The sequence below is a fragment of the Paraburkholderia tropica genome, assembly GCF_900109265.1.
GTDB lineage: Bacteria > Pseudomonadota > Gammaproteobacteria > Burkholderiales > Burkholderiaceae > Paraburkholderia > Paraburkholderia tropica.
On sequence record NZ_FNZM01000033.1, the window covers coordinates 1 to 53,277 of the forward strand.

The window sequence follows — 53,277 nt, forward strand, 5'->3', positions numbered from 1 at the left end:
CGGCTCGCCGCGTAGCGTCACGAACATCTCGTCTAAATGCCAGGTGTTGGCTGGCTTGCGCCGCGCCGCCTTGGCGCACTTAGCGAATCCAGCGCCGAACTTGTCGCACCAGCAACGGATGGTTTCGTATGTGACCACGACGCCACGCTCGAGCAACAACTCTTCGATGTCGCGCAGGCTCAGGCTGAACCGGAAGTACCAGCGAACGGCGCAGCTGATGACGATAGCGGGGAAGCGATGGCCGTGATAAAGCGATTTCGTCTTCTTCATCGCTTCATTCTACTGCCACACCTCCAGCAACCTGACAGTGCCCATTGCGCTTCAACCTCGCGAAGTCGATTTGGACGCGTGGCTGGACCAAATCGTTGTCGTGCATGAATCCCGTGCGGAGAGCCATCAGATCGAACTGCGCGTCGAGGTCGATACCGCCGCGACACAACCCGTTTTCGATCCGGCGCAGATGGCGCGCGCGCTCGACAATCTCATCGTCAACGCGCTGTCGCACGCGCCTTCGGGCGGCTACGTCAAGGTCGCCGCAAGGCACACGCAGCCGGACGGCGGCGAGCGCCTTCGCTTCGAAGTCAGAGACAACGGCCAGGGCGTGAAGGCGAGTGAAAGAAAAGGCATCTTCGAGCCGTTTGTCACCGGCCGCCCGGATGGCTCGGGCCTTGGCCTTGCTGTCGTGCGCGAGATCGCCGACGCGCACGGCGGCCAGGCGTTCCTTGCCGACGATCCGCATACCACATGCTTTGTGATTGACCTGCCATGGCGACCATACTGATCATCGACGACGACGACGCCTTCCGGGAAGGCCTCGCGGAAACCGTGCAGGATCTTGGCCATGACGCGCTGGAGGCGCGTTCCGGCGAAGAGGCATTAGCTTTGCTGCGCGAGCGCGCCACGCCGGATTGCATCTTTCTCGACTTCCGGTTGCCCGGCGCGGACGGTCTCGCCGTCCTGCAGACGCTGCGCGAAGCAGCGCAGTTACGCACCGTTCCCGTCGTGATGCTGACCGCACACGCGACGAGCGACAACACCATCGGCGCCATGCGCCTGGGCGCTTTCGAACATCTGACCAAACCCGTCGGACGCGACGAGATCATCGCCTTGCTCGAACGCATCCTGACCGTCCAGGCCCGTGCGGCCGCCGCGAACACGTTCAGGGACGAGGTGAAAACGCATGAGCCGCGCCTGCTCGGCGTAAGCGAAACCATGCGCGACGTGCAAAAGCGCCTGGGCCGCGCAGCGGGGACCACCGCCACCGTGCTCATCACGGGTGAAACCGGAACCGGCAAGGAAGTCGCGGCTCAAGTGTTGCATCGCGCTTCGGCGCGCGCGAGCGGCCCCTTTGTTGCGGTGAACTGCGCGGCCGTGCCTGCTGATCTGCTGGAAAGCGAGCTATTTGGGCACGCCAGAGGCGCGTTTACGGGTGCCCAGGCTGAGCGGCGCGGACGCATCGAAGAAGCGCACGGCGGCACGCTCTTTCTCGATGAGGTCGGCGACATGCCGCTCACCATGCAGGCCAAACTCCTGCGCGTGCTGCAGGAGCGGCAGATTACTCCGCTTGGGACCAACCGGGTCGTCGATGTGGACGTGCGCTTCGTCGCGGCAACCCATCGTGATCTCGCATCGATGGTGAATGCGGGAGACTTTCGCCAGGATCTGCTGTTTCGCCTCAACGTGATTCCGCTGCACATGCCGCCCCTGCGCGAACGTGTGGCCGATATCCTGCCGCTTGCCGAATACTTTCTCGCGACAACATCTACCGATGCCGCGCGCAAACATCTCTCGGCGGACGCGCAGCGCCTGCTCGCCACGTTCAGCTGGCCAGGCAACGTCCGCGAACTTGCCAACGCGATCGAGCGCGCAGCCGCGCTCGCGCCGGGCCTGGTGCTGACGCGCGAAGACTTCGACTTCCTGAGCGCGGCGATTGGCTGCAAGGATCATCCGATACCTGCCAGCCTCCTTGAGCTTCCCCTCGCGCAAGCCGTGGCCCGGCTGGAACGTGCGCTCATCGCCCATGCGCTTGCTGCGGCGGGAGGCAATCGCGCGGAAGCCGCCCGCAGGCTCGGCATCAGCCGCCAGTCGCTCTACACGCGGATGGCGGCGCTTGGCATGGGAGACTCGTCTGCCTGAGCGCATCGCTGTCACGAAACTGGACACATCCTGTCCGGTTTCTGGACATGCCGCCGCCCGTCCAGAGCCATAAAGGCCCGGAATACTGACCTCGGGGATATGGCATGACCATTGCAGAACACTCCACGTCACGCGAAGGAGTGAATCATGCAATCGACCCGCTATCCGGCGCACGCAGTCGTGCTGCGCCACACAGTCGCAACGTGTCTCGCGAGCCTGCTTCTGGCGAGCGCGGGATGCGCGGCGCAGCCTCAACCTGAAGCAACACCGGTTCCCCCGCCGCCGCCCAGCGCAGCTATTGCACGTCCGCCGGGCGCAGCGCCGCTTGCGCCACTGCCCGGCACCGATCCCGGTCGCCCGGCTGAGCCCGGCATTGCCACCGGCAGCACCGCGCAGGGCACTGTCGCGCGCTTCCTGATCAATCCGGATGGCGACGTCGACGGCTTTCTGACCCGCGAAGGTCTGCTGATCCGGTTTCCACCGCACATGGGCGCCCAGCTTGCCGCGACGGTTCGCAAGGGCGACGCGGTACAGGTGAGTGGCTGGCGAAACTCAGAGGCGAGCCTTGACGCCCAACGCATCACCGATACGAGAAGCGGCGAGCAACTCGTCGATCAACCGCCTGCACCTGATGCGGCTGCGCGCCCAATGCCGCGCGAACTGCGTGGCGCGGGCCTTTCCCCGATGGATGCACAGGGGCAGGTTGCGTATGTGACCAGCGCGCCGCGCGGCGAGCCCGACGGCGTCATCCTCTCGGACGGCACGGTGATCAAGCTCACGCCTCCCATCGCCCAGCAGTACCCCGCACTGGTCAGAACGGGCGCAACAGTCGCAGCCAGAGGTTACGGAACGCGCAACCAGTACGGCGCGGCCTTGCAGGCAACAGCATTCGGCTCGCCTGGCAACCTCTCCCCGCTCTACGACCGTCTTCCACCCGCGCCCTGAGCGCGCCTTCTGACAAATCCCAGCCATTCACCAAGGAGAAACGCAATGCATTGGATCGACCCTGAGAGCCTTCCTGAAATCCGCGGGGAAGTCGTGCGTTTCCTGTTGAACCCGCACGGCGAAATCGACGGCTTTGTGCTCGATTCGCAGCAGATTCACTTTCCTCCCCATCTCGCGAACAAGCTGGCTCGGCACGTGGCAACGGGCGAGGTCGTCCGGGTCCGCGGAGTGAAACCTCGAGGCGCCAACATGCTTGTCGCAGTGTCTATCTTGACCCAAAGCGGCGTGCTGATTCTCGACGAAGGTCCGCACCATGACGGGCAGAGGCCTCCGAAGCCGCACATTGAACGCAAACCCATGGAGGCATCCGGTGGAGTTGTGCTTTCCCTGTTCGGCCCGAAAGGCGAACTGCGCGGCGCCTTGCTCGACGATGGCACGTCGTTGCGCATGCCGCCGCACGCGGCCGCCGAACTGGCCAGCTATCTGGCGCCCGGCGCGCATGTCCAGGCGTGGGGAAGCGGCGTCAGGAACAGACATGGGCGCACGATCGAAGTCGACGAGATCGCTGAACTCGTCGACGCGCCGTCGCCTGCCTGACGCGGTGAGGGCCCCGTGAACCCGCACTATGCGCTTGAAGCGCTGAACTTCTTCATGGCCGATGTGCAGGCTGGCATCGGCCCGTTTCTCGGCGTGTTTTTGCAGGCGCAGGGCTGGCACCCGCAGGCAATTGGTACGGTCATGACGGTGGGCGGCATTGCCAGCATGCTCGCGACATCGCCCGCTGGCGCGCTGATCGACGCGACGCATCACAAACGCGGCGTCATCGTCGTCGCCGGAGTGATGACAACGCTTGCAGCGCTCGCGCTGTGGATATCGCACAGCTACTGGATGGTCGCTGCTTCGCAGATCTTTACCGCCGTGACTGGCGCGGCGCTGGGGCCCGCGGTCGCGGGCGTGACGCTTGGCATCGTCCGTGAAGCAGGCTTCGACCGGCAGTTCGGCCGCAACCAGGTGGCCAACCATGCGGGCAACGTCGTCGGCGCGGCGCTTTCGGGCTGGCTCGGATGGAAATACGGATTCGGTGCGGTGTTCGTGCTCACCGGCGTATTTGGCGTGATGACCATCATCTCGACGCTGCTCATCCGGCGCGATGTGATCGATCATGACAGCGCGCGCGGATCAGGACCGTCGTCGCCGACGGCGCATGAACCTGCAAGCGGGTTTCGCGTGCTGTTGACCTGCCGCCCGTTGCTCTTGCTTGCCTTGTCGCTGGCGATATTCCATCTGGGCAATGCCGCAATGCTCCCGCTTTATGGGCTCGCCGTGGTCTCCGCCCATCAGGGAGACCCGAATGCCGTCACCGCCGCGACGATCGTCATCGCACAACTCGTCATGCTGGTCGCCGCATGCTTCGCGAATCGTCTTATTCAACGCATTGGCTACTGGGGCGTCATCCTGATCACCTTTCTCGCATTGCCCGTGCGCGGAGTCGTTGCGGCAATGTTTATCGCTGCATGGGGCGTGTGGCCGGTTCAGGCGCTTGACGGAATTGGCGCCGGCCTGCAAAGCGTCGCGGTGCCGGCATTGGTCGTGCGACTGCTGCAGGGAACGGGGCGCGTCAATGTCGGCCAGGGTGTCGTCATGACCCTGCAAGGCATGGGTGCTGCCCTCAGCCCCGCACTCGGCGGCATGCTGGCCCAGCATTTTGGCTATGCAACCGCCTTTCTTACCTTGGGCGCCGTATCGACGGGTTCGCTCGCGCTCTGGCTGCTCTGTGGTTCAACGCTGAAAAAAGCCTGCGGCCGTCACTGTGACAACACCAAAAATACGCCTCTGACAACATGAATCCTGTTCTGCTCTCCTGGAGCATTGCCTTCGCCGCGACCGCCGGCGTCATCCTGCGTCCATTCCGCTGGCCTGAAGCGATCTGGGCAGTCGCCGGCGCGCTCGCACTGGTCACGCTCGGACTGCTTCCTGCGAGCCTCGCGTGGCAGGCCGTCAACAAGGGGAGCGACGTCTACCTGTTCCTCATCGGCATGATGCTGCTTTCGGAACTTGGCCGCCGCGAAGGACTGTTCGACTGGATCGCGGTGCTCGCTGTCAACCATGCGAACGGGTCGCCGCGGCGGCTCTTTTTGCTCGTGTACCTGGTGGGCGTCGTGGTGACGACTTTTCTGTCGAACGATGCGGCGGCTGTCGTCCTCACTCCGGCGGTGTTCGCCGCCGCGAAAAAAGCCCAGACAAAACCATTACCGCTGCTGTACGCGTGCGCATTTATCGCCAACGCGGCGAGTTTTGTGCTGCCAATCTCGAATCCCGCCAACCTGGTGCTCTACGCGAATCACACGCCAGCCCTGAGTCTGTGGATCAGCCGGTTTGCGCTGCCTTCTGTGCTGTCGATCGCCGCAACGTTTGTCGCGCTGCGCTGGACACAGCGCGACGACCTCAAGGGAAAGTGTGCGCGCGATCTGCCCATCGAGACACTCAGCACGAATGGCAAGGTGACGCTGGCCGGCATCGATGTGACGGCAGTTACCCTGCTCGTCGTGTCGGCACTCAACCTGCAACTGGGTTTGCCCACGGCGATTCTTGGCATAGCCACCGCCGCCGTTATCCTGATCCGGGAAGGTCAGTCTCCGGCTGGGCTTATCGGCGAAATCTCCTGGAGCGTGCTCCCGCTTGTCGCAGGCCTGTTCGTGATGGTCGAGATGCTCGATCATACGGGTGTCATTGGCAGACTCTCGCATCTGGTTGCGCTGGCAACACGGCAAAACGAGCCGATGACTGCGGCCGTCGCAGGCGTGTCCGTCGCTTTAGGGAGCAACGCGATCAACAACCTGCCTGCCGGACTCATTGCAAGCGCGAGCGCCTTTCAGGCGCGCAGTCCGGAGCGCGTCATTGACGCCCTGCTGATTGGCGTCGATCTGGGTCCCAATCTCTCGATCACCGGCTCGCTCGCCACCATCCTCTGGCTCACCGCAATTCGTCGTGAAGGCGAAGAAGTCAGCTTTCTGCAGTTTCTCAGGATCGGCCTCATGGTCATGTTGCCCGCGCTCGTGCTGGCGCTCGGCGTGCGGCTCCTCTGCGGAGCTTGACCTGGGCGTGTCCCCCTCCTCCCGAAAGGAACGTCGCCATCAGGCTGAGTGGATTCTACGCTCCGGTACCAGCCATCCAGCCATCCAGCCAACTGACATTTCACAAGCACGGCCTGCGCGTGCGAGTTCGCACTCCCTCAATCGCCAGCCGAAGGATTGCCTCGACGCAAGCCAGGGTGCCGGGGAGACGGTTGAGAATTAGAGTCGAACGCGCTACCGCCAGTCCGTCCATCTCGACTGCGATGTTCTGCAGGAGTTCCCTCGCGGTGAGTCGGCCCGCAACAGCAATCGCGATCGCGAGGAAGATATAAGACGCGCTCAATTCGCCGTTGTGCCACTTGAATTCCGGAGCGGCCCACACAAGAATGACTGTCGCCAACGCGATGACGCCCAGAACGAACTTCTGCGAGCGCGTGATGGCAGCTTCGACCGGGAGCGACGTAAGGACTTCATATTTGTCATGACGCAGGCGGAACACAAAGTAGCCGACAGCTGCGACGATGGCGATGACAAATACAGCCAGACGTACAGAGGCACCACTGAAGAGAGGAACGCCGGCGATACCTTGTGCGACGGGAAGCACAATCGGATTATGGATTCACCAACCTTGGTGTGACGTTGTGTTCGGTATTACAGTGGCACGGCCACATTTTTAGACATTTCGAGGTAACCTGAATCCCATTAACGGCGAAATATAGATTGCCGCTGCGTTTTCAATAAAACATAGGTATTGACAGTCATGCAAAAAAATCCTCGGCGCGGCACTTACCGGCGCGGCTTTCATTTTGGGCGGCTGCGCATATATTCCTCGGCCGGGCCACGTCGGGAACCCAGCCGTACCGCCACCTGCGAAGCCGGTAGATCTGAGCAAATATATGGGCCGTTGGTATGAACAGTTCCGCTATGAAGCGTCATTCGAAAAGGATATGGACGAGGTCACTGCCGAGTACTCACTCAACGAGGATGGTACGGTGAAGGTGGTCAATCGCGGCCGAGTAGAGGATGACCCCAGCGCGTTCAGACAATCGGTCGGCAAGGCGAAAGTCGTTGATCGGGCAACAAATGCGGAACTGAAAGTATCTTTCTTCGGACTATTCTATGGAGACTACCGGATTCTCGATCACGGCGACGACTATGAATGGTCGATCGTCGGAGAGCCGTCGGGGCGGTACCTATGGGTGCTCACGCGCGCAGCGCACTCCTCGCCTGACATGCTTGATCGCCTGCAGGCGCGCGTAAGAGCACTCGGATACGACTGGGCGCTTGTTCGGGTTACGAGACATTGATGCAAGGCAGCTGCTGATGTGAGGCGGTAGCTGCAGCATCGCGTCGAATTTCGGTAGAGCCTGGGTTAAACGAATCCGTAAGATGCCGTCGCCGGCGGTAATTACCGCCCCTGAAATCCACTTTTTTCAAGCGTCTCAGTCACGATCCGCATCAGTTCTTGTGCTGGATATGGTTTGTCCAGCACAGCAACGAACAATTCCGGGTGTTGCCGCGCGGACGCTCCTTGTGCAGCGCTGGAAAGGATGACAGGAACGTGCATGACAGCGTGGTCTGCCTTGATCGCGCGCGCAAGCTCCAGACCCGTCATCAATGGCATCATGTAGTCCGTGATGACGAGGTCCGGAACAATACGTACGATAAGCTCAAGCGCTTCGGCTCCATTGCGGGCGCTATGGACGACGTATCCCGCGTCCTCCAGAAAAAAGGACAGGAAATCCGTGATCAAGGTCTCGTCGTCAACTACTACTATGGTCGCCATTGCGGCTCACTCCCGTTACCTGCCGTCAGCAGACGGCACGCAGCCCTTCCAGCGACATTTTAATTTTCGGGGGTGCCTGATGTAGCGATGCCACGATCCCCGAGCGTTCCGTGAATGGCATCCGGGATGATGAGCTTCGTGATTGTCGGCGCGAATGCACTGTCCCTGATCTTGATAACTTTCATGCCAGGATAGAGCGCGTCACCCGCTTCCTCAAGCTGCATGCCAATGACATTGTCGAACAGGCTCAGCATTTCTGGCGGCGCCGAATTCAGTGCCGTCGCGGTCAGCTCCCTCGTTTCCCATGTACACACCGTCGTAACGTCCAGAACACGTAACTGGTTCGTCAATGCAGCAAGAAATTCGGTGAAGCGAGGACGCTCAACACTCGCCCTTTCGAAACCCGCAAGCCCATCTATGACGAGCCTGCGCATTCCGCGTGCCCGAACTGCATCAAGCAACTGGTATGCCAGTTTGTCGATGACGTTCTCGGTCAACGGGTTCCACAAAACAGCCACCGCACCTGAGGCGATAAGCGTCTCCAGTTCTATCCCCAGAGCCTTTGCCTTACTGGCAAGACGCGCAGGGCTCTCGTAGAAGCCAAAGTGCAGCGCTGGTGTTTCAGGCGTCGCCAACCGTAGAAAATTGAGACCAAAACTGGTCTTGCCACTTCCACCCGGACCCACCACGGCCGTAGCGGAGTTTGCGGGCAGGCCGCCGTGTACTCGCAGGTCAAGCTCGCCGACACCACTGGAGACCCGGTCCTGCGGAGCACGGTCCTGACCAACAGGTCGACCATACAGGGATTCGAGCCGCGGATAGACCGTGACCCCCTGATTGGAAATCTCATAGTGATGGAGACCTCCAAGCGAGGCACTTCCGCGCGATTTGGTTATCCGCAGCCGTCGTACGGTACGCGAGCCGAACAATTCCTCCTCTAGTTGAACCACACCATCGACCATCGTGTGCTCGGGGCTTGATTCGTCGATGCGCGCGCTGGTCAGAAATAGGACCGTGCAGCCACTGAAAGACGCATGCCCCTGCAGTTCCGCGACAAAGGCCTTCACATCGAGTGAGCTATGCGTGCTTTCGCGCGCGTTGAGCAGGCCATCCAGTATGAGCATCGAGGCACCTTGGCGCGCCATCTCCTTGCGGAGCAGCTCAACCAGCGCGCTCAGACCGTCGACGCGAAGCGTTCGGAACAGACTCAGATACGTTATTTCCTTACCAACGAGCTCAGCATCGTAGAAGTCAAGTATCGCGAGTGATTGAAAGAGGCGATCGTGGGATTCTGCGAGGAGCGTGATGTAGAGAATTTTGCTTCCCGCACGAGCCTGCGCGAAGGCAATCTGGTTTGCCAGGATCGTCTTGCCGGCACCCGGTCGCCCCTGAAGGATATACGCGGAACCAGCAATCAACCCGCCGCCCAGAATTGGGTCAAGTCCGGGCACATCGCTCTTCAGGCGAGTCAGGTTATGGTGCATCGCGTTTAGGTTCCGACGTTGGTGGTTGCCGAAGGGACGGCAGAAAGGGGCAGCAAGTGCCACAGTTTCAGGGAGAACAGAGAACGGGAATCATCCACGTGCAACTGTATCCAGGCACGATTATGCGCCAAACACGCTATCCATCGCCACCGATGGGTCCAGGCGCACTTCGGCGATGTACGCCACAGCCAGCGACTCATCATGAAGGCCCACCGCTGCCGTCGCCAATCGACGCGCCGTACATGAACTGGTTCGAAGCCACCAGATGGCACACGGCTTTGCGGCGGAACAATAGAAGCGGACGGCAATGCCTTGAGGTCGCAATCCATCAGGACGTGCGCACCTGCGCTGCGACGAGGCCGCGTCATCTCTGGATCACAATTCGCAACCAGGCTTTCCAGATCGCCCACCCTCTTCGCGATGCGCAGCCCGACGTCCGAAAGTGACATCTTCGGCGGACCCAATAACGGATTTCTATTCCCGGTTTTGCAGGCAACGTGGCTGTTGAAATGCCTCCCAGCAACCGGGCAGACCAATTGCCGCCAGAATGCTTCTAGCTTCGGCGAAGCCGCTTCCAGGATGGCGCTCAAAGACCCGGTTGAATTCTTCGACGAGTGGTCGGGTACGCTCCGGGACAGGTGCGTCGTGCCCCAGCAACAAGGCGGTTTGTCCAAATTTAACCGGTCCGGCCTTTATCAGCGCGCGCAGCGCGGCATTCGCGCTACCGCGCCCGAACAACTCCATTCCGTATGTACGGATCATGGCGCGTACGATCGATTCCGCAGCGGGCGTAAACGGCGGCATTGTTTTGATCAGGCGCAGATGCGGTGAGCGCACATCAGACGCGGTGAATCGTTCGATACCGTCGATGTCGGCTTCGAGACGTTTCACGGGCAGATCAACGCTAAAGAGCATAAGCCGTATGCGTTCATAAAGCGCATCGTTGTCGGGAAAGGTGACTGCAGTGTCTGTCATTCTATTTTCCTCGAAGCGGAGTTCAGATGGTTCCGCAGGAACAGCGATCCAGAAGTGGCGACCGTCGAATCCGCAGGTATTCGTCTCGCGTCCATCCAGAAATCGCTGACGGAATCCAGATCTGTCGAACATGTCGGCCCGGAACGACTGAGCATAACCGGATCTGTGCTTCGGGAGATGCCCGCGCCTGTTTCCCCTCATCCGCCAACAGGCGTGGCAAACTAGCGCGGTGCCCAAGTTTCGCTATCAGATTCTGTTGTACATGATGTTCCCTATCGCATCGCGTGCCTGCGCCCCGCGTTACCGCTGTGGCTCGTGTCGATCCGGAGGCCGTCCGGCAAGCTCTGGCAGCCTCGCCCCCGCACTTCACGGCGAGGACGCCTGCGAGGCGTGCGGTCGCGTAGCCATTCAGCCAGCGCGTCCCGGATCCTCAATTTCCTTCGCACGACCACCCGGCGCGAGAGACATTGCCGGATCCGGGCCAACGGCGTTTCCGGTAGTATTCCTGCCGCGGGGCGCGTCGCACGGTTGAAGTGCGTCAAGGAACGTTTTGCCTTTTCCGGTCAGGTAGGCGCGCCGTGCACCTTCGCCGCAATGCTCCAGCATCACCAGTTGGCGCTCGAGAAGCGCGTCGAGTTCGGCGCGGTTCATGTCGAGTTGGTCCGGCGCCTGGCGAACCAGCATCAGGGTCGCGAATTCGTGTGGACTGAGCATTTACTTCTCCGAGGAAACAGGAGCCCGCGTGCAGTTGCCCCTGCAAAAAATGAAAAGTAGTGCAAGCTATACGCGGGCTGGACAACCGTGTGATGCGGTCCGTTCAACCGCGGAACTGTGCGGGCGAACCCCTGTCGCTTAAGCTGTCCGCATTGATGGTGCGTATCGCGATCTCGACTGTCGCCCGGTGCGCCTTGTCCACGCTTGCCCAGTGCTGGGCATAGGACAGGAGGTTCGAGTCTGTCACCGACTGCTCCGCGCGCCGGATGCGGACGATGGCTACGGCCAAGTTCCGGCCAGCGGGAGGCAGCGCAGTGCCAAACCGGGAAGACGCATGTCTCGATCATGCAGCCCTTCCAGCTATGGCAGCGTTCGTTGTGCATAGATACCTCTGCGTGGCGGGTCACGCGGCGCGGGCCGAGCAGACCACGCCGCATGACCGGACCTGCCTCTGCGCGTTCCTCTAGCCGACCCTCACTTCAATGCGGCGCGGTTTTGCCGCGTCACGACGGGGAATGGTGAGCTTGAGCACACCATCGTTCAGTTGTGCGTCGATGCGCGACACGTCGAAATCGGGGCTGAGTGTGAACGCGCGCCAGAAGTGCGGATGGCGCACTTCCCCATGTTGCAGGCGCAGTCCTGGTGGGGTCGAAATTACCGCTTCCGCCTCGATACTCAGGCTGCCGTCCTGCACGCGCACGTCGAGCTTTTCGCGCGGCACCCCTGGCAGATCCGCGTAGAGCGTGATGCCGTGGGTATCCTCGAAGATATCGACTGCAGGCGCAACCCGGGTAAGCTGCTTCGCATGTCGTGCACCTTCGCGCGAAGCAAGGTCGGTGTGAGGCTCCCGGGTAGTGAGTTCAGTGCTGTCGTTCATGATGTCCTCCGTGCTTTCTCGTGCTTCTTTCTATCGCGTCACTGAACGGCGATGGCTCGCGGCTTCGACGCTTCGGACCGTCCGACGCTCACCGTCAGACAACCGTTCACATAGCGCGCACTGACCTTGTCGGGATCCGCGTGCGGCGGCAGTTCGATCACGCGCCGGAACGCTCCCATGAAGCGTTCGCGAGCGTACACGCGCGTTTCGTCGCCACTTCCCGTCGCGGGAGGCCTGCGTTCGCCGCTGATCGTGAGCAGCCCCTTGTCTATCGAGACGTCGATCGACGCCGGATCGAGTCCTGGCGCGAACGTGACGATCTCTACGCTGTCGTCGGTACTGCCAACGTTGACGGGAGGAAAGGTTTCGCTGCGCGTAGCGCGCAGGCTTGCGGGAAAGCCCGCGACGGCGCTAGCTATCTGCCGTTGCAGGCGGTCGAATTCGCCCAGCAGATCGGTAGTGAAGAAAAGATCGCTCATGACTGGCTCCTTGAAACCGGGGCCTCTCACGAAGAACGAACTGATCCACGCGCTCCAGTCCGTCTGCCGTGGGGACACCGGCTGACAAACAAATCGAAACACGCAGCGCTTGATCGCGACTGCCTGAGCGATGCCTAAAATAGCGCATATGATGGAAATTTCAAGAGGCCCTGCAACAACACAACCGGGAGGCATCATGGACCTTTTCGACACGCTTCAGGCGCAGATCGACACCGTGCGTCTGCCGCTGTTCGCTGTCACCGTCACGGCGGCAGCACAGGTGAATACGCCGCTCATCGCAATGCTCCACTGGCACGCATTCAAGCGTGCGACACCGTTGGTACTGCCCGGCATAGAGATCCCGCCCCGCCCGGTTCCAGCGTCAGCCGTTCAGCTCCATGCGCCATGGCACAATTTTGAGAGTGTGGATTCTTTGCTGCTGGATGCAGCGTGGCAATCTGGTGCATGGGATGTCGAGCGCACGGAACGGCGCGGGTGCAACGTGATCGGTGCCGGCGCTGCGGAGGCGCTCGCCTGTCGTCTGGCATTTGGCGACTACGGGGTGGACAGCGCGCATGACCCACAGCTCCTCGATGACGAAACCGATCGCGGCGAGCTGATTCAACTCGCCGCGCGCAAAGGCTACGTGCGCTGGCTGTTCCGGCCGGTAAAGGGCGGCCTGTGGCGCACGCTCGAAGCCCCGGACGACACGCTTGACGCCGATGGCGGACGCCAGCCACCCTGCCCCGTGCTGCCTGAGCCGCGTCGCCCTGATGGGCGTGGCCGCACGGTTTATCGCCTCGGCGCTGTCCATCGCATCTTGCTGACTCACTGAAACAATTTGTTACAAATAGCCGTTTTGACACCCCTTGAAGGACGTGACCGCCGCCTCTATTTCGCTATCCGCCAGACACACTGGCTCGGCTGCTCCGAGGCGTCCCCACACGCTTCGGTAACAGCAGCCGGATTCCCTTATTGGTAATCTTTAATCGCTCAGGAGATGAGAATGCAGATTCGTCCCCTCTACGACCGGGTTATCGTCAAGCGAATCGAGACGCAGCGGACGACGGCCTCGGGCATCGTGATTCCCGATTCGGCGGCAGAAAAGCCCGAACAGGGTGAAATTGTCGCGGTCGGCAGCGGCCGGCTGCTGCAGGATGGCACGCTGCGCCCGCTCCAGCTCGAAGTCGGCGACCGGGTGCTCTTCGGAAAGTACGCAGGCCAGACCGTCAAGGTCGATGGCGAGGAACTGCTCGTCATGCGCGAGGAAGACGTCATGGGCGTCCTCGAGGCCGACGCGGGCACCACCCGCAAGGCCGCCTGAAATCCCGACGCGGTCGCGAACACCGGGACGGTCGTTCGCGACGCGTTGAGTCAACGACTTTACCCGGAGCAATAACATGACTGCAAAAGACGTCAAATTCCACGACAGCGCACGCACACGCATCGTCAAGGGCGTGAACGTCCTCGCCGACGCGGTCAAGGTCACACTCGGACCGAAAGGCCGCAATGTCCTGCTCGAACGCAGCTTCGGCGCGCCGACCATCACGAAGGATGGCGTGTCGGTGGCGAAGGAAATCGAGCTGAAAGACCGCTTCGAGAACATGGGCGCGCAGATCGTCAAGCAGGTCGCCTCGAAGACCGCCGATATCGCCGGGGACGGCACAACGACGGCCACCGTGCTGGCGCAGGCCATCGTGCAGGAAGGCATGAAGCACGTCGCCGCGGGCATGAACCCGATGGATCTTAAGCGCGGCATCGACAAGGCGGTAGCCGCCGTGCTCGACGAGTTGCGCAAGCTGTCGAAGCCAATTTCCACTAACAGGGAGATCGCGCAGGTCGGTTCGATTTCAGCGAATTCCGACGAGGCAATCGGCGCGATCATCGCCGACGCCATGGAAAGGGTAGGCAAGGAAGGCGTCATCACGGTCGAGGACGGCAAGTCGCTCGAAAACGAACTCGACGTGGTCGAGGGCATGCAGTTTGATCGCGGCTACGTGAGCCCCTACTTCATCAACGATCCGGACAAGCAGGCGGCCTATCTCGATGATGCGTTGATCCTGCTGCACGACAAGAAAATCTCGAATTTCCGTGACCTGCTGCCGGTGCTCGAGGCGACGTCCAAGGCCGGCAAGCCGCTGCTGATCGTCGCGGAAGATATCGACGGTGAGGCGCTGGCCACACTCGTGGTCAACGCAATGCGCGGCATCCTCAAAGTCGCCGCCGTCAAGGCGCCAGGCTTTGGTGACCGACGCAAGGCTATGCTCGAAGACATTGCCATCCTCACGGGCGCGACCGTCATATCCGAGGAAACTGGCAAGCAACTGCAGAAGACAACGCTGGAGGATCTCGGGCGTGCGAAGCGCATCGAGGTACGGAAGGACGACACGATCATCATCGACGGCGCGGGCGACGAGCAGCGCATCGATGCACGCGTGAAGTCGATCCGTGCGCAGATCGAGGAAACGACGAGTGACTACGATCGCGAGAAGCTCCAGGAGCGTGTCGCGAAGCTCGCCGGTGGTGTTGCCGTCATCAAGGTCGGCGCGGCCACCGAGGTCGAGATGAAGGAGAAGAAAGATCGGGTAGACGACGCGCTGCACGCCACACGCGCGGCAGTCGAGGAAGGGATCGTGCCCGGTGGTGGCGTTGCGCTTCTGCGCGCGCGCTCGGCCGTGACCGGCCTGAAAGGCGCCAACAGTGACCAGGACGCGGGCGTCCAGATTGTGCTGCGTGCGCTCGAAGCGCCGTTGCGCGTGATCGTCGCCAACGCTGGGGACGAGCCTTCCGTGGTCATCGCGAAGGTTCTCGAAGGCAAGGGAAACTTCGGCTACAACGCAGGAACCGGCGAGTACGGCGACCTCGTCGAAACGGGGGTGGTCGACCCCACCAAGGTAACGCGCACTGCGCTACAAAATGCTGCATCAATTGCCGGGCTGATCCTCACGACGGATGCGACGGTCGCCGAGGCGGCGAAGGACGAGAAGCCGGCGCAGGCCCCCGCACCGGAGTTTGACTACTGAGGAGCGTTTCCGCATGCGCCGGCCAACGGTCGCGGCCGGTGCAATCCGTTCGGCGCCGCACATTGTCTCCGTCCTGCGGCGCCGCTTTTTGCCTGGGTCCGAAATGAAACTCGAACTTTACATTGACTCCAAGCGGCTCGACATCGAAATCGACGACGTCGTGGCGGGACTGCTGGCCGCCCGCCTGAGCCTTCCCGCCGGCTCAGACAATCACGATGCCCTCGCGCATTATCTCAGCGAGAAAGGCGCCCCATGGACGCTCGACGAGGAGCATATGCGCCGGCGCATCCTGCGCAGGCTCATCCTGGATATCGCCGACCCGGCACTGGTAATTCGCCATCTCATGGCTGATGGCTAACACGGTCTGCCGTGATCGGCAAAGTCCCGCACGCCCAGTCAAATAATTTTTCTGAAGTACCTTGCGTCGCGATGTCCGACAGCCCTCATTTTCGTGCCCGCATGCCCGCCAGATTGCCTGTCGGCATGCTTGGCCTGGACTATCTCAAATTTCTGCAACTCTCGGTTGATGACGAACTATGTCGCAAGGGATCGTTCGTCGATGCCGCGCTGCAGGACGCGATGGCCGCCATACGCAAAGGCTCAATGCGTACGGAGCAGCCCGCGATGAAGGTCTTCTTTGATGGCTGCCAGTTCTGGCTCGCCAGTCACTTTCACCGCCATGAGGCGGCCCGCCGCCTGGACGCATTCCATCAGGAATTCTGGTGTGATATTCAACCGGGCCAGAAGGCCCACGCTGTGCGACATGCGTCGGAACGCCCGACCTGATGCGCGTCGGCATTGATACCCGCGCGCGCCACACGCGCTGACTGCCGTCCATGTCCTGCCCGAACTGGCGTGTGCCATTTATGCCTGGGGATGGCCGATTCTACCGTCCTGCCCCAATCAATCAGGCCGTTCGGCAGCATGAGCCTGGCACAAGGCTGTGGGTCGGACGGCGGACAGGGACGACTGCTACGTCGCGCGCAGCGTGGCTTGATGCGAGGCGCTTTTCCACCGGGCTGACCACACCGGCTACGAAACGGCCGAGCTAACCGATCTCGATCTCCACCTGACGGCCCGAGGACCTCACCGGTTCGCTTTTTGGCACCGTCAACGTGAGTATGCCGTTGTCATACCTGGCGAGCGCGCGTTCTGGATCTGCATATTCCGGCATGGGAACCGTGCGCTCAAACCGTCCGTGGGAACGTTCCAGCCGGTAGCACCCGTTTTCTTCGTCGCGTATATCCTGCTTTTTTTCTCCTCGAATTATTATCACACCATCCACAACGCTCACTTTTACGTCGCTCCGATCAATACCGGGTAGTTCTACCGTGACGCGCAGGACTGGTCCCTCATCAACCACGTCGATACGTGGCTGGAAACGCGCCGAGCTAAAATCTCCGAACCATCGGTCAAGCACTCCGCGAGCCAATGTCGGATCAAGAAGAAAGTCTTCGACTGCGCGCCACTGCTCGCGCGAGAGCAGCCTCATAAGGTCGGGCAATGAGTTGCGCTGGCCGCTCTCCCCTGCGTTGGTGTTGTCTGGTGACTGTGCGCCAGGCTTACGCCCTGACACGCGAAAGAACTTGAAGGGGTTCCACCTCTTCGGATCGGGATTCATCGTCTTTCTCCTCTCGGTCCTCAAGGAACATACGTTCGCGATGGTTAACATAGTCCAGGAAGACGAAATTTCAAGAGCACAAGAACGGAAGGCCCGCTGCCCAATAGCAGGACAGGCGCGGGTGACATGGCCAACGATCTGCGTTCGATTATCCGGGGGGCGGAATCGCCGGGGGCAGCCCAGTGCGGTCATCCTTGATGGCCGTACGTTGCAGTCGACGTGCGAGAGCGGTCCACGCGCAGTCTCTACGGGTACAAGCGTAAAAAAGGCAGCAAGGTGAACATGGCGGTGAACACATTGGGGTAACTGCTTGCTGTGCGTGTGACGCGTTTCCGACCTACGAGGGCAGCGGCGTCAAACGCGACATCCCCGAAGCCGAGACGCCACTCATTCTGCGTACGCTGAAGACCGCGGCGGCGACCGGTAAAACAAAGGTTGATGACGTGTCGAGCGGTGCCGACGCCGTGGTGGCGGTCGCCTGTCCCGTGCCACACCATAGAGACCTGCTCGCCTGGACGCTGACCCGCGCGCGGTCGCAACTCGGGCCGTACGGCGAGCGCGCCGCGACGATCCTGTCCGGTTTTCTTATCTTCATCGTCTTGCTGGCGTTCGTGCTCGCCCTCGCACTCAGGCGCTGGAAGCGTAATCTGACTTGTCTCGAAACGGCCCTCGCGGAAGACGGCGAGTTCGAGCAGGGCAAGCGGATCACGCGGCTCGGTGAACGCGATCTGGACCAGATCGTTGAGGCGCTCAACCGATATGTCGATCCCGCCGAGCGCTTTAGCGCCCTCGGGAAGATGGCCGCGCAGATTGCGCATGAGATTCGAAATCCCGCTGGCGCCATGCGCCTCAAAGCCGAGAATGCGCTCGCGGGTGACGACGCGCGACGTGAAGCTGCTTTGAAGACCATCATCGAGCAGGGGGGAAGTATCGAATCCCAGGTGACGAGTCTGCTCGCCCTGACGCAACCCGTTACGCTTCAGCTTCGCGAGGTCGATTGAACTACTGGCTGGGCAATTTGAAAGTCCCCCACGAGCCCCATGCGCAAAATCGCCAGATCGACCTGAACGTCGAGGTCGCAGGGCTACGGCCCGTATTCGACACGACCCAGATGGCGCGCGCGCTCGACAATCTCATCGTGAACGCGCTGCGGCACGCCCCCCCTGGCGGCTACGTCAAAGTCACAGGACGACACACTAGATCGGACGGCGGCGAGCGTCTGCGCTTCGAAGTGAGCGACAACGGTCCGGGGGTGAGGGCCCGACGGAAATATCGTCGGCAGCCCCGGAGCGAACACGGCTTACCTTGGCACACCGCGCATCTTCATGGCCTCGCTCGAACTCGACTATTGACGCGCGCGCAGAGGCGTAGCGTCGATCCCGCCATAAGAGTCTCTGCGGGTGGCCCGGTTATTGCATGGCTCGTATTGGCGTTAGCTCATGCTATCGGCGTATATCGGGCAGCGCGCCGCTTACGCTCGCCTATTCGAGACCCCAGTGCGCGCGAACGCCATCTTTCGCGACGCCTCGCTGCCGTATCGACAGTTCGACGGAGGATGCCTCATGTCCACTCACGCCGATCCATTCACACGCATGCTCGACAGCGAGCAAGGACGGCTGCTGCTCTCGAAAGCCGTTCGGCGCAAATTGCGGCGCGGCCAGATGCTCAGCATGCCGTCGCAGTTCGACAATCAGATTTTCATCGTGCGTAGCGGCCGCATCCGGGTTCACCTAATGAACGAGCAGCGCGAACTGACACTAGCGTTTCTCGAACCCGGCGACGTCTATTCGACACACACTCCCGCATGGGTTACCGCGAGCGAGAGTTCCGAAGTGCTGCTGATCAGCGCGCGCGCATTCTCCGAACTGTTGGCCCAGATGCCGGCGGCCACCGGCACGGTGGTCCGCTCGCTCGGCATGTTGCTCGGACGCATGATCGAACTGGTCGAAACGCTGGTGTTTCGAGACGCTCACGCGCGACTCGCGCACTTCCTCGTTTCGACGGCACGCAGTCACGGCCAGCGCAGCGCGAACGGCTGGACCTTGCGACTCCATCTGTCGATCACCGAAATCGCGTTGCTGCTCGGGTCGACACGTCAGACCGTCTCGGCGACCCTGAATCATATGCATCGCGAAGGCGTCATCATGCGACACGGGCCGCGCCAGTTCTTCATCGCCGACCTGGCGCGGCTGGAGGCGTGGAACGGCGAGCGCCGCACCGGCTGCGAAGCGCCTCGGCCGAAACAAAGCACGCAAGATGTCGGCCAGCCGACGGACGACGTCGAAATGCCTGGCTAGACTGATGACACGACCAATCATCAGGAGTCCGTCTTGTCTACTTCATCCGCTTCCGCCGACCGCTATCGAACCTTCAAGGGCATCGACTTCGACGGACAGACCCGTCGCATGATGGAACGTATCGAACAACACACGCTATCCAGCGACGACCCATTCTGGGCGTACTTTCATGGGCGCCGCCGCGCGACGAACGGGCCGCGCCACGACGATCTGCTGTTGCTGGCGAGCTTCGTCAACCAGATCCGCGAGCTCTTCGAATCGCACAACGACGAGGAGGGGCTGCTCTGGCTCGATCAGATCGAAAACGAATGTTTCTGATGACTAACAAGCAGCGGCACGCCGTGCCGCTGCTGCGCCAGCTTATTGCGCGGCGACCGCCACCATGACCGAATAGGCCTTGAAAACGGCAGTCGCCTCCATACCAACCATCAGCGCCAGTGCATCGACTGCGTCGTTGGTGACGCTGGCAGTCAGGATCGTGCCACCGGGCAACGTCAGGCCGATCAGCGACGAAACCGCACCCCGCTCCACGCGGGAGATGGTTCCCGAGAACTGGTTACGCGCCGACAAGGCGTAGCCGGCGAAATCGAGCACGAGCACCACCGCCGACGACTTGATCAACACGAGCGCTTCGTTTCCCGCCGATAGTTTCAGACGCTCCGCCGCTGCGGTCGTCATGGTTGCCGCCACCTGATGGCCGCCCGGGACGGCGACCAGGACCTGGGTCGTCACCGGCCCCGGCGTCACGGCGTCGACGATGCCGGAAAGCACATTACGTGCGGTCGTTTTCATTGCGATTCTCCTGAGAAGGCCAGCCACGGCTGGCAACGAACGGGTAGAGACGCCCAGGATTTCATCCATCCACGGGCATATGGAGCAGGTCGCGGACGTGCCGCTCACGCACGTTGAGCGACGACGCCCGACGCTCCGGCATCAGCTCGCGCGCCTCGCCGTTTCGCACGTCCACTTCCCTCACCACGCGTCCGTGCTCGATAACGAATGCGACGTCGGCCAGCGCAAGCACGTCGTCGAGGTCGTGCGTGATCATCACAACCGGAATCTTCCAACGCGCGAACACGCGCGCGAGCTGCTTGCGCAGTGCGTCGCGCAACATCGGGTTCAGCGCGGCAAACGGCTCGTCGAGCAGCAACAGATCCGGCTGGCACGCAAGCGCACGCGCCATCGCCACGCGTTGCTGCTGCCCGCCCGACAGGGTGGCCGGACGGCTGTCCGCCAGCGCCGTCAGCCCGAACGTATCGAGCAATTCGCCGATCAGCGCGACCTGCTCGCGCGCGAGCCTGCGGCGGCGCCAGTTCGTCAGCCCGAACGCCACGTTGTCCCGCACGCTCAGATGTGGAAACAACGCGTAGTGCTGGAACAGGTAGCCGATCCCGCGCCGCTGCGGCGCCAGATCGATACCCCGCGCCGAATCGAACAGGACGCGCCCGTCGACGCGCACATGACCGCGTTGCAGCGAAAGCAACCCCGCGATCGCCTGCAAGGTCAACGACTTGCCGCCACCCGACGGCCCGTACAGCGCGATCACTGACGCGTCGGACACGAAGCGCGTGGCGAGCACGAAGTGCCGCGCCCCATCCGACACGGTCGCGCCGAGATCGACATCGATCATGTCGTTGCGGTCCTACGAGTGCGCGAAGCCATAGCGTTTCAGTATCTCCTGCGCCTGCGGGCTCAACAGATAGGCGATGAACGTTTTCGCCAGCGCGGGTTCGCGACTCGCGCTGACCGCGACGACCGGATAGGTCACGGGGGCGTGGCCGCCGACGGCCTGGACAATCGCAACCTTGTCGGACATCAGCAGCGCGTCCGTGCGATACACGAAGCCAGCCTCGGCCTCACCCCTCGCCACGTAATCGAGCACCTGCCGCACGCTGTCGGCCTGCACGAATTTTGGCGCGAGCGCATCCCAGAGCGCGGCCTTTTCGAGCGCCTGTTGCGTGTAGCCCCCCACTGGCACAGTCGATGTCTTGCCGATGGCGATGCGCTGCACCGCCGGATTCGCCAGATCCGCCATGCTTTTCACCGGCGAGCTTTGGACAGCGGGCACGATCAGCACCAGCGTGTTCGCCGCGAAGTCGCGGCGCGTGGCGGCGTCGAACAGCCCGGCGTCGACGCCGCGCGTGACGGTCTGCTCGTCGGCGCTTACAAATACGTCGACGGGTGCGCCCTGCCGGATCTGTTGCAGCAGCACGCCGGAGGCCGCGAAATTGAAGCGCACGGTGATGTCTGGATGCGTCGCCTCGAACTTCGCGCCCACTTCCTTGAACGCATCGGTCAGACTGGCGGCGGCGGAAACGGTGAGTTGCTGCGCCATCGCAAGGGACGGCAGTGCAACAAGCAGAACCAAGGCGGCGAATAGAACAGACAGGAAACGTTTCAAGGCATGCTCCACGAAATCAGCGAAGAGAAAGAAAGCGCCCGGACAACACGAGCATCGCAATGGACAACACGGAAGTGACGAGCACCAGCAGTAATGCGGCTTCGTCGCGGCCATCCTGCATGGCGTCGTAGATGGCCATCGAGAGCGTCTGTGTCTGATGCGGGATGTCACCGGCCACCATGAGCGTCGCGCCGAACTCACCCATCGCGCGCGCAAACGCGAGTAGCGTGCCCGCGAGAATGCCGGGCCAGGCGAGTGGCAGCGTCACGCGCACGAACACCGACCAGGGCGATTGGCGCAGTGTCAGCGCCGCGGCCTCAAGCGAACGGTCCACACCCGCGAACGCGGCATTGGCCGACTTCAACACCAGCGGCAGCGCGACCAGCGCCGACGCGAGCACCGCGCCGTGCCAGTTGAAGACGATCTTGTAGCCGGTCTGCCGGTACAGCCATCCGCCCACGATGCTGCGCCGGCCGGCCGCCACGAGCAGGCCATAGCCGATCACGGTCGGCGGCAGGACGAGCGGCAACATGAAAACCGCTTCGAGTGCGGTGCTGCCCGGAAAGCGCCGGCGCGCAAACAGCCAGCCGAGCGCGATGCCGGCGACGAGCGCGAGCGCCGTGGCGAGGCCCGCCACGCGTAGCGACAGCCATAACGGCGACCAGTCCATCCGATGTAGGGAATCCGACATTCTCGACAATTCACGTTATCAAACGGGCGACCGAACCATCGTTGCAAAATGTGAGCCATGTGCATGTCGATGGCGCACCCTGCCGCGCGGCTGCCGATCACGTGGCGGCTAGACCAGCCGCGCGCGCAAACAACGCGAGAGACGCCCGCGCCTCGACCGGATCGTGCGTCGCGGGCTTGAGCAGGAGCTGGTACGGCCCGAGCCGGTCGCGCAGCGCCTTCGCACGCGCCACACATTGCTCTGGCGTGCCGATGATCGAGTTCGCGAGAATCACCGCTTCGGGCGCGCCCGGCGCGAACATCGGCGGCAGCTTGCCGGACGGGAACTGCACGCCCATCAGACGCGGATAGGCACGCACCGCCGCGACGCCATGCTCGACCGCATGCCGGCTATCCTCGTCGCAATGAAAAAAGCGGGCGATCGCGAACGGGAAGTCGCCGCGTCGCGCACGCTCGGCGGCGACCTGCTCCGCGATCTCGCTGAAATCGGCCGACGGCGTCGCCATCAGGCCATAGCCGTGCTGTTCGGCAAGATGCTGTGAATCGCCGGCCAGGCTCGCAAGCCAGACCGGCACCGGGCGCTGGAGCGGACGCGGATACACCGCGACACCTTCGTAGTGGAAGAAACGCCCGTCGAAGCGCGTTTGCGGCTCGTTCCACAATCGCTGGATCAGCGCGAGCGCCTCGTGCATGCGCTCACGCGCGACATCGGCGGACGCGATCCCCGCATGCCGGTACTGCTCGGGAAACGGACCGCCCCGCGCGACGCCGAATTCGATGCGCCCGCCGCTCAGCAGATCGAGCGACGCGATGTCCTCCGCAACGCGCAGCGGGTCGTTCAGTGCGAGCAGCGATGCGCCCGTGCCGAGACGGATCGTCGACGTACAGGCGGCAATGTGCGAAAGCAGCACCGTCAATGCGCTGCCGATCGCGAACGGACTGTAGTGATGTTCGGCGACCCATGCTGCGTGAAACCCCAGCTCCTCAGCCGCGATCGCGGTTCGTACGGTCTGTCCGAGCGCGTCGCGGGCATCGCCTTCGGGATTCTCGACGTTGAGAAAGACACCATAGCGTTGTAGTAAATCCGACATTTCGGTCTGATCCGTCAAATAGCGTCATGCCCGTGCAAGTTCCGGGCCGGAACACAGCCGTGTGGCGAGCGGTCCTGCAAGACCGGCGTCGAGAACCAGCTGCGCACCGTGTCGTAGGCATAGCGGGTGAGCCGGTCGTGGCGTGCACGCGGGGCGAGCAGATAGACGGAAAGCGGCTCGGCCCAGCCCCAGAAGTCGGCGCGCAGCGCGGTCGGAAAATTGACATCGTCGAACGCGTGCCACAACTGCACCAACCACAACTCGCGCCCATCCTCGTCGAGCAGCAACGGCAAGCCCGCGCCCGCCTGCAAATGGGCATGACGCTGGCTGTAATAGAGCGGTCCGCCGCAAGCCTCGACGACAAAGTCGGCAACCCGCTCCGTCACGCAATCGAAGCAATCCCCAGCGTTGATGAACAGCGGCGTCGTCCTGAGCCGCCGCATGTGCTGCCTGACCAGATCGCGCAAGCCAGCTTCCTCACAGATGGCAAGCAGGCGATGCGGCGGGGATGGTAACGGCGGACACAGCGTCTGCTCGCCACGCGCAGGACGCTCGCGCGAAGACTGGACAACAGGCCAGTGCAATGTCCGGTAGCAGGCGCGCGTGCACGGTGTCCAGCGCGCACGCGGCGGAGCCTCAGAGGTCGGATCCATGAGCGTGTTGGGTTCCTTGTCCGGTTTGTTGGTTATATACAGACGTACATAACGATCCATGTGACAAAGCAAGGACCACGCCTGGACCGCCCGCAGGCTCCTAGCGCTCCGGCCCGAAACAATGACCGTAATCCGAGCACACGCCACAGCTCGGCGCCTTGCAGACGAACAGCCCCTCGCGCTCGCACAACTGCTTATAGAAGAACTTCTTCCATTTCATGTCGTTGACGTTTTTTTCCGCTAGCCGTGGAAACCAGTCGCGAAGCAACGCGGAAAGCTCGCGCCGCGAAGGCAGCCGCAGATCCTGCCAGAGATGGTTGGCACCGAGACACGCACAGGCCAGCGCGTGGGCCACGCAGTTCACTTCCTCGGGCGTTCCGTTGCAAGGGTCGGCATGCTCCTTGAAGAGCGTCACGAGGTCTTCGACTTCGTCGTACCGCGTCCCTGGCGGTGACGCGCCGCTCGATGCGTCCCACGCCAACGGCAATGACGCCTCGGCGCCGGGAAACCAGTGCGCGAGCAGCCAGCGGGTTTCGTCCACGTTCAGTCCGCGGATCGGCAGCGCCCGCATGCCGTCCTCGTCAAAAGCCGACGACAGCACACCGGCGAGCGCAAGCACCGTCGGGTGATCGGCGCTCACCGCATGGTTCATCAAGGACGTGTGGAAATCCATGACCGTCGAGGCCTGCTCAAAGCCGCGCCGCCGCGTGCATATAGCACTTCTTCGGGCAGATCTTCGCGCAAGCGGTACAGCCGATACACAGCTCCCTGTGCGCGATGGTCATGACTTTCTTCTCGTACTCGTCGTCCTCGTCGTCGTCGAGGGCGATGTGGTCGCCGTCCTCGTCGAGCCCCACCAGTTCGAGCACGCCGCGCGGGCATACCCGGAAGCATCGCCCGCAGCCGATGCATTTTTCTTCGTCGAGCGTCGACACGAAAGTCGGCGTCCAGGTCTCGCCGCTCGGCAGCGTCACGCTAAAGAGATCGCTCACGTCCGTCTCCCGCGCGGCTCACGCCGAAGCCGCGGCTGCGGCTTTACGCGCGTCCATCAGCGCGGCGTGCGCGTCGTGACAGCGCTGTGCGACCGTGAGAATCTGCTCCCAGTTCGTCGGCAGTTCCTCGGACAGGTCGTGAAGATCCATCTTCGCCTGCGTCGCCTGCGCGTTGAGCTTTTTCAGGCGCGCCTTGAGTTCGTCGGCATCGGTCATCGTGTTCTCCCGCTCAGGCGCCGTATTGCGCAATGGCCGGATAGGCCCGGATCATCTCGACGGCTTCGCTCAGGAACTTGCCGCCCGCCTCGGCCAGCTTCGCAAGCGACGCAAAGCCGAAGCGGTGCACGTCGCGAAGCTGCTTGTTGACGACCACGAGACGCCCGGCGATCAGCACCATGCGCCCGAAGCCTTCGTGGCTCATCTTCATCATCGGCGACACCATCTGGCCGGTCTCCCGCTCGATCGCCACCGCGATCGCGTTGTAGAACAGTTCCAGATGCCAGAGCGTCTCGGGGTCCGGGTCGCCCATGATCGGAATCGCGCGACGCTCTTCCGACGTCAGGATGTACGGCTTGAGCAGTTTCAGGTCGCTCTTGCCTTCCCAGGTGCCGTGGGTATCCTGCGCGCGCAATTGCCTCACGAGCTGCTGGACAAACGGCGTCGCGAGTAGCGCCTCTTCGCTGGCCGCATCGGCGGCCTCCTTGCCGGTAATGGCTTCAGCCATGGGATACCTCGTCGTCCTCTTCGAAATCGAATGATGGCCTGCCTTCCTTCGCGAGCGCCTTGCGCAGCCACGGCGGCGGCGTGCCCTTCAACACGTCGCGCAGCTTCGCCAGAATGTCCTCGATCGGCTCCGGCTGCGGCACCTTGATTGGATGGATCTTCAGCGCGACCACGCGCGCCGCGCCCGAGCCGCCGATCGCGGCGACGTAGAGGATCGCGCAGTCCTTGACGGCGTCGAGCTTCGGCGCGAGCTTGTCCTCGTCGCCGTCCTCTTCGAGCTTGCCTCCGAAGTCGAACGACTCGACGAACGTGTGGCCGTCGGCGGTCACGTCGTACGTGACGATGCTTTTCGCCCAGCCAAAGTGCGCATCGACGTGCACCTTGTCCTGGGTCGCGAATGCGATTTTCATGGGGTGGACTCCTCGTGAATTCCCGTACCGGCCGCGACGACCGGAATCTTCACTTCGCGCGCGGGGTCGCGCGCGGCCAGATCGACCGAGGCCTGCGGCAGCGGCCAGTCGTCCGAATGGTGGTGCGCGATCTGCTCGATCATCAGGTTGGCGATCTCGAAGATCAGGTTCATCGTGCCGCGATAGCCGATCTGACAGCGATGCGCGTTGCCGACGCGGTCGAACACAGGAAAGCCGACCCGCATCAGCGGCTTGCCCAGACGCTCCGCCATCTGCCGGCCGTGCGAATGCGTGATGAGCAGATCGCAGTTGGCCGCGGCGCGCTCCAGGTCTTCGAGGTCGCCGAGCACGACTTCGGCAGCGGGCAACAGGGCATGCGATGGCGACGCGGTCGTACTGACGCAGACGCTCAGTTGCGCGCCCATCTCGTGCAGCAGCGCGCCGAGCGCGAGCAGCAGGTCCGGCTCCGCGCCGAGCGCCACCTTGATGCCGCCCGTGTAGAAGTGGCCGTCGAGCATCGCGTCGAGCAACTGGCTGCGCTGGCGGCGATACTTTGCAGGCACGGCACGCCCCGAGAGCAGCGCGAGGCGCTGCAAGAACCGGTCGTTGGGTTCGAGGCCGGTGAGCCGCTCGAAGATCTCGAACGGCGTGCCGGCGATTTCCCGCAACGCCTGCGCGCCGTCGCGGGCCTGCTCGCCCACGCCGATCGTCAGCGCCGATGCACCCGCCGCGCGGATCTGCGCGAGCGTCGTACCGCCGAGCGTGGTGCCGCGCCAGTCCGGCGCGATATGGCCGTCGAGCGAGCCCGACAGATCCGGCAGCACGATCGCGTCGAGCCCAAATGCGCCGATGATCTCACGTAGCTCGTCGATGTCGCCTGGCGACAGATGACTGCCCGGCAGCAGCGTGATCTGCCGGGCAACGGTCGGCAACGGCTTGACGAGCGCCTTGACGATGGCGGTGACCGCATGCGCATAGCCGTCCTCGAAGCCGCCGACGTAGTCGGGCGTGGACACGTAGACGAGTTCGGTGTCGTCGAGTTCGGGCTTGCGCTTGCGCACCGTCGCAAGATAGCCCACGACATCGTCGCCCTTGGTTTCGGTGAGCCCGGTCGAGCAGATCGCGATGATTTTCGGCGCCGCCCGCTTGCGGATATTCAACAGCGCCGTCTCGATGTTCTCGTAGCCGCCGAGGATCGTCGTGACCTCGTTCATCGCCGTGGTTTGCAGCGGGATCGCCTCCTTGAAGTGGCGCACCAACAGCACGAGACCGAACGACGTGCAGCCCTGCGAACCGTGCATCACCGGCATGCAGGCGTCGAGCCCCATGAACGCGTAACTCGCGCCAAGCGGCTGGCTCATTTTCAGCGGGTTGACCGCACAGGCTTTCTTCGATTCGACGACGAGCGCCATGATGTCTGCTCCTCGCCGCGCTCAGGCCGGCATGCCCGGTTCGAACGCCATGGCCCAGGCCCGCACGCCCGCGAACGGCGGTACGGGAGATTCAGCCTGTTCGGGCGGCACTTCCTGCGTAACCGCCGCCCGCACCGCGCCGAGCGTCTCGCCGTCGTCGCCCCACGGCGCCGGAATGCGCACCTGCTGCCACACGGGGTTATGAATCGCGCGATCGATCTCGTGCACGAGTTCGACGATGCCCTCATAACCACCATAGGGGTGATGGCGTTCCTGGTTGATGTCGAGCCACGGCATGCGCGCTTTCAGCGCAACGAACTGCGAGCGCCCGCCCGAGAGCATGATGTCGGCCTTCGCGTCGCGCAGCATGGTGTACATCTCGCGCGGCGTCATGTCGTCGATCATGTGCGCGTCGTCGCCCATGATCTCCTTGATCTTTTCCTTATCCTCCTTCGTGCTCTTCTTGACGCTCGTGCCGACGATCTCGAGCCCCGCCTCCTGCAACGCGGCGACGACCGACCACGACTTCACGCCACCGGTAATCAGCAGCACGCGCTTGCCTTCGAGGCGCTCGCGGTAGCGCGCGATCCTCGCCCACGCGCGCGCCTCCTCGGCTTCGATCAGACGCTCCGTTCTGCCGATCAGATCGTCGGGCGCGCCCTGTTGCACGAGCAGCTTCGCGATCTGGCGCAGCGTGTCGCTCATGTCGCCGATGCCGTAAAACGAGCCCTCGAAGTACGGAATGCCGTAGCGCTGCTGCATCTTCGTCGCGATGTTGATCATCGACTTCGAGCAGACCATCATGTTGACCCTCGCGCGGTGTGAACTCGCGATCTCGTTGTAGCGGCCGTCGCCGGAGATGCACGACAGGATGCGGATGCCGAGCGCGTCGAGCAGCGGCTTCGTCTGCCACAGCTCGCCCGAGAGGTTGTATTCGCCGATGATGTTGATGTCGTACGGCGTCGTGTATTCCGGCTCGCGCGTGCCGATCACGTAGTCGAGCACCGCCTCGCCGCCGAGCTTGTTGCCAAGGTTCTTCGGCCCGGCGAAACCCGGCGCATTCACGGGAATCACCGGCTTGCCGAACTTTTCCGACGCGCGCTTGCAGACCGCTTCGATGTCGTCGCCGATCAGCGCGGTCACGCAGGTTTGATAGACGAACACGGCAGGCGGGTCGTATTTCTCGATGATCTCGCGCACGCTTTTGAAAAGCCGCTTCTCGCCGCCATAGATAACGTCGAGCTCGTTGATGTCGGTGGTGAAGCCGGTTCGGTAGAGCGTCGAGCCCGACGAGGCCGCATGACGGTTGTCCCACGAGTTGCCTTCGCACGCGATCGGCCCATGCACGAGGTGCGCAACGTCGACGATCGGCTGCAACGCGATCTTCGCGCCATCGAACGCGCAGCCGCCCGCTGCCGCGCCCGGAGAAAGCTGCTTCGTGCAGCCCTTCTTGCGCTCCTTCTCGCCTTTTGCCTGGTTCTTGTCGCAACCGGGTTCGTCGAAGACTTCGGCGATCTTGGCTTTGAGCGAAGGTGACATGACGGGCTCCTGACTATGTGGGGTCCACGATGACTGGCAAGTTCCGTACCACGGCAGCAACCGGCGCGCGGCACGGTCAAACCGCTTCGTTGCGCGGCCCGCTTGCCGGATGGTTGTCGTCATCGGAACAGACTTTGGGCGATTTGAATGAATTGCGACATTGCCCCGCGCTGCAAACACGACAGGCGGATGTTGGCGGTTTGTTCTGCTTCGATATGCGCTCAGTTGTCGTCCGCGAGCACGTCGAGCGCCACGAGTTGCTCGTACAGCGCTCGCCGCGCGTGCCAGCGCGACGCGCCCGCCAGACGTGAATCGGCGCCTTCGAACGCGCCAATCGCATCGCGATCGTTCCAGTAGACGAGGCAGTCGCCACGCGCCTGCAACGCGGCCTCCGATGCATCACGCCGCGTAACGACTTCGGGCTGGCACACACCTCGCCCGAGCAGATAGTCGGCGCGATACAGCGGCGTGTCCCAGCCGTGGGCGTCCCCGATTGCGCAGATCGACGGGTACTGCGCCCGCGTAACGGCATCGGGCGTCGGCCCGGCGAATCCGAGCAGTTCGCGCGGCGTCGACACATCATGGATTTCCTCGGCGTCGAGCGCGTCGGACGCCGCCACCTTGCGGACGAAATCCGCCTCGTCGTAGGCAAACCACGCCCTCGGTTGTTCGCCATCAGGCATCTCCAGCACGTAAATCACGCGTTGCCCTCCTCTGGACGGTTCACGCCACTTCGCACGCAGCTACTCGACACCTTCGGCGGTCGTCCTGGCCCAGACCGCTTGCCGGATGCGCTGTGCGATGCCGGACGGACTCGCATCGAACTCACGCTGGGCCGCCGCCATCGTCCCCTGCGCAATGGCGGCCTGCTCGTGCGTGAGCGGCAGCCGCCCGGCGATGTGCGTGGCGCCGGGCACGCTGCGCACAATCGCCTGCCGGTTCGGGTGCTCGTCGAGCGGCACCAGACGATCCGCCTCGCGCACGCCCGCGAGGCAGACCCAGCCGTCGATCACCTCGACCTTGCGGCCGTCCCGAGTGACTTTGACCAAAACCGGGTCTGCCATGGCTGCGCTCCGTTCAACGGATGATGTCGTAGCTGTAGTCGGTCTTCGCGGCCTCGATCGTGTTCGCGTCGAGCGTTTCGAAGAACTCGTCGAGCAAGGTCACGAGCGTGCGCAGCGCGCCTTCATAGCCCCAAGTCGGAAAGCGGTGATAGTGATGGCGATCGAAGATCGGGAACACCATCCGGATCAGCGGCGTCTTCGTGTCGCGCTCCAGGTACTTGCCGTACGTGTTGCCGATCAGAAAGTCCACCGGCTCCGTGAAGAGCAGCGAGCGCATATGCCACAGGTCGCGCTTCGGATAGACCTTGCAGCCCGCGCCGTAAGGCGATGCATCGAAGAGCGCCCGCACCTTCGCCGCCCAGGTGTCGTTGCCGTTGGTCGCGAGCACGTGCGCCGGTTCCGCGCCGAGTTCGAGCAGGAACTCCGCGTAACCGAGCATCTGGTCGGGATCGCCATAGAGCGCGAAGCGCTTGCCGTGCAGGTGCGCCTGGCTGTCGGCCATCGCGTCGACGAGCTGGCCGCGCTCTTTTTCGAGCTCGGCGGGAATCGGCTTGCCCGTCACGCGCGAGATTTCCATCAGGAAACGGTCGGTGCCCGCCACGCCAACCGGCGCGTTCAGCACGACGACTTCCTGACCATGTTCCGCGATGAACTTGCTGGTCTTCTCGCAGCAGAACTCCTGGAACACGAACGTCGCTTTCGCATTGAGCGCGCGCTCCACCTCTTCCTTGGTCGTGCCGCCCTCGTACATGCGGAATTCGCCGTCGGTCGGCGTATTCCACGTTTCGGACGGATCGCAGATGATGTTGACCGTCACGCCGAACAGATCGAAAATCCGTCGAATCTCCTTCATGTTGCCGACCACGAAACCGTCGAAACCGCCGATGAAGTTCACGCTGTCGTCCGGCACGCGCACGAGCGGCGCCGTGGTGCCCGCCTTGCCGTCCCAGAAGTGCTTCAGGATGCCGAGCAGCGCGTTGTCGTAGCCGGTGACGTGACTGCCGACAAACGCCGGCGTATGCGCGAACGGCACGTCGTAGTCTTCCGGCACGCTGCCCTTCTGTTTGCTGTTCTTGATGAACGCGTCGAGGTCGTCGCCGATCACCTCGGCCATGCACGTCGTCGAAACGGCGATCATCTCCGGCTTGTACAGGTTGTACGCGTTCGCGAGCCCGTCGATCATGTTGTTGAGACCGCCGAACACCGCCGCGTCCTCGGTCATCGACGAGCTCACACACGACGTGGGCTCCTTGAAGTGCCGCGAAAAGTGCGACCGGTAATACGCGACGCAGCCTTGCGAGCCATGCACGAACGACAGCGTCTTGTGAAAACCGTTCGCCACGTACACGGCGCCGAGCGGCTGGCAAGCCTTGGCCGGATTCACGGTCAGCGAATCACGGGCAAAGTTCTTCTCTTTGTAGTCTTCGGTCTTGGTCCACTCGACGATCTGCTTGACGGCCTCGTCGGGATGGTTGAATTCGAAGTTTTCCTTCTTGGTGCGAAAAATCTCCTGATACTCGGGCTCGCGGAACAACAGTTCGTGATCGAGAATCTTGTCGGCGGATTGGGGCATCACTGGCTCCTGAATCGGTAATCTGAACGGCCCGCGGCCAGCGCTCACGCGCGCGCCGCGGACTTGCTGCGTGGGGTCGGCCTCGTCAGGCGGCGCGCTTCCAGGGCGCTTTCGTGAGGCTCCAGACAGGGCTCGAAATCGCCATATCCATGTCGCGCGCGAAAATGGCGAAGCCGTCGTAGCCGTGATACGGGCCGGAATAGTCCCAGCTGTGCATCTGGCGGAACGGCACGCCCATTTTCTGGAACACGTACTTTTCCTTGATGCCCGAGCCGACGAGGTCCGGCTGCACCTGCTCGGCGAACTTCTCGAATTCGTAGCCGGTCACGTCGTCGTAGATCAGCGTGCCGTCCTTCACGTAATGCGTCGTGCGCTGATAGTCGTCGTTGTGACCGAATTCGTAGCCGGTGCCGACCACGTCCATGCCGAGATCGTCGTACGCGCCGATCACGTGGCGAGGACGCAAGCCGCCGACGAACAGCATCACCTTCTTGCCCGCGAGACGCGGCTTGTACTTCGCGATCACCGCGTCCATCAGCGGGCGATACTTCGCGATGACCCGTTCGGCATTGGCCTTGATCGTGTCGTCGAAGTGGCTCGCGATTTCCCGCAGGCTCTTCTCGATCATCGTGGGGCCGAAGAAGTTGTATTCGACCCACGGAATCCCGTACTTTTCTTCCATGTGCCGGCTGATGTAGTTCATCGACCGGTAGCAATGCAGCACGTTCAGCTTCGCCTTCGGCGTGTTCTCCAGCTCGGCGATCGAACCGTCGCCGGACCATTGCGCGATCACGCGCAGGCCGATTTCCTCGAGCAGGATGCGGCTCGACCACGCGTCGCCGCCGATGTTGTAGTCGCCGATGATTGCAACGTCGTACGGCGTCGAGGCAAGCTCAGGGCGCTTGCCTGTTTCCGTCTTGTCGAACACCCAGTCGCGGATCGCGTCGTTCGCGAGGTGGTGGCCGAGCGACTGGCTCACGCCGCGAAAGCCCTCGCAGCGCACGGGCACAATCGTATGCCCTTCGTATTGCTGACTCTTCTTCTTCGACACGGCCTCGATGTCGTCGCCGATCAGGCCGATCGGACACTCGCTCTGGATCGAGATGCCCTTGTTCAGCGGAAAGAGCGACTGAATCTCGTCGATGATCTTGTCGAGCTTCTTGTCGCCGCCGAACACGATGTCCTTTTCCTGGAAGTCCGACGTGAACTGCATCGTGACGAAGGTGTCGATGCCCGTGGTGCCGATGTAGTAATTGCGTCGTGCAGCCCACGAATACTGGCCGCAGCCGACCGGGCCGTGACTGATGTGAATCATGTCCTTGATCGGCCCCCAGACGACGCCCTTCGAGCCGGCATACGCGCAGCCGCGGATCGTCATCACGCCGGGCAGCGACTTGATATTGGACTTCACGCCACAGTCGGGCTTGCCGTCCTCGAAGGTGCCCAAATGCTTGGCGCGCCGCTTGGCCATTTTCTCGGGATAGGCCTTCAGCACTTCATCGATCAGGGCCTTGTTCGCGGCCTTGCGCTCTTCAACCGTGGCGGTCATGGAATGCTCCATACGTGAGGATTGTGCATCGCTGGGCCAGCCCGCGCGCATCGCCGGATACAGGCGATGCCCACGATACGCGCGGGCGTGCGGCTCAGCGCGGGTTCAGGCGGACAGTTCGGCAGCCGTCTTGCCGACCTGCGTTTCGTCGATGGATTTCATGATGCCGTGCTCCATCAGCAGGTCTTCGAGCTGGTCCATCGTGATCGGCGTGGGGATCGTGCCGTTGCCCGCGTTGTTGTGCACTTTTTTCGCGAGCTGGCGATACTCGTTCGCCTGGTTCGATTCGGGCGCGAACTCGATCACCGTCATGCGGCGCAGTTCCGCGTGCTGCACGATGTTGTCGCGCGGCACGAAGTGGATCAGCCGCGAACCGAGCATGCCGGCCAGCGCTTCGGCAAGCTCCAGTTCCTTGTCGGTCTGCCGCTCGTTGCAGACGAGGCCGCCGAGGCGCACGCCGCCGCTGTTCGCGTACTTGAGAATGCCCTTCGAGATGTTGTTGGCCGCGTACATCGCCATCATCTCGCCCGACATCACGATGTAGATTTCCTGCGCCTTGTTTTCGCGAATCGGCATCGCGAAGCCGCCGCACACCACGTCGCCGAGCACGTCGTACGAGACGTAGTCGACGCCTTCGTACGCACCGTTTTCTTCGAGGAAGTTGATGGACGTGATGACGCCGCGTCCCGCGCAGCCGACGCCCGGCTCAGGTCCGCCCGATTCGACGCAGCGGATGTCCTTGTAGCCGATTTTCATCACGTCATCGAGTTCGAGGTCCTCGACCGAGCCGGCTTCCGCCGCGAGCGAGAGGATCGTGTCCTGCGCCTTGGCGTGCAGGATCAGGCGCGTCGAGTCGGCCTTCGGGTCGCAGCCGACAATCAGGATCTTCTGCCCGAGTTCGGTGAGCGCGGCCAGCGTGTTCTGCGACGTCGTGGACTTGCCGATGCCGCCTTTACCGTAAAAGGCAATTTGCCGAAGTTGAGACATTAACGTTCTCCAGTTCAGGAAAAGGGTTGAAACCAGGGTTGCGAATCAAGGTTGCGAATCAGTTGCGAATCAGGGCTGCAATGCCGCGACCATGTCCTGAGCCTGCCGTGTCTGTATGGGTCTTCTTCTGTCGACTCACGCATCGGCCGGAGTGTCCGCGCGGACCGGTCTAGTGCAGCTTCCGTGCCATGTCGGCGCGAAACTTCGGAATCCCCGGTAAAAGCTGGCCTGCGGCGCTTTCCGCCAGGTCGCGGCGGCGGCCGCACGCGGTGTCGGCTTCCCGACAAACCGTGCGCGTTTCGTCGCAAACAACACCGACGCAACCCCCGTGCGCACGCGCATGACCGCCGTATCCGGGCGTTTTGCCGCTGGTACGGTTGTTGCACTGAAGTGCCGCCATGAACCCGCCCACCATTCCTGTTGTCGACGTGCGCCCCGCCACGACGCATTTCGAGTCCATCGGCGCAGAGCCCGCCGTCACGCGCATCGTCGATGCGTTCTACCGGCAGATGGACACGCGGCCCGAGGCGCGCGAGATCCGCGCCATGCACGGCCCCGACCTTGCGCCGGTCAAGGCCGTGCTCGTGCGATACCTGTGCGAATGGCTCGGCGGCCCGAAACACTATTCGGCCGAACGGGGCCATCCGCGGCTACGCATGCGCCATGCGGCGTTCGCGATCGGCGCCGCCGAGCGCGACGCGTGGCTCGCCTGTATGCACGCTGCGCTCGACGAGACCGGCATCGACCCGGCCATGCGCGACACGCTGATGCAGGCATTCTTCAGGACTGCGGACTGGATGCGCAACAACGGCAGATGAGCTGCCATGCTGTTCCGACGAAGTACCCACCGGCGTCCTGCGAAGCCGCCGTTTCCGATCTCAAGAATCCAAGGAATCCGTCATGACCGACACGCTTATCCGCAAGGAACTCGAGGACACCGCCCTCGCCCGCCTCGAACACGAAGGCCGTCTGCTCAACCCGGTCTTCAAGGGACTCACGAACACGTTCGGCCGGGTTGGCTTTCGTGGCGAGCTCGCGCTGCGCTTCGCGCCGAAGCTCGCCGACGAGGCGCGCCCGCCCGAGCTTTCCTGCGAGCAGGTAATGGCCGTCGCGCTCGCGGGCGAACGGCATCTGCCGTTCTTCGCGGGCTGGCTATTGAGTTTCGAATCGCTGAAGGACGTGGCGGAAGTACTCGGCGACACCCTGTCGGCAGGCGGCAAATACTTCCTGTTCTGCGACAACATCGATCTCACCAGGCGTTATCAGGTGCCGTACAGGGGCGCGATGTTCTATGTGCTGCCGATCCTCGAATCGACGGTCTACAACGAGCTGCTCGAACTGCTCTACCTGGAGAAAAACGATCTGAAAAAGAAGGACACGGCTGGCAAGCTCGACGCAGTGGCCGACACGGCCATGAAGTTCGACGTGACCTTCGACACGATCACCTACGCGGAAGGACTCGAACTGATGGGACCGGTACGCAACACCAACGAAAACCGGCCTGTTTGAATGCCGATCGAGCCGCAGGCCGGGGCGCTGTTGTCGTCGCCACGCCTTCGGCCGCCCCACAATACATCTTCTCCGAGCTGGAGCGCGATCATGTCCCTGCATGCCGAGACCGTCCACGTCACGCGCGTCACGCCTGTCACGCGCGAAAGCGCAAGCTGCCGGGCTTCGCCGCCCGCCGATGCACACCCGCGACAGAGCGCAAGCGCCGCGCTTGCGGCATGGCTATCGGGTCACGAATTCCCCGACGTCCACTCGCGCGGCATCGGCGGCGTCACGCCATTGATGCTGGCAGCGCTGCATGGCGAGGACTCGCTGGTTGACGCGCTGCTCGACGCGGGCGCGCGCTTCGGCGCGCTCGACGACGAAGGCAACCACGCGCTCTGGTACGCGTGCCTTGCCGGCGCGCCCGCGCCGATCCTGCGGCTGATCGAGGCCGGTATCGAAATCGATCACGCTAACGACCATGACATCACATGCCTGATGCAGGCGGCCGCCAGCGGGCGGGTCGAGGTCATGCATCTGCTGTTGTCGCTTGGCGCGAGCGAAGGCTTGTATGCACCGGACGGGCGCGACGCACTCGACATGGCCGCCGATCGCGGCTTCGAATTGCTGCGAACGGCACGCCGGCTCGGCGACGCGAAACCTGGCGCGCAAGGCATCGAAGCCGGGCGTGCCGCGATCGCCGCCGACGCCTTCACCGACAAGGCCGCGTGACGCACAGGCGGACCACGCCCGGATGCGTTCGACCGCGGCACCCACACCAGGACTTGACGCGAGGAGTTCACGCCATGACACACATTACGTTTTACGAAAAACCCGGATGCGGCGGCAACGCAAAACAGAGAGCGCTGCTCGCCGCCGCGGGCCATACGCTGGAGGTGCGCAATCTGCTGCGCTGGCGCTGGACGCCGAGAACGCTGTTCGCGTTTCTCGAACCGCTGCCGGTGCACGAGTGGTTCAACCGCGCCGCGCCGGACATCAAGTCAGGGCGTATCGTTCCCGAATCGCTGGACGCCGGGAGCGCGCTCGCCCTGCTGCTCGCCCAACCGCTGCTGATTCGCCGGCCGCTGATGGAAGCGGGCGACACCCGCATGGTGGGCTTCGATACGGCGCGCGTTCACGCGTGGGTCGGACTCGGACTGCCCGAAGGCCTCAGCCACCCACCGCGATCGTTCGAAGGCTGCGCCGCCGCGATGGGCGACTGTGCCACCGCCCCTCATTGAACAGGAATCCCGCGATGCCGCTTTACGACTATCAATGCCGAAATTGCCGCCTGCACTTCGAAGCGCTGGTGCGCACCGGGACGCCGCCGCGCTGCCCCCATTGCGGCGGTTCACTGCTCGACAAGCAGGTCAGTGCGCCTGCGCCGCCGGGCCGCAGCAAGGCGATCATCGCTTCGGCGCGCCGCCAGGCCGCGCGCGAGGGGCATCTGAGCCACTACTCGGTGGCCGAGCGAAAGAAGCTGCTGGGCCAAAGCTGAATGACCGCCGTGCGCAAACCGCGCGGCGGTCAAATCGTCATCTGGAACAGCGTGCCCTGGCGCTGGCGATGCAAGCGCAGCCACAGCAGGGTGGCCGGTGCCAGCGATTCGCACGCGAACCACAGCGCGTCGTCCAGCTCCAGGCCCGGCGGCAGCGCGAGCTGCACCTGCATCAGTTGCCAGCCTTCCCAGTCGATCTCGGGCATCGCGCCGCGAATCCGCGCGCTCACGCCGGCTGCGCCGCCCGCCAGCCGGACAAGCTGCCGGTGGACCTCCGTGCGGGTCAGCCGCGAGCGCAACAGATCGTCGCGCGCGAGCCCTTCGACGAGCGTCATGACAACGACGACCGACTGCTCGACGATCGACAGGCGCGCGCCGTCCTCGATCGTGCGCGCGCCGCTCATGCCGCCGCTCCCGCAGCACGATCTCGTTCCGCCGCATCGACGAGACGTTCGTTGAGCTCCAGCGCAAACTCGCGCCACGCATCCGCAAGGGCGAGCACGACGGCTCTTTGCAGCTCGGCGTCCGGATGATGATCGTCCGGGAAATTCGACAACGCGCACGAAGTTGCATTGAACGCTAGCGCGCTCTCCAGCAGCTTGCTGCTCCAGCCCTGAAACGGTTCGAGAAACGCCGGCGTGAAGCGGTGCCGGCCGATCTGCGCCGCGTCGGCGTCGCGTGTGCCGAGCGTCGGCATCAAGCGGTCGAGCACAGCCAGCGCCTCGCTGTAGACCTGGCTCACCGTCGCGAGCAGCGCGTGCTGCGTGAACGGACCTGGGTACGGGCCCGATAGCAGGCGGACGACGTGCCGCCGGTAGTAGGCTGGCGCAGCTTCGCGCGACTCGGACACGGCGTTCGCAAAGCACGCGATCGCCTCGGCCACCGTCGCTGGCGCGCGCAGCGTCCGGCCCGGAAAGTCCGCTGAACCATCGGGTGGCGCCAGCGCACGCGCAATGCGCGCGGCCGAATCGAGGGCGCCCTCCATGCGTCCCGCGCCATGCAGCGCAGTCTCGCTGCCGCCGAAGTAAAGCCGGTCGCCGAACCACGCGCCACGCAACGCCGCGTCCGGCTGCGGCCAAGCGGGTGGGCTGTCCCGGTCCGCGCGACTACAGATCCAGACCTCGTCGGCCCAATCGTGCCGATACTGCCGCCCGCCTTCCGCGCTGGGACCGTAGAGCTGCACAAGCTGGCTTTCGATTAGCAACGGCAGTCCGCGCGCGAAGTGCTTGCGCTGCACCGCGTCGAGCGCGACAAAGCCACCGAGCGCGCCTGCCTCCGTCTCGGGATCGCTCGCATCAAAGACCTCGCCGAGCGTGGCCTGGACGTGTCGCACCCATGCGTTGCCCGAGTGGCCAGCGGTACGCCAGAACGACTGCGCATAGGTTGTCAGTGACTTCGCCGCCGACGCCATCCATGTCGGCGTCGCTGCCAGCATGCGCGCCAGCTCGGCGGGCAGCGGCGGATCGAACGCAACGTGCTCCGCGACGAGCCGCGGCGGCAAAGCCAGCACGACCTGACGCGCCCGCAGCGTCGAGGTCAGCTCGCCGTGCGCGAGTTGCAGGTCGAACCACGCGCCGCGATCCCGGACCAGACGCAATGCATGCCCCAGGCGGATCGAGTCCAGGGGAAGTGCCGCGCATAGCTTATCGAGCAGCCTGGCCGTACCGCCGGCAATGCGGCGCGCGCCGGCATGGATACCGCCAGGCTCACTGCGCCGTTCGGGCCCGCGGTTCGGATCGGTCAGCCAGAGTGCGTCGCCGGGATCATGCTGCGGGACGCTCTCGATCCCCAGCTCCGAAATCAGTGCGGCCATGCGGGGCTCGGTGTCGGGCCAAAACCATGTGGGTCCCAGATCCAGACGCTGGCCCGTGACGTCGCAGCGCCGCGTCAGCACGCGCCCGCCGAGCCGGGTGCTCGCTTCGACGAGCACGAACGACCGCCCCCGCGCATGCAGTGCGCGCGCCAGCGCAAGCCCGCACAGCCCAGCGCCGATGATGGCGATATCGAGCGGCGGCGCTTCGGCGGCAGTCATCGCCGATGTCCCGTCAGACAAAGCCGAGCAGCTCGACGGTCACGGGCTCCTCGCCGAGCACCGCCTGGCACGCGAGGCGCGACTTCGACCCGACGCCGACGATCGAGTCGAGCTTCTCGTTCTCCGTCCGTTGAATCTTCGAGAGACTCTTGCGCCCTTCCTGTACGAACAGGTGGCACGCGCCGCATTCGGCCTTGCCGTCGCACTTGTGCGCGATGGGTTCGCCCGCATCGAGCAGGGCTTTCAGCAGCGTGGCGCCGGTCGTCGCGTCATAGGTCTTGCCCGAAGGCAGTACGGTCAGTGTCGTCATGATGTTTCTTGTGGAAAGGAAGGGTCGAAAAAACGGCAACCAAATCAGGCGGCCAGCGCGGGACGCAATGCGCTGACGAGTTCGTCGGCGAACGTCGCAAGCGGGGTCGCGATGCGGGTGATGCGCTGTTCGTTGAGGAAGCGCGCCTCCATGCGGGTGGGCTCGTCCGGCAGCACCGCCCAATGCACGTCCGACGAGCGCTTCATGATCTGGCGCGCGAAGCTGCGCGCGAGCTGGTCGTCGAAGCGGCAGCCGAGAAACAGGAAGCTGCGGCCCGTGCGCCAAGCCTGCACGGCGGGCGGAATCGGCGTCTGAATGTCGATTTCGGTCAGCACCTCGACATAGTCGCTGTCCGACACCAGATAGTTGGACGCCGGCGCGCGCGAGCCGATCGGCTTGTAGAGCAGCGCACCCGACTCCGGCACGTCGGCGAGCGGCGCGCCGAGCGCGTCATAGGCGCCGAACCACCGTCCGAAGTGCTCCGCCTGCGACTGCCCTTGCACCTGCGCCCACTGTCCGCCCGCACGCGCGCCGGCCAGCGCCGCTGCGAAGGTGTCGTCATACCAGCTGTCGACGTACAGCCCCGCGCCGCTCGACGCAAGCGCCCGGTGCAGCGCCGACGGCGTCGGCGTCATGCCAAACGCGTCGTTCATAAGGCTCACCACCGACTTGCGGTGCTTGAAGTTCTCGATGAACTGCGCGGCCTGCGTGAGCCGGTTGCGGATCTTGTGCGGCACGCTGACTTTCGCGGTCATCAACTGCGCGAGCGCGACGGAGGTCGCGGGCACGCTTGCGTCCGGGCACAGCGCGAGCATGCCCGGACCGAGATACGGAATGACAGCGCCATCCCCGATCCGGCTGGCGATGCTGTCGACGGAAACTGAAGCGAGACTCATGAATGCGATCCCTCACAGATAGATGGCGGCGCCCGCGCCGACATTCGTCGCGGTGTCCTTGAGCGTCTTGACGATGTAGCGGACCTGATCCGCGTCGAGCAGCGTGTGCAGCGGCAAGGCGAGCGCGCGGTCGCCGATGCGCTCGGTATCGGGCAACGTGCCGCGCCGGCGTCCGACGGCATCGGCGGCGTTCATGTAGTGGAACTGCTCGTGCAGCGGCTGGCTGTACGCGGCCGTTTCGATGCCGCACGCCTGCATGTCGTCGATCATCTGCGCGCGGGCGCTCTGCGTGAAGCGCTTGCCAAGATGCACGACGTAGAGCATCCAGTGCACTTCCTCGACATCCTCCGCGAGATACGGCGGCTTGATGCCCTCGAAGCTCTGCATCGCTTCGTGATACCAGGCCTCCACCTGCTTGCGCTGCGCGAGCCGCTCGTCGAGTCCCGCGAGCTGCGCCAGCCCTAGCGCGGCGCTCAGCTCGCTCATGCCCGCCTGCATCGGCACGCGGGAGCCGACCGACACGGACCCGCGGTCCGTGATCCGCCGCTGACGCAGATAGCGCAGTTCGTGCGCGAGACGCTCGTCGTCGGTGACGAGCATCCCGCCTTCTCCCGCGCACAACGCCGACGGCGCCGAGAAGTCGAACACCGACACGTCGCCGAAAGACCCGACCGCGCGCCCCATGTAGCGCGAGCCGAGCGCCTCGGTGCTGTCCTCGATCAGCCGCAGGCCATGCGCGTCGGCCAGCGCGCGCAACGGCCCCCAGGCGGCCGGATGCCCGTTGGTGTTGCCCGCGAGGATCGCGCGTGTGCGTGCGCCAATCTTCTGTTCGGCCTTCGCGACGTTCAGGCAGCCGCTCCAGTAGTCGATATCGGCGAACACCGGCGTCGCGCCCGCCAGCGTGATCGCCTGCGCCACCTGATGCCATGTGTGCGAGGCGCAGATCACTTCATCACCCTGACCGATGCCGAGCGCGCGCAAGGCGATCCACGTACCGAGCGTGCCGCTCGCCACCGCGACGGCGTGCGCGCGGCCGCTCCAGCCCGCAAATGCGGCCTCGAACGATTCGAGCATCGGGCCGCTGCTCCAGCGCGGCGATTGCAGAACGGCGTTGACGAGTTCGATTTCGCGCGCGCCGCAGGCCGGTTCGCTCAGGGCGATCTCATCGATCTCCATGCGCGGCTCCGTCTTCGGTGAAGATGACCATGACGGCTTCGCTGGCCTCGCGGGTGACGGACACGCACATCCCGTCCGACATGGCGAAATAGACGCGGCGGCCGCCCACCTCAAGCGCCGGCGTTTCGTCTCGCATCTCGGCCGCGCTGATCCGCACGGCCCGGACCGCCGGAAACCGCTGGCGCAAGCTCGCCGCCGCGTCCAGCAGCGTCGGCGCGGTGCCGAGCACCTCGGCGATCGCCTGGATCTGATCGGTATCGAGCGCCATGTCAGTCCTCGCCGTTCGCCACGCGCCGGGCCTCGACCGTGATGGGCAGCGCGGTGTCGTCCGCCATCGCGGGCAGTTCAAGCTGCCAGCCATTCGCGAGCGTGATGAGCCCGCCCCACATCTCGGGCCGCGCCATCGAGACGATCGGCTCCTCCAGATCCTTCTTCGGCACGTACGCGCTCAATGCGCCCTTGCTGTCCCTGCGGATCATGACTTTCACGACGGTAGCTCCTGGGTTCCTGGGAAAAATTCAGGCCGCGCGGACGGCATCGCTTGCGAGCAGCGGCGCGAGCAAAGGCGGCAACGCCGCCAGCAAATAGGCGATGTCGTGCGCGGTCGTCGACTCGCCGAGCGACAGACGCACGGCCGCCAGCGCTTCATCGCGTGGCACGCCCATCGCGGCGAGCACGTGCGACGGCTCGCTCCCGCCCGACGCGCATGCCGAACCGGACGACGCACACACGCCCATCTGTTCGAGCCGATGCAGCACAACCTCGGCCGGCAATACGCCAAAACGCAAATAGCTGGTGCACGCGAGCCGCGGCGCAGCGGCGGAAAACACCTGAACGCCGGGCAGCGCATCGCACAGTCCGCGTTCGAGCGCGTCGCGCAGCTTCGCGGTGTGGGCGGCCTTCGCAGCGACATCGCCTAGCGCGTCGAGTGCGGCCGCGAAGCCCGCGATGGCGGGCAGATTCTCGGTGCCGCCGCGCCTGCGCCGCTCCTGGCTGCCTTGCGTCTGCGGCTGCAATGCTGTGCCCTGGCGCAGCAGCAATGCCCCGATTCCCTTCGGTCCGCGAACCTTGTGAGCCGACAACGAAACGGCATCGACGCCAAGCCGCGCAAAGTCGAACGGCGCCTTGCCGACCACCTGCGTTGCATCGACGTGCATCCGTGCGCCAGCGTCATGCGCGAGCGCGCGCATTGCCTCGACCGGCATCAGCACGCCGGTCTCGTTGTTCGCCGCCATCAGCGAAACCAGCGCGACGTCGGGGCCGATCAGGCGAGAGGCGCTGTCGAGGTCGAGCGTGCCGTCCGCGTGCACGCCGATGAAGTCGACCGGCACGCCCAGCCCGATCAACGCGCGCGCCAGCGCAAGATGCGCCGCGTGCTCGACCGCGCTCAGCACGATCCGGCGGCGGCCCGGCTCCGTGACCGCTGCATGCAGACCCAGCACGGCCAGATGGTTCGCCTCGGTTGCGCCGCTGGTGAAAATCACCTCCGATGGCTTGCAGCTCAGCACGCGCGCCACCGTCGCGCGCGCCGCCGCGAGCGCGCGCCTCGCCTGCTGCCCCAGCGCATGCTGCGAGGACGCATTGGCCCAGACATCGGTCATGACCGACAGCATGGCCTGCACCACGCCGGGGGCAGTCGGCGTCGTCGCGTTGTGGTCGAGGTAGATCATCGCGGGCTCCGTCGCCAGGGTTTTAAGGCCAGAACACGCGCGCGGCATCCACGCACAGACGGTCCAGTAGCATGGCCAGGTCGTGACTCGCGTACTGCGCCACCCAGCGGCGCGCTGCGTGGTCCCGCGCATGCAGATGCCACTGGCCGTCGTCGTCCCGCGCGAGCCACGCAATGTCGATCACGCCGCCCGCCGGGTCGACGTTGCGCGAGCAGCACGGGCTTTCGATCCGATACCCTTCGGGCTCCCGCGCGACGCGCGCCCGAACGTACCGGTAGCGCACGCGGTTGCGCAACGCGCGCTCGATCTGGTGCTGCGTGAAATCGGCCACGCGTGCGTTGCCCGCATCGGCAACATGCGCGGCGGACGGCGCGTTCCGTGCGCATGGCTCTGCGCACCCTTCGCCCCATGTCGTCGGCGTCGTCATGATTCGACCTCGTCTTCCTCGGCTAGCAGCCCGGCGGGCGCGGGCGCGATCTCGTCTTCCGTGCAGCCGACAACGCGGCGGCCGAATTCGACGAGATACACCGGCTCGCCGCTTTCGACCACCCGCCCCACGTTGACGATCTCGCCCACCGCGCCCGCGCTCACCAGGCACTCGCCTTCGCCTCGGTCTGGATAGCTGCCGTCATTGCACAGATCGTCGAGTGCGATCACACGCATGCCCCACGCGTAGGCGGGCTCAATCGGCTCCATGCTCATCGCGCCGTCCTCTCATCGCTGCCCGTGCCGATCGTGCGCAGCGCGGCGGCACGTTCGCCGAGGCGTTCGAGCACGTCGTCCGGCAGGTGATCGAGCGTGCACAACTCCTTCGCGCGCATGCCGACCCGATGACCGGTTTCGACGAAGTCCACCGCGTAGATGTAGAACTGCTGCAGGAACGTGTTGATGCTCGTGACATAACCGACGTCGCCCTTGCTCACCAGCACCTCGCCAATATCCTTGCCGGTGTAGGTGCCGTCGTTGCGAATCGCCGAGCGGGCGATCACACGCTCGCCGAAGCTGAAACGCGGTGGGAACGCGATCTCGACGGTGTCGTCGTCCCGGTTGATGTCACCCATGGCTCACTCCCGCGCAAGGCCGCATCTCGCCGTCACGGACATCTGCGGGCGCGCTCGCCCCTCTGCGCTGCCTGGCGAGCGCACGCACCTCTTCGTCCGGGTCGGTCAGCAACGGCGTCAACGTGTGGGGCTGGGCGCGCCGCGCGGCTTCCCAGCGCACGCGCCAGTCGGCGTCGTGGAAAAAGCGTGTCGCGAGCGCGAACGGCAGGCGCGTCGCCACGATGCGCCTCACCTCGGCTTCATCATCGTCGGCCATGCGCAGCAGCGCCGGCATCTCGATGCGTTCGGCGACCCGCATTCTTACGACCCAGTCCGGGTCCTGCGCCATCAACGGCAGCAGCGCCGAAGGCAGACGCCGCGCCACCCACTCGCGCACGCCATAGTCGCTGTCCGTGCGCAACTGGGCCAGCGCCGCCGGTTCGAGCCGTTGCGCGACACGAATCCGCACCTCACGGTGAGGGTCGCGAGCCATGCGCGCGAGATGCGCCTGCGGCAGGCGCAGCGCGATTTGCAGGCGGACGGTCTCGTCGGTGTCGTCGATCAGCGCGGGCAGCCTGAACACATCGGCATGGCGCGCCGCAATCGCACGCACCTCAAAATACGGATGATCGAGATGCGCGTTGCCGAGTTCGGGATGCCAGCGGAAGAAGCGGTCGATACGCCTCGCGTACGCATCCTGCATGCACGCGTGGCCCGGCTCGCATCCTGCCTCGTCCGGCATTGCGCGCAAGCCGCGATGGGCGCAGACCGCGCAGTCGACCGGGCCGCCTTGCCAGTGACAAGGCGGAATGTCGCCGGAAGGCGCGCGCACGGCGCGGCGCGCGTTCATAACGGCACCGCCCAGCCGCGCGCCGGATACGCGCGCGGCACGCCTGCTCCGTCACCGTCGACGTCGTCCTCGCGGCGCATCAGTACATGCAGCAGCAACGCGCCGCCGACGTGGTCTTCCGGGTCGAGGCTTCGCAGTTCTGCAAGCTGCGTTTGCGCCGAAGCCAGTTCACCCAGCCGCATGTGCAGATACGCGAGCCCCTTGAGCGTGAACAGATAGAAACGCACGGCGGCGTCGTAGCGCACGGCATCGCGCGACGGCGGCTCGCGCCCGAAATCGGCGCCTAGCACGGATCGCGCAATCGACAGCGCATCCTCGCCCACCGCGCGCGCGTCGGCCAACCGATGACCATAGAAGTGAAACCGGTAGAGTGCGATCAGCGGTGCCGGGTGAGCCGGTGCGACAGCGCGTGCCCGCTCCAGCAGCCCGAGCGCTTCGGCTGGCCGCTCGCGCACGCGGCCCGCTTCGGCGAGCAGTCGCGCCGCCTCGGACGCAAGTCCGCCGCCAAGCGCCGACTGCGCGAAACAGGCGAGCGCGTCGTCCATGGTGTCGGTGTCGGGCGTCAGCGTCTGCATCGTCGCACCTGATGGTTTCACGATGCCTGCGGCGGCAACGGCGGGCGCCCGCGTCCGATCGCCCCCACGTCGATGCGCGCGACGCCCGGCTCGCTCGCGCCCGCGCTGCTGCACGCGCACGGCACCTGGTTCGGGCTCGCGAAGGTGAGGCCCGACTGGGTCGCCGTCTCGACGAAATCGATCGTCATGCCATCGAGCAGCAGACGGCTCTCCGCCGCGAGGAAAAGGCGCAGGCCGTTAATTTCCAGCACCTGCTCGCCCGCCTGCGGCGCGGCCTCGGCGCTGAACTCAGCGTTGTAGCCCGAGCAGCCGCCGGGACTCACGAGCAAACGAAAGCCTGCGCCGGCAGGCAGGCCGGCAAAGCGCACGATCCGGCGCATGAACTTCTCGGCGGCGGGCATGACGGTAAGGTTGGGCAGCATGATGCAGATCTTCTCCAGTTGGGCAGTCGGGCTAGCGCCGCGCAGTTCGATACGCGGCGCGCACCGTGGCTCAGGCGTGAACGATGCAGCCGTCCACCGGGCATACCGCGATGCACTGCGGGCTATCGAAATGCCCTTCGCACTCCGTACATTTCTTCGGGTCGATCGCGAAGACGCCGCCCTTCTCGTTGATGGCGACGTTCGGGCATTCCGGCTCGCAGGCCGAGCAGCCGGTGCAGGTGGACGCAATGATTTTCAGTGTCATGGGGATACTCCTCGCAATGAATGATCGTGGGGGCGTTCAACGCAGTCTTCAGGCCGCCGCGCCCGTGAACGCGCCCTGCCGGATCGCCGCGTCGCCGCGATCCGCATGCGTGATCGCACCGTTCGCGACCCGGCTTCGGTAATCGTTGAACCACGCGAGCGCGGCCTTCTCGATGAACTCGCCAACGAACTGGTCCACCGGTTCGATGCCCGCCTGCGCAAGTTCGTCGCGGGGGCACGCGCCGATCTTCGCGACCAGCACCGCATGACAGTCGTTGATCGCACGCACGACGGACGGCAACTGCTCGTCGTCGCCATAGCCGCCCTGGCAGTACAGGTCCACGCGACGATGGCCGACGAACAGCGCCTCGGTTGCGCTCACCTCGAAAATCTGGAACTCGGTGACATGGCCGAAGTGCTCGTTCACGCGTCCGCCGCCCTTCGTCGCGACGGCGACCAGCACCTTCAGATCGTCGGCCACATCGATCGCCTGCGCGGCGGCCAGCGCTTCCTGCTTCGCCGCGTGCTGCGCCTCGCGTTCGGCCTCGACGCGGCTCTGATATTCGCGGCGGCGCTCAAGGTCGTAGACCACTTCCATCTGCTCGATCTTGTCGAGCGTGAATTCCTCGCTGCGATCCTCGCCGAGCAGCCCCACCGCATCCGCGCGGCACTGGCGGCAATGGCGCATCAGGTTCGCGCCGCCCATGCACGCGTCCTGCACGGTTTTCAGTTCCTGCGCGCTCGGCCCGCGCTGGCCGGTCAGCCCGAAGTGCGTGCCGTGCTCCGCCTCCGAGATGAGCGGCATGATGTTGTGCAGGAACGCGCCACGCTTTTTCACTTCGCGATTCACTTCGATCAGGTGGTCGTCGTTGATGCCCGGAATCAGCACCGAATTGATCTTCGTGAGCACGCCGCGCGCGGTCAGCATCTCAAGGCCCTTCATCTGCCGTTCGTGCAGAATCCGCGCGGCTTCGTAGCCCGTTATGCGCCGGTGGTTCCAGAAAATCCACGGATAGATCTTTTCGCCGACGGCCGGATCGACCATGTTGATCGTGATCGTCACGTGGTCGATGTTGTACTGGCAGATTTCGTCGACGAGATCCGGCAGCGCGAGTCCGTTAGTCGACAGGCACAGCTTGATGTCGGGGGCCTGCTCCTGAAGCATGCGGAAGGTGTCGAAGGTTTTCTTCGGATTCGCCAGCGAATCGCCGGGACCGGCGATGCCGAGCACGGTCATCTGCGGAATCTCGCTCGCGACCGCGACTACCTTCTTCACCGCCTGCTCAGGCGTAAGCTTTTGCGACACCACGCCGGGGCGCGACTCGTTCGAGCAGTCGTACTTGCGGTTGCAGTAGTTGCACTGGATGTTGCAGGCGGGCGCGACCGCCACGTGCATGCGCGCGTAATGGTGATGCGCCTCTTCCGAATAGCAGGGATGGTTCTTGATCTTCTCCCACACCTCGGGGGGCATGTCGTCGGGGCCGCCCGACGAACCACAACTGGCCTTGCCATCGCCGCCTTGGGAACCACAACCGCCGCTGGCAGCCGGCACGTCGATGGCCGCCCCCAGAGGCTTGATCTGGCCGATGCCGATATAGGCAGCGGCGGGCAGCATGCTGGCACTCGCGTTATCTTGCATGGATATCTCCTCGCAACCGGACGTGACTACGTGCGGGAGATAAAAGCCAGATTCGTGCCACTAGCGCAAAGCCCGTCTGGACGGGGGTTTGACGAATCGCGCGTGCGCTTTGTCGCGCGCGCCGACACGCAAACCCAACGAGACCGCCGGTTTCTGTCGCGGTTGCGACAAAGCCCACATTATTTCGTCATGCTATGGAATTGACACGAAGGCGCGAGCACGCGCGGCACAGCCGCCGCTCGCCGATGGCGTGCGAAGGCGTGACGAATGAGAAACAGCGAAAGCGGCGAACTAGAAGCGCCGAACCTCGATGCCGTATTTGTGGAGCGCGTAGCCGATCTGCCGTGGCGTAATCCTGAGCAGGCGCGCCGCCTTCGCCTGAACCCAGCCGCAGCGCTCCATCGCCCAGATGAGCCGCTCGCGCTCGCCCTCCGGCTTGCCTTCTTCCGCATCGCCGGAATGGAAGCCATCGGCGACGCTGTCGTCGGCCAGATCGTCCGGCAACGCGAACGGCAAGTCAGCATCGCGCGGCGCACCGCCCGGCATGCCCGGAATCTCGCGGATCGGAATATCGGCGAGACGCGCCGGCCGCACGGCGTCCTCCCGCTCGATGTGATGCAGCACCCGCGTCAGGCACTGATCTTCCTGACACAGAAAGGCGAGACGATCGATGAGGTCGCCATGCGTCATCGTTGCCGTGCGCTCGACGCAGTTCTCCAGCTCGCGCACGTTGCCGGGCCAGTAGCAGCTCGTCAGCACGCGCATCGCGTCCGTGCTGAAATGTAGCGCACGGCTATTGTCGCGGTTGAAGCGATCGAGAAAATACTCCGCCATCGCCGGAATGTCCTCGCGCCGCTCGCGAAGCGGCGGCAACTGGATGCTCACCACATTGATGCGGTAATAGAGGTCGGCGCGGAATTCGCCTTCTTTCACCATGCGTTCGAGATTGCGATTCGTGGCGAGAATCAGCCTCACGTCGACTTTCACCGCCGACGCGCCGCCGACCCGCTCGAACTCGCGCTCCTGTAGCACGCGCAACAGCTTCGCCTGGAACGAAGGCGAGATGTCGCCGATCTCGTCGAGAAAGAGCGTGCCGCCGTGCGCGAGTTCGAAGCGGCCCTTGCGCTGGCCTTGAGCGCCTGTGAATGCGCCCTTTTCGTGGCCGAACAGTTCGCTTTCGAGCAGCGACTCCGTCAAGGCCGCGCAGTTGACCGACACGAACGCCTGCTCGTTGCGCGGCGAAAGGCGATGAATCGCGCGCGCGATCACTTCCTTGCCGGTACCGCTTTCTCCGCGCAGCAGCACCGTGGTACGCGCGGGCGCCACCTGATGAACCTGCTCGAAGATGCGCTGCATGGGCTCGGACACGCCCACCACGTGATCGAGCGGCGGCGCCGGGCGAATCGCCTTCTGCATGCGCCGCACTTCTTCCTGCATGCGGCCGTGCGCGGCGCTCACGCTGCGATGAAGCAGCAGCGCCTGCGCCATCAAGGTCGAGACGATCTTCATCAGATCGAGGTCGCCCGCGAACATGCGCGTGCCGCCCGGATTGATGCAGAACACCGCGAGCACGCCGAGCGTATTGCGCTCCACGCGGATCGGCGTCGCGAGCAGCGCGACGCGCGCGTCGCCGAATTCGCCGGGCTCGCCCGCGCTGCCGGTGCGATCGAGAAACACCGGCTCGTCACGCACGTCCGGCACGACCGCGGGCATGCTGCTCTTGAACACCCGCCCGACGATGCCCTCTCCCGGATGAAAGCGGATACGCCGATGCTCGTCGCGCGACAGCCCCGCGCTGCACATCCCGTGCAACTCGCCGTCCAGTTCCGCCACGACGACGAACGCACGCCGCCAGTCGAGCGCATTGAGGAGATACTCCAGCGACGTCCGGAACGTCTGCGCGACATCCAGCGACGACACGAGCGTCTTGCTGACTTCATAGACCGCGTCGAGCTCACGACGGGCCTCGCCTGCACCTGACTTCTGCATGAATCCCTCCGCTCCTGCTGTGGCCCGGTCGAGGCACCACGGCGCAACAGCAGCACGAATCTCGATAAAGCAAGATTCAGCCCACGCCGAACAAGCGCCGGATCGGAATGCGGGCCGAGCCGACAAAGCCGACAAACGCAACAAACCTGAACTGCAATCCTGCGTCGGTTACGTACAAAGAAAACCATCCCCGCGCCAGAAGACAACCATACCCGGCTAAAAAAAGCCGTGGCATGGATGTTGCAGATTTTCGCCTGCCTGTTCCATCCTCCGCTGCCAAGGAGCCCGCCATGCCGGATGCCGCCCGTTATCCCGAGTCCCGCGTTCAGCCCGTCTATCTCGACTACGCCGCCACTACGCCCGTGGACCCGCGTGTCGCGCGGCGCATGCTGCCCTACATGACGCAGATCTTCGGCAATCCGGCGAGCCGCTCTCATGCGTTCGGCTGGGCCGCCGACGAAGCCGTGGAACTCGCCCGCGAGCAGGTGGCGAGCCTCGTGAACGCCGACCCGCGCGAAATCGTCTGGACCTCGGGCGCGACCGAGTCGGACAACCTCGCGCTGAAGGGCGCCGCACACTTCCACCGCTCGCGTGGCAAGCACCTCGTGACGCTCGCAACCGAACACAAGGCCGTGCTCGACACGATGCGCGAACTCGAACGCGAAGGCTTCGAGGTGAGCGTGCTGCCGGTGCAGCAGGACGGCCTCGTCGACCCGGCCGTGTTCGAGGCCGCGCTCCGGCCCGAGACCGTGCTCGCGTCGGTGATGCTCGTGAACAACGAAACGGGCGCCGTGCAGGACATCGCCACGCTGGGTGCGCTGTGCCGCGCGCGCGGCGTGCTGCTGCACGTCGATGCGGCGCAGGCGGCCGGCAAGGTGCCGATCGACCTCGACGCATTGCCGGTCGACCTGATGTCGCTCTCCGCGCACAAGGTCTACGGCCCGAAAGGCATCGGCGCGCTTTACGTGCGCCGCCGCCCGCGCGTGCGCATCGATGCGCAGATCCACGGCGGCGGGCACGAGCGCGGCATGCGCTCGGGCACGCTGCCGACGCACCAGATCGTTGGTATGGGTGCGGCATTCTGGCTTGCCCGCGAAAGCATGCGCGCCGACAACGAACGCATCCGCATGCTGCGCGACCGATTGTGGGCGGGCTTGCAAGCCATCGACGCAATCGAGGTCAATGGCGACCTCACACACGGCGCGCCGCATTACCTCAATATCAGTTTCCGCTACGTCGAAGGCGAATCGCTGCTGATGGGGATGAAGGACATCGCGGTGTCTTCCGGTTCGGCGTGCACGTCCGCAAGCCTCGAACCCAGCTACGTGCTGCGCGCGATGGGACGCGACGACGAACTCGCGCACAGTTCGATCCGCTTCTCGCTCGGACGCTTCACGACGGCGCAGGAGATCGATTTCGCCATTGCGCAGGTGACCCGCGTGGTCGAACGGCTGCGCGGCATGAGCCCGTTGTGGGACATGGCGCAGGCCGGCGTCGACCTTCGTTCTCTCCAGTGGGCCGAACACTGATGCCCGGCCCGTCCGGCACGCTACCAAGGAGCATGTCATGGCTTACAGCGACAAGGTTCTCGATCACTATGAAAATCCGCGCAACGTGGGCTCGTTCGGCAAGGACGACGACACGGTGGGCACCGGCATGGTCGGCGCGCCCGCGTGTGGCGACGTGATGCGGTTGCAGATACGCGTCAATGACGAGGGCGTGATCGAGGATGCGAGATTCAAGACCTATGGCTGCGGCTCGGCGATCGCGTCCAGTTCGCTGGTCACCGAATGGGTCAAGGGCAAGACGCTCGACGAGGCGATGGCGATCCGCAATACGCAGATCGCCGAAGCCCTCGCACTGCCGCCGGTGAAGATCCATTGCTCGATCCTCGCCGAGGATGCCATCAAGGCCGCCGTGGCCGACTTCCGCGCGCGGCGCCTCACGGCCGAGCCTCGCGAAACGGCGGCGCGAGACAGCGTCGAATTCACGACCGAACAGCCGGCCTGCGCGTCCGGCACGAATTGAACGCGCTCACCGAACGAGGACAAGCACGATGGAATCACTCCAGCAAGCGGCCGCCGCCGCGCCCGAACCCCTGCCGTCCTTCCTGGACTTCACCGCGCGCGCCGCCGCCAAGGTCGCGTCGCTGATCGAGGAAGAAGGCAATCCCCGGCTCAAGCTCCGACTCTATGTGTCCGGCGGCGGCTGCTCGGGGTTTCAGTACGGATTCTCGTTCGACGACCAGGTCGCCGAAGACGACATGCAGATCGTCACCGACGGCGTCACGTTGCTGATCGATGCGATGAGCCAGCAGTATCTCCTGGGCGCGCGCGTCGATTACGAAGACAGCCTCGAAGGCGCGCGTTTCGTCATCCAAAACCCGAACGCCCAGAGCACCTGCGGCTGCGGCAGTTCCTTCTCCGTGTGAGGCCCGACATGACCGTCTCTCTCACCCCGGCAGCGGCGCGGCACGTCGCGAGGTCGCTGCAAAAGCGTGGCAGCGGCGTCGGACTGCGCGTCGCGGTCAAGACGAGCGGCTGCTCGGGCTTCGCGTATGCGCTCGAATTCGTGGATACACCGAACGTCGAGGACCGGTGTTTTGAGGCATATGGCGTGACGATCGTCGTCGATCCACGCAGCCTGCCGATGCTCGACGGCACCGAACTCGACTTCGTGCGCGAAGGCCTGAACGAAGGCTTCAAGTTCCACAACCCGAACGCGAAGGCAAACTGCGGATGCGGAGAAAGCTTCGCGGTGTGAGCCTTCCGCTCCACCCTGCCGAGGAGATATCGACATGGCCCTGCTACAGATCGCTGAACCCGGCCGCGCCGCCGCCCCACATCAGCACCGGCTCGCGGCCGGCATCGACCTGGGGACAACGAACTCGCTCGTCGCGACGGTCCAGAGCGCCGTGGCGCGCGTGTTGC

General features: G+C 64.2%; 66 protein-coding genes and 4 pseudogenes (1 of these 70 only partly in view). 26 read left to right on the forward strand and 44 right to left on the reverse strand.

Features of this window, described 5'->3' with window-relative positions; translation table 11 throughout:
• Positions 1–270 (reverse strand): annotated as a pseudogene (locus tag BMY06_RS35510) (IS6 family transposase); the annotation flags it as partial.
• A 31-nt stretch (positions 271–301) separates the two neighbouring features.
• On the opposite strand from BMY06_RS35510, the pseudogene BMY06_RS35515 reads away from it, so the two are divergent.
• The 6 genes and pseudogenes from BMY06_RS35515 to BMY06_RS35540 all read left to right on the forward strand — a co-directional run.
• Positions 302–781 (forward strand): annotated as a pseudogene (locus BMY06_RS35515) (sensor histidine kinase); the annotation flags it as partial.
• Entirely contained in the window at positions 766–2,136 is a 1,371-nt protein-coding gene (locus BMY06_RS35520; protein ID WP_074987531.1) for a sigma-54-dependent transcriptional regulator, read from the forward strand. The pseudogene BMY06_RS35515 and the gene BMY06_RS35520, both read left to right, overlap by 16 nt.
• A 147-nt stretch (positions 2,137–2,283) precedes the next feature.
• On the forward strand, positions 2,284–3,081 hold the full coding sequence (locus BMY06_RS35525; protein WP_074987532.1) for a hypothetical protein: 798 nt from the start codon (positions 2,284–2,286) through the stop codon (positions 3,079–3,081).
• 45 nt (positions 3,082–3,126) lie between these two features.
• A complete protein-coding gene (locus BMY06_RS35530) occupies positions 3,127–3,678 on the forward strand; it encodes a hypothetical protein (protein ID WP_074987533.1) in 552 nt (183 codons plus the stop codon).
• A gap of 15 nt (positions 3,679–3,693) precedes the next feature.
• Positions 3,694–4,926, forward strand: a complete 1,233-nt coding sequence (locus BMY06_RS35535; protein ID WP_074987534.1) for an MFS transporter — start codon at positions 3,694–3,696, stop codon at positions 4,924–4,926.
• Positions 4,923–6,176 (forward strand): arsenic transporter, encoded by a 1,254-nt coding sequence (locus BMY06_RS35540; RefSeq protein ID WP_074987535.1) that lies wholly within the window; start codon positions 4,923–4,925, stop codon positions 6,174–6,176. The genes BMY06_RS35535 and BMY06_RS35540 overlap by 4 nt, the downstream gene beginning before the upstream one ends.
• Before the next feature lie 100 nt (positions 6,177–6,276).
• On the opposite strand, the gene BMY06_RS35545 is transcribed toward BMY06_RS35540, so the two are convergent.
• On the reverse strand, positions 6,277–6,759 hold the full coding sequence (locus BMY06_RS35545) for a hypothetical protein (protein WP_074987536.1): 483 nt from the start codon (positions 6,757–6,759) through the stop codon (positions 6,277–6,279).
• A gap of 202 nt (positions 6,760–6,961) precedes the next feature.
• On the opposite strand from BMY06_RS35545, the gene BMY06_RS35550 reads away from it, so the two are divergent.
• Positions 6,962–7,462, forward strand: coding sequence for a lipocalin family protein (locus tag BMY06_RS35550; RefSeq protein WP_313903854.1), 501 nt, complete (start codon positions 6,962–6,964; stop codon positions 7,460–7,462).
• Between the two features lie 101 nt (positions 7,463–7,563).
• Here BMY06_RS35550 and BMY06_RS35555 read toward each other — a convergent pair whose 3' ends face one another.
• From BMY06_RS35555 to BMY06_RS35585, 6 genes are all read right to left on the reverse strand, one after another.
• Positions 7,564–7,941 carry a response regulator gene (locus tag BMY06_RS35555; protein WP_074987538.1) on the reverse strand — a complete coding sequence of 126 codons (378 nt, stop codon included), beginning with the start codon at positions 7,939–7,941 and terminating at the stop codon, positions 7,564–7,566.
• A 59-nt stretch (positions 7,942–8,000) separates the two neighbouring features.
• Positions 8,001–9,425, reverse strand: a complete 1,425-nt coding sequence (locus tag BMY06_RS35560) for an RAD55 family ATPase (RefSeq protein WP_074987539.1) — start codon at positions 9,423–9,425, stop codon at positions 8,001–8,003.
• Positions 9,426–9,899: 474 nt separating this feature from the next.
• Positions 9,900–10,400: a hypothetical protein gene (locus BMY06_RS35565; RefSeq protein WP_074987540.1), complete on the reverse strand. Its 501-nt coding sequence runs from the start codon at positions 10,398–10,400 to the stop codon at positions 9,900–9,902.
• A 408-nt stretch (positions 10,401–10,808) separates the two neighbouring features.
• Positions 10,809–11,114 (reverse strand): hypothetical protein, encoded by a 306-nt coding sequence (locus BMY06_RS40375; RefSeq protein WP_237182019.1) that lies wholly within the window; start codon positions 11,112–11,114, stop codon positions 10,809–10,811.
• Between the two features lie 463 nt (positions 11,115–11,577).
• Complete coding sequence (locus BMY06_RS35580) at positions 11,578–11,991, reverse strand: Hsp20/alpha crystallin family protein (RefSeq protein ID WP_074987541.1); 414 nt, start codon at positions 11,989–11,991, stop codon at positions 11,578–11,580.
• Between the two features lie 38 nt (positions 11,992–12,029).
• Positions 12,030–12,470, reverse strand: a complete 441-nt coding sequence (locus BMY06_RS35585) for an Hsp20/alpha crystallin family protein (protein ID WP_074987542.1) — start codon at positions 12,468–12,470, stop codon at positions 12,030–12,032.
• Positions 12,471–12,666: 196 nt separating this feature from the next.
• On the opposite strand from BMY06_RS35585, the gene BMY06_RS35590 reads away from it, so the two are divergent.
• From BMY06_RS35590 to BMY06_RS35610, 5 genes are all read left to right on the forward strand, one after another.
• On the forward strand, positions 12,667–13,305 hold the full coding sequence (locus BMY06_RS35590) for a diguanylate cyclase (protein WP_074987543.1): 639 nt from the start codon (positions 12,667–12,669) through the stop codon (positions 13,303–13,305).
• Positions 13,306–13,476: 171 nt separating this feature from the next.
• The gene (locus tag BMY06_RS35595; RefSeq protein WP_074987544.1) at positions 13,477–13,794 is read left to right on the forward strand and encodes a co-chaperone GroES; all 318 of its coding nucleotides are present in this window, start codon (positions 13,477–13,479) and stop codon (positions 13,792–13,794) included.
• Positions 13,795–13,870: 76 nt separating this feature from the next.
• Positions 13,871–15,493 carry a chaperonin GroEL gene (groL, locus tag BMY06_RS35600; RefSeq protein WP_074987545.1) on the forward strand — a complete coding sequence of 541 codons (1,623 nt, stop codon included), beginning with the start codon at positions 13,871–13,873 and terminating at the stop codon, positions 15,491–15,493.
• A gap of 103 nt (positions 15,494–15,596) precedes the next feature.
• Positions 15,597–15,851, forward strand: a complete 255-nt coding sequence (locus tag BMY06_RS35605; RefSeq protein WP_074987600.1) for a hypothetical protein — start codon at positions 15,597–15,599, stop codon at positions 15,849–15,851.
• Positions 15,852–15,862: 11 nt separating this feature from the next.
• Entirely contained in the window at positions 15,863–16,279 is a 417-nt protein-coding gene (locus BMY06_RS35610) for a hypothetical protein (RefSeq protein WP_124263281.1), read from the forward strand.
• Between the two features lie 262 nt (positions 16,280–16,541).
• Here BMY06_RS35610 and BMY06_RS35615 read toward each other — a convergent pair whose 3' ends face one another.
• A complete protein-coding gene (locus BMY06_RS35615; protein WP_074987601.1) occupies positions 16,542–17,114 on the reverse strand; it encodes an Hsp20/alpha crystallin family protein in 573 nt (190 codons plus the stop codon).
• 126 nt (positions 17,115–17,240) lie between these two features.
• Here BMY06_RS35615 and BMY06_RS35620 point away from each other — a divergent pair.
• The 4 genes and pseudogenes from BMY06_RS35620 to cowN all read left to right on the forward strand — a co-directional run.
• Positions 17,241–17,417, forward strand: a pseudogene (locus tag BMY06_RS35620) (IS5/IS1182 family transposase); the annotation flags it as partial.
• Positions 17,418–17,440: 23 nt separating this feature from the next.
• Positions 17,441–18,390, forward strand: a pseudogene (locus BMY06_RS40380) (ATP-binding protein); the annotation flags it as partial.
• 286 nt (positions 18,391–18,676) lie between these two features.
• The gene (locus BMY06_RS35630) at positions 18,677–19,411 is read left to right on the forward strand and encodes a Crp/Fnr family transcriptional regulator (RefSeq protein WP_161495521.1); all 735 of its coding nucleotides are present in this window, start codon (positions 18,677–18,679) and stop codon (positions 19,409–19,411) included.
• Between the two features lie 33 nt (positions 19,412–19,444).
• Positions 19,445–19,729: a N(2)-fixation sustaining protein CowN gene (gene cowN / locus BMY06_RS35635; RefSeq protein WP_074987549.1), complete on the forward strand. Its 285-nt coding sequence runs from the start codon at positions 19,445–19,447 to the stop codon at positions 19,727–19,729.
• 42 nt (positions 19,730–19,771) lie between these two features.
• Here cowN and BMY06_RS35640 read toward each other — a convergent pair whose 3' ends face one another.
• From BMY06_RS35640 to nifH, 18 genes are all read right to left on the reverse strand, one after another.
• Positions 19,772–20,203: a TOBE domain-containing protein gene (locus BMY06_RS35640; protein WP_074987550.1), complete on the reverse strand. Its 432-nt coding sequence runs from the start codon at positions 20,201–20,203 to the stop codon at positions 19,772–19,774.
• Positions 20,204–20,264: 61 nt separating this feature from the next.
• Positions 20,265–21,041, reverse strand: coding sequence for an ABC transporter ATP-binding protein (locus BMY06_RS35645; RefSeq protein ID WP_074987551.1), 777 nt, complete (start codon positions 21,039–21,041; stop codon positions 20,265–20,267).
• 12 nt (positions 21,042–21,053) lie between these two features.
• On the reverse strand, positions 21,054–21,746 hold the full coding sequence (modA, locus tag BMY06_RS35650; protein WP_244144460.1) for a molybdate ABC transporter substrate-binding protein: 693 nt from the start codon (positions 21,744–21,746) through the stop codon (positions 21,054–21,056).
• A gap of 82 nt (positions 21,747–21,828) precedes the next feature.
• A complete protein-coding gene (gene modB, locus BMY06_RS35655) occupies positions 21,829–22,503 on the reverse strand; it encodes a molybdate ABC transporter permease subunit (protein ID WP_074987553.1) in 675 nt (224 codons plus the stop codon).
• 97 nt (positions 22,504–22,600) lie between these two features.
• Positions 22,601–23,593 carry an LLM class flavin-dependent oxidoreductase gene (locus BMY06_RS35660; RefSeq protein WP_074987602.1) on the reverse strand — a complete coding sequence of 331 codons (993 nt, stop codon included), beginning with the start codon at positions 23,591–23,593 and terminating at the stop codon, positions 22,601–22,603.
• Between the two features lie 14 nt (positions 23,594–23,607).
• Positions 23,608–24,060, reverse strand: a complete 453-nt coding sequence (locus BMY06_RS35665; protein ID WP_313903853.1) for a globin family protein — start codon at positions 24,058–24,060, stop codon at positions 23,608–23,610.
• A 286-nt stretch (positions 24,061–24,346) separates the two neighbouring features.
• Positions 24,347–24,919 (reverse strand): nitrogen fixation protein NifQ, encoded by a 573-nt coding sequence (locus BMY06_RS35670; protein WP_074987554.1) that lies wholly within the window; start codon positions 24,917–24,919, stop codon positions 24,347–24,349.
• Positions 24,920–24,935: 16 nt separating this feature from the next.
• Positions 24,936–25,238: a ferredoxin III, nif-specific gene (gene fdxB / locus BMY06_RS35675; protein WP_074987555.1), complete on the reverse strand. Its 303-nt coding sequence runs from the start codon at positions 25,236–25,238 to the stop codon at positions 24,936–24,938.
• A gap of 18 nt (positions 25,239–25,256) precedes the next feature.
• A complete protein-coding gene (locus BMY06_RS35680) occupies positions 25,257–25,454 on the reverse strand; it encodes a CCE_0567 family metalloprotein (RefSeq protein ID WP_074987556.1) in 198 nt (65 codons plus the stop codon).
• Between the two features lie 13 nt (positions 25,455–25,467).
• Positions 25,468–25,962, reverse strand: coding sequence for a NifX-associated nitrogen fixation protein (locus BMY06_RS35685; RefSeq protein ID WP_074987557.1), 495 nt, complete (start codon positions 25,960–25,962; stop codon positions 25,468–25,470).
• Positions 25,955–26,371 (reverse strand): nitrogen fixation protein NifX, encoded by a 417-nt coding sequence (gene nifX, locus BMY06_RS35690; RefSeq protein ID WP_074987558.1) that lies wholly within the window; start codon positions 26,369–26,371, stop codon positions 25,955–25,957. Before nifX ends, BMY06_RS35685 begins: the two co-directional genes overlap by 8 nt.
• Positions 26,368–27,783: a nitrogenase iron-molybdenum cofactor biosynthesis protein NifN gene (nifN, locus tag BMY06_RS35695; protein ID WP_074987559.1), complete on the reverse strand. Its 1,416-nt coding sequence runs from the start codon at positions 27,781–27,783 to the stop codon at positions 26,368–26,370. The genes nifX and nifN overlap by 4 nt, the downstream gene beginning before the upstream one ends.
• A 21-nt stretch (positions 27,784–27,804) precedes the next feature.
• Entirely contained in the window at positions 27,805–29,322 is a 1,518-nt protein-coding gene (gene nifE, locus BMY06_RS35700; protein WP_074987560.1) for a nitrogenase iron-molybdenum cofactor biosynthesis protein NifE, read from the reverse strand.
• A 221-nt stretch (positions 29,323–29,543) separates the two neighbouring features.
• Positions 29,544–30,023 carry a hypothetical protein gene (locus BMY06_RS35705; RefSeq protein WP_074987561.1) on the reverse strand — a complete coding sequence of 160 codons (480 nt, stop codon included), beginning with the start codon at positions 30,021–30,023 and terminating at the stop codon, positions 29,544–29,546.
• Positions 30,024–30,065: 42 nt separating this feature from the next.
• A complete protein-coding gene (locus tag BMY06_RS35710; RefSeq protein WP_074987562.1) occupies positions 30,066–30,386 on the reverse strand; it encodes a hypothetical protein in 321 nt (106 codons plus the stop codon).
• 13 nt (positions 30,387–30,399) lie between these two features.
• Complete coding sequence (gene nifK, locus BMY06_RS35715; RefSeq protein ID WP_074987563.1) at positions 30,400–31,959, reverse strand: nitrogenase molybdenum-iron protein subunit beta; 1,560 nt, start codon at positions 31,957–31,959, stop codon at positions 30,400–30,402.
• Positions 31,960–32,044: 85 nt separating this feature from the next.
• Positions 32,045–33,508 (reverse strand): nitrogenase molybdenum-iron protein alpha chain, encoded by a 1,464-nt coding sequence (gene nifD / locus BMY06_RS35720; RefSeq protein ID WP_074987564.1) that lies wholly within the window; start codon positions 33,506–33,508, stop codon positions 32,045–32,047.
• Positions 33,509–33,613: 105 nt separating this feature from the next.
• Positions 33,614–34,495 carry a nitrogenase iron protein gene (nifH, locus tag BMY06_RS35725; protein ID WP_074987565.1) on the reverse strand — a complete coding sequence of 294 codons (882 nt, stop codon included), beginning with the start codon at positions 34,493–34,495 and terminating at the stop codon, positions 33,614–33,616.
• Between the two features lie 398 nt (positions 34,496–34,893).
• On the opposite strand from nifH, the gene BMY06_RS35730 reads away from it, so the two are divergent.
• From BMY06_RS35730 to BMY06_RS35750, 5 genes are all read left to right on the forward strand, one after another.
• On the forward strand, positions 34,894–35,313 hold the full coding sequence (locus BMY06_RS35730; RefSeq protein WP_074987566.1) for a group II truncated hemoglobin: 420 nt from the start codon (positions 34,894–34,896) through the stop codon (positions 35,311–35,313).
• Positions 35,314–35,395: 82 nt separating this feature from the next.
• Positions 35,396–36,004, forward strand: coding sequence for a hypothetical protein (locus BMY06_RS35735; RefSeq protein WP_074987567.1), 609 nt, complete (start codon positions 35,396–35,398; stop codon positions 36,002–36,004).
• A gap of 90 nt (positions 36,005–36,094) precedes the next feature.
• Complete coding sequence (locus BMY06_RS35740) at positions 36,095–36,718, forward strand: ankyrin repeat domain-containing protein (RefSeq protein ID WP_074987568.1); 624 nt, start codon at positions 36,095–36,097, stop codon at positions 36,716–36,718.
• A 74-nt stretch (positions 36,719–36,792) separates the two neighbouring features.
• Complete coding sequence (locus BMY06_RS35745; RefSeq protein WP_074987569.1) at positions 36,793–37,227, forward strand: ArsC/Spx/MgsR family protein; 435 nt, start codon at positions 36,793–36,795, stop codon at positions 37,225–37,227.
• A 14-nt stretch (positions 37,228–37,241) separates the two neighbouring features.
• A complete protein-coding gene (locus BMY06_RS35750) occupies positions 37,242–37,484 on the forward strand; it encodes an FmdB family zinc ribbon protein (protein ID WP_074987570.1) in 243 nt (80 codons plus the stop codon).
• Positions 37,485–37,513: 29 nt separating this feature from the next.
• Here BMY06_RS35750 and BMY06_RS35755 read toward each other — a convergent pair whose 3' ends face one another.
• From BMY06_RS35755 to nifA, 17 genes are all read right to left on the reverse strand, one after another.
• Positions 37,514–37,888 carry a hypothetical protein gene (locus tag BMY06_RS35755; RefSeq protein ID WP_074987571.1) on the reverse strand — a complete coding sequence of 125 codons (375 nt, stop codon included), beginning with the start codon at positions 37,886–37,888 and terminating at the stop codon, positions 37,514–37,516.
• Entirely contained in the window at positions 37,885–39,516 is a 1,632-nt protein-coding gene (locus tag BMY06_RS35760) for a flavin monoamine oxidase family protein (RefSeq protein ID WP_074987572.1), read from the reverse strand. Before BMY06_RS35760 ends, BMY06_RS35755 begins: the two co-directional genes overlap by 4 nt.
• 13 nt (positions 39,517–39,529) lie before the next feature.
• Positions 39,530–39,826, reverse strand: coding sequence for a 2Fe-2S iron-sulfur cluster-binding protein (locus BMY06_RS35765; protein ID WP_074987573.1), 297 nt, complete (start codon positions 39,824–39,826; stop codon positions 39,530–39,532).
• A 44-nt stretch (positions 39,827–39,870) separates the two neighbouring features.
• Entirely contained in the window at positions 39,871–40,722 is an 852-nt protein-coding gene (locus tag BMY06_RS35770) for an SIR2 family NAD-dependent protein deacylase (protein ID WP_074987574.1), read from the reverse strand.
• A gap of 12 nt (positions 40,723–40,734) precedes the next feature.
• On the reverse strand, positions 40,735–41,898 hold the full coding sequence (locus tag BMY06_RS35775) for a DegT/DnrJ/EryC1/StrS family aminotransferase (protein ID WP_074987575.1): 1,164 nt from the start codon (positions 41,896–41,898) through the stop codon (positions 40,735–40,737).
• Entirely contained in the window at positions 41,885–42,166 is a 282-nt protein-coding gene (locus BMY06_RS35780; protein ID WP_028226437.1) for a hypothetical protein, read from the reverse strand. The genes BMY06_RS35775 and BMY06_RS35780 overlap by 14 nt, the downstream gene beginning before the upstream one ends.
• A gap of 1 nt (position 42,167) precedes the next feature.
• Complete coding sequence (nifT, locus tag BMY06_RS35785; protein WP_074987576.1) at positions 42,168–42,386, reverse strand: putative nitrogen fixation protein NifT; 219 nt, start codon at positions 42,384–42,386, stop codon at positions 42,168–42,170.
• 30 nt (positions 42,387–42,416) lie between these two features.
• Positions 42,417–43,568, reverse strand: a complete 1,152-nt coding sequence (locus BMY06_RS35790) for a cysteine desulfurase family protein (RefSeq protein ID WP_074987577.1) — start codon at positions 43,566–43,568, stop codon at positions 42,417–42,419.
• A gap of 22 nt (positions 43,569–43,590) precedes the next feature.
• Positions 43,591–43,995 carry a DUF3024 domain-containing protein gene (locus BMY06_RS35795; RefSeq protein WP_244144458.1) on the reverse strand — a complete coding sequence of 135 codons (405 nt, stop codon included), beginning with the start codon at positions 43,993–43,995 and terminating at the stop codon, positions 43,591–43,593.
• A complete protein-coding gene (locus BMY06_RS35800; RefSeq protein ID WP_074987578.1) occupies positions 43,992–44,270 on the reverse strand; it encodes a nitrogen fixation protein NifZ in 279 nt (92 codons plus the stop codon). The genes BMY06_RS35795 and BMY06_RS35800 overlap by 4 nt, the downstream gene beginning before the upstream one ends.
• On the reverse strand, positions 44,267–44,629 hold the full coding sequence (locus BMY06_RS35805) for a nitrogen fixation protein NifZ (protein ID WP_074987579.1): 363 nt from the start codon (positions 44,627–44,629) through the stop codon (positions 44,267–44,269). The genes BMY06_RS35800 and BMY06_RS35805 overlap by 4 nt, the downstream gene beginning before the upstream one ends.
• The gene (locus tag BMY06_RS35810) at positions 44,622–45,458 is read right to left on the reverse strand and encodes a 4Fe4S-binding leucine-rich repeat protein (protein WP_074987580.1); all 837 of its coding nucleotides are present in this window, start codon (positions 45,456–45,458) and stop codon (positions 44,622–44,624) included. Before BMY06_RS35810 ends, BMY06_RS35805 begins: the two co-directional genes overlap by 8 nt.
• Positions 45,455–46,033 carry a hypothetical protein gene (locus BMY06_RS35815; RefSeq protein ID WP_074987581.1) on the reverse strand — a complete coding sequence of 193 codons (579 nt, stop codon included), beginning with the start codon at positions 46,031–46,033 and terminating at the stop codon, positions 45,455–45,457. The genes BMY06_RS35810 and BMY06_RS35815 overlap by 4 nt, the downstream gene beginning before the upstream one ends.
• A gap of 17 nt (positions 46,034–46,050) precedes the next feature.
• On the reverse strand, positions 46,051–46,455 hold the full coding sequence (locus tag BMY06_RS35820; protein ID WP_074987582.1) for a HesB/IscA family protein: 405 nt from the start codon (positions 46,453–46,455) through the stop codon (positions 46,051–46,053).
• Between the two features lie 70 nt (positions 46,456–46,525).
• A complete protein-coding gene (locus BMY06_RS35825; protein ID WP_074987583.1) occupies positions 46,526–46,720 on the reverse strand; it encodes a 4Fe-4S binding protein in 195 nt (64 codons plus the stop codon).
• Positions 46,721–46,768: 48 nt separating this feature from the next.
• Complete coding sequence (nifB, locus tag BMY06_RS35830) at positions 46,769–48,358, reverse strand: nitrogenase cofactor biosynthesis protein NifB (RefSeq protein WP_074987584.1); 1,590 nt, start codon at positions 48,356–48,358, stop codon at positions 46,769–46,771.
• Positions 48,359–48,649: 291 nt separating this feature from the next.
• On the reverse strand, positions 48,650–50,347 hold the full coding sequence (nifA, locus tag BMY06_RS35835; RefSeq protein ID WP_074987585.1) for a nif-specific transcriptional activator NifA: 1,698 nt from the start codon (positions 50,345–50,347) through the stop codon (positions 48,650–48,652).
• 290 nt (positions 50,348–50,637) lie between these two features.
• On the opposite strand from nifA, the gene BMY06_RS35840 reads away from it, so the two are divergent.
• The 5 genes in view from BMY06_RS35840 to hscA are tightly spaced (at most 37 nt apart) and all read left to right on the forward strand, a layout consistent with a single transcriptional unit that may run on beyond the window.
• Positions 50,638–51,876 (forward strand): IscS subfamily cysteine desulfurase, encoded by a 1,239-nt coding sequence (locus BMY06_RS35840; protein WP_074987586.1) that lies wholly within the window; start codon positions 50,638–50,640, stop codon positions 51,874–51,876.
• A 37-nt stretch (positions 51,877–51,913) separates the two neighbouring features.
• On the forward strand, positions 51,914–52,375 hold the full coding sequence (iscU, locus tag BMY06_RS35845; RefSeq protein ID WP_074987587.1) for a Fe-S cluster assembly scaffold IscU: 462 nt from the start codon (positions 51,914–51,916) through the stop codon (positions 52,373–52,375).
• A 28-nt stretch (positions 52,376–52,403) separates the two neighbouring features.
• The gene (gene erpA / locus BMY06_RS35850) at positions 52,404–52,778 is read left to right on the forward strand and encodes an iron-sulfur cluster insertion protein ErpA (protein WP_074987588.1); all 375 of its coding nucleotides are present in this window, start codon (positions 52,404–52,406) and stop codon (positions 52,776–52,778) included.
• A gap of 8 nt (positions 52,779–52,786) precedes the next feature.
• The gene (iscA, locus tag BMY06_RS35855) at positions 52,787–53,110 is read left to right on the forward strand and encodes an iron-sulfur cluster assembly protein IscA (protein ID WP_074987589.1); all 324 of its coding nucleotides are present in this window, start codon (positions 52,787–52,789) and stop codon (positions 53,108–53,110) included.
• A gap of 34 nt (positions 53,111–53,144) precedes the next feature.
• Positions 53,145–53,277: the 5' end (the start) of a Fe-S protein assembly chaperone HscA gene (gene hscA, locus BMY06_RS35860; RefSeq protein WP_074987590.1), read on the forward strand. Its footprint extends 1,754 nt past the window's final position; only the first 133 of its 1,887 coding nucleotides appear in the window; its start codon is at positions 53,145–53,147; its stop codon lies beyond the right edge, outside the window.

What these genes read in the sequence shown, in the direction of transcription:
- BMY06_RS35790 (WP_074987577.1), bottom strand. Translation starts at nt 43,568, where the DNA reads ATGATCTACCTCGACCACAACGCGACGACGCCGACTGCCCCCGGCGTG.
- BMY06_RS35810 (WP_074987580.1), bottom strand. Translation starts at nt 45,458, where the DNA reads ATGAACGCGCGCCGCGCCGTGCGCGCGCCTTCCGGCGACATTCCGCCT.
- iscA (WP_074987589.1), top strand. Translation starts at nt 52,787, where the DNA reads ATGACCGTCTCTCTCACCCCGGCAGCGGCGCGGCACGTCGCGAGGTCG.
- BMY06_RS35770 (WP_074987574.1), bottom strand. Translation starts at nt 40,722, where the DNA reads ATGAGTCTCGCTTCAGTTTCCGTCGACAGCATCGCCAGCCGGATCGGG.
- BMY06_RS35530 (WP_074987533.1), top strand. Translation starts at nt 3,127, where the DNA reads ATGCATTGGATCGACCCTGAGAGCCTTCCTGAAATCCGCGGGGAAGTC.
- BMY06_RS35710 (WP_074987562.1), bottom strand. Translation starts at nt 30,386, where the DNA reads ATGGCAGACCCGGTTTTGGTCAAAGTCACTCGGGACGGCCGCAAGGTC.
- modA (WP_244144460.1), bottom strand. Translation starts at nt 21,746, where the DNA reads ATGGCGCAGCAACTCACCGTTTCCGCCGCCGCCAGTCTGACCGATGCG.
- BMY06_RS35800 (WP_074987578.1), bottom strand. Translation starts at nt 44,270, where the DNA reads ATGAGCATGGAGCCGATTGAGCCCGCCTACGCGTGGGGCATGCGTGTG.
- BMY06_RS35595 (WP_074987544.1), top strand. Translation starts at nt 13,477, where the DNA reads ATGCAGATTCGTCCCCTCTACGACCGGGTTATCGTCAAGCGAATCGAG.
- BMY06_RS35730 (WP_074987566.1), top strand. Translation starts at nt 34,894, where the DNA reads ATGAACCCGCCCACCATTCCTGTTGTCGACGTGCGCCCCGCCACGACG.
- BMY06_RS35615 (WP_074987601.1), bottom strand. Translation starts at nt 17,114, where the DNA reads ATGAATCCCGATCCGAAGAGGTGGAACCCCTTCAAGTTCTTTCGCGTG.
- BMY06_RS35765 (WP_074987573.1), bottom strand. Translation starts at nt 39,826, where the DNA reads ATGACGACACTGACCGTACTGCCTTCGGGCAAGACCTATGACGCGACG.
- BMY06_RS35645 (WP_074987551.1), bottom strand. Translation starts at nt 21,041, where the DNA reads ATGATCGATGTCGATCTCGGCGCGACCGTGTCGGATGGGGCGCGGCAC.
- BMY06_RS35775 (WP_074987575.1), bottom strand. Translation starts at nt 41,898, where the DNA reads ATGGAGATCGATGAGATCGCCCTGAGCGAACCGGCCTGCGGCGCGCGC.
- BMY06_RS35585 (WP_074987542.1), bottom strand. Translation starts at nt 12,470, where the DNA reads ATGAGCGATCTTTTCTTCACTACCGATCTGCTGGGCGAATTCGACCGC.
- BMY06_RS35840 (WP_074987586.1), top strand. Translation starts at nt 50,638, where the DNA reads ATGCCGGATGCCGCCCGTTATCCCGAGTCCCGCGTTCAGCCCGTCTAT.
- nifD (WP_074987564.1), bottom strand. Translation starts at nt 33,508, where the DNA reads ATGACCGCCACGGTTGAAGAGCGCAAGGCCGCGAACAAGGCCCTGATC.
- BMY06_RS35805 (WP_074987579.1), bottom strand. Translation starts at nt 44,629, where the DNA reads ATGGGTGACATCAACCGGGACGACGACACCGTCGAGATCGCGTTCCCA.
- nifA (WP_074987585.1), bottom strand. Translation starts at nt 50,347, where the DNA reads ATGCAGAAGTCAGGTGCAGGCGAGGCCCGTCGTGAGCTCGACGCGGTC.
- BMY06_RS35685 (WP_074987557.1), bottom strand. Translation starts at nt 25,962, where the DNA reads ATGGCTGAAGCCATTACCGGCAAGGAGGCCGCCGATGCGGCCAGCGAA.
- BMY06_RS35680 (WP_074987556.1), bottom strand. Translation starts at nt 25,454, where the DNA reads ATGACCGATGCCGACGAACTCAAGGCGCGCCTGAAAAAGCTCAACGCG.
- nifB (WP_074987584.1), bottom strand. Translation starts at nt 48,358, where the DNA reads ATGCAAGATAACGCGAGTGCCAGCATGCTGCCCGCCGCTGCCTATATC.
- BMY06_RS40375 (WP_237182019.1), bottom strand. Translation starts at nt 11,114, where the DNA reads ATGCTCAGTCCACACGAATTCGCGACCCTGATGCTGGTTCGCCAGGCG.
- BMY06_RS35795 (WP_244144458.1), bottom strand. Translation starts at nt 43,995, where the DNA reads ATGACGACGCCGACGACATGGGGCGAAGGGTGCGCAGAGCCATGCGCA.
- BMY06_RS35630 (WP_161495521.1), top strand. Translation starts at nt 18,677, where the DNA reads ATGTCCACTCACGCCGATCCATTCACACGCATGCTCGACAGCGAGCAA.
- BMY06_RS35755 (WP_074987571.1), bottom strand. Translation starts at nt 37,888, where the DNA reads ATGAGCGGCGCGCGCACGATCGAGGACGGCGCGCGCCTGTCGATCGTC.
- BMY06_RS35825 (WP_074987583.1), bottom strand. Translation starts at nt 46,720, where the DNA reads ATGACACTGAAAATCATTGCGTCCACCTGCACCGGCTGCTCGGCCTGC.
- nifE (WP_074987560.1), bottom strand. Translation starts at nt 29,322, where the DNA reads ATGTCACCTTCGCTCAAAGCCAAGATCGCCGAAGTCTTCGACGAACCC.
- BMY06_RS35760 (WP_074987572.1), bottom strand. Translation starts at nt 39,516, where the DNA reads ATGACTGCCGCCGAAGCGCCGCCGCTCGATATCGCCATCATCGGCGCT.
- BMY06_RS35605 (WP_074987600.1), top strand. Translation starts at nt 15,597, where the DNA reads ATGAAACTCGAACTTTACATTGACTCCAAGCGGCTCGACATCGAAATC.
- iscU (WP_074987587.1), top strand. Translation starts at nt 51,914, where the DNA reads ATGGCTTACAGCGACAAGGTTCTCGATCACTATGAAAATCCGCGCAAC.
- nifX (WP_074987558.1), bottom strand. Translation starts at nt 26,371, where the DNA reads ATGAAAATCGCATTCGCGACCCAGGACAAGGTGCACGTCGATGCGCAC.
- nifN (WP_074987559.1), bottom strand. Translation starts at nt 27,783, where the DNA reads ATGGCGCTCGTCGTCGAATCGAAGAAAGCCTGTGCGGTCAACCCGCTG.
- nifK (WP_074987563.1), bottom strand. Translation starts at nt 31,959, where the DNA reads ATGCCCCAATCCGCCGACAAGATTCTCGATCACGAACTGTTGTTCCGC.
- BMY06_RS35520 (WP_074987531.1), top strand. Translation starts at nt 766, where the DNA reads ATGGCGACCATACTGATCATCGACGACGACGACGCCTTCCGGGAAGGC.
- BMY06_RS35750 (WP_074987570.1), top strand. Translation starts at nt 37,242, where the DNA reads ATGCCGCTTTACGACTATCAATGCCGAAATTGCCGCCTGCACTTCGAA.
- BMY06_RS35670 (WP_074987554.1), bottom strand. Translation starts at nt 24,919, where the DNA reads ATGGATTTCCACACGTCCTTGATGAACCATGCGGTGAGCGCCGATCAC.
- BMY06_RS35745 (WP_074987569.1), top strand. Translation starts at nt 36,793, where the DNA reads ATGACACACATTACGTTTTACGAAAAACCCGGATGCGGCGGCAACGCA.
- BMY06_RS35590 (WP_074987543.1), top strand. Translation starts at nt 12,667, where the DNA reads ATGGACCTTTTCGACACGCTTCAGGCGCAGATCGACACCGTGCGTCTG.
- BMY06_RS35660 (WP_074987602.1), bottom strand. Translation starts at nt 23,593, where the DNA reads ATGTCGGATTTACTACAACGCTATGGTGTCTTTCTCAACGTCGAGAAT.
- BMY06_RS35565 (WP_074987540.1), bottom strand. Translation starts at nt 10,400, where the DNA reads ATGACAGACACTGCAGTCACCTTTCCCGACAACGATGCGCTTTATGAA.
- BMY06_RS35820 (WP_074987582.1), bottom strand. Translation starts at nt 46,455, where the DNA reads ATGCTGCCCAACCTTACCGTCATGCCCGCCGCCGAGAAGTTCATGCGC.
- BMY06_RS35740 (WP_074987568.1), top strand. Translation starts at nt 36,095, where the DNA reads ATGTCCCTGCATGCCGAGACCGTCCACGTCACGCGCGTCACGCCTGTC.
- BMY06_RS35580 (WP_074987541.1), bottom strand. Translation starts at nt 11,991, where the DNA reads ATGAACGACAGCACTGAACTCACTACCCGGGAGCCTCACACCGACCTT.
- modB (WP_074987553.1), bottom strand. Translation starts at nt 22,503, where the DNA reads ATGTCGGATTCCCTACATCGGATGGACTGGTCGCCGTTATGGCTGTCG.
- nifH (WP_074987565.1), bottom strand. Translation starts at nt 34,495, where the DNA reads ATGTCTCAACTTCGGCAAATTGCCTTTTACGGTAAAGGCGGCATCGGC.
- erpA (WP_074987588.1), top strand. Translation starts at nt 52,404, where the DNA reads ATGGAATCACTCCAGCAAGCGGCCGCCGCCGCGCCCGAACCCCTGCCG.
- BMY06_RS35640 (WP_074987550.1), bottom strand. Translation starts at nt 20,203, where the DNA reads ATGAAAACGACCGCACGTAATGTGCTTTCCGGCATCGTCGACGCCGTG.
- BMY06_RS35780 (WP_028226437.1), bottom strand. Translation starts at nt 42,166, where the DNA reads ATGGCGCTCGATACCGATCAGATCCAGGCGATCGCCGAGGTGCTCGGC.
- BMY06_RS35735 (WP_074987567.1), top strand. Translation starts at nt 35,396, where the DNA reads ATGACCGACACGCTTATCCGCAAGGAACTCGAGGACACCGCCCTCGCC.
- BMY06_RS35540 (WP_074987535.1), top strand. Translation starts at nt 4,923, where the DNA reads ATGAATCCTGTTCTGCTCTCCTGGAGCATTGCCTTCGCCGCGACCGCC.
- BMY06_RS35525 (WP_074987532.1), top strand. Translation starts at nt 2,284, where the DNA reads ATGCAATCGACCCGCTATCCGGCGCACGCAGTCGTGCTGCGCCACACA.
- BMY06_RS35560 (WP_074987539.1), bottom strand. Translation starts at nt 9,425, where the DNA reads ATGCACCATAACCTGACTCGCCTGAAGAGCGATGTGCCCGGACTTGAC.
- BMY06_RS35815 (WP_074987581.1), bottom strand. Translation starts at nt 46,033, where the DNA reads ATGCAGACGCTGACGCCCGACACCGACACCATGGACGACGCGCTCGCC.
- BMY06_RS35555 (WP_074987538.1), bottom strand. Translation starts at nt 7,941, where the DNA reads ATGGCGACCATAGTAGTAGTTGACGACGAGACCTTGATCACGGATTTC.
- groL (WP_074987545.1), top strand. Translation starts at nt 13,871, where the DNA reads ATGACTGCAAAAGACGTCAAATTCCACGACAGCGCACGCACACGCATC.